The sequence below is a fragment of the Streptomyces sp. NPDC053426 genome, assembly GCF_055585405.1.
On the sequence record NZ_JBVJKE010000022.1, the window covers coordinates 1 to 57,671 of the forward strand.

General features: G+C 73.7%; 45 protein-coding genes and 1 pseudogene (1 of these 46 running past the window's edge). 27 read left to right on the forward strand and 19 right to left on the reverse strand.

Translation table 11 applies throughout. The features are described from left to right. Positions 1-123 precede the first annotated feature (123 nt). From ACZ62B_RS33165 to ACZ62B_RS33185, 5 genes are all read right to left on the reverse strand, one after another. Entirely contained in the window at positions 124-1,542 is a 1,419-nt protein-coding gene (locus tag ACZ62B_RS33165; RefSeq protein WP_468890012.1) for a glycoside hydrolase family 16 protein, read from the reverse strand. Between the two features lie 346 nt (positions 1,543-1,888). After that, positions 1,889-3,997, reverse strand: coding sequence for an MMPL family transporter (locus ACZ62B_RS33170; protein ID WP_469693172.1), 2,109 nt, complete (start codon positions 3,995-3,997; stop codon positions 1,889-1,891). 127 nt (positions 3,998-4,124) lie between these two features. Then, the gene (locus ACZ62B_RS33175; protein ID WP_344558662.1) at positions 4,125-4,796 is read right to left on the reverse strand and encodes a response regulator transcription factor; all 672 of its coding nucleotides are present in this window, start codon (positions 4,794-4,796) and stop codon (positions 4,125-4,127) included. After that, positions 4,793-5,989 (reverse strand): sensor histidine kinase, encoded by a 1,197-nt coding sequence (locus ACZ62B_RS33180; RefSeq protein WP_344558664.1) that lies wholly within the window; start codon positions 5,987-5,989, stop codon positions 4,793-4,795. Before ACZ62B_RS33180 ends, ACZ62B_RS33175 begins: the two co-directional genes overlap by 4 nt. 269 nt (positions 5,990-6,258) lie before the next feature. Beyond that, complete coding sequence (locus ACZ62B_RS33185) at positions 6,259-7,029, reverse strand: IclR family transcriptional regulator (RefSeq protein WP_344558666.1); 771 nt, start codon at positions 7,027-7,029, stop codon at positions 6,259-6,261. Between the two features lie 101 nt (positions 7,030-7,130). On the opposite strand from ACZ62B_RS33185, the gene ACZ62B_RS33190 reads away from it, so the two are divergent. After that, entirely contained in the window at positions 7,131-8,468 is a 1,338-nt protein-coding gene (locus tag ACZ62B_RS33190; RefSeq protein ID WP_468724759.1) for a 6-phospho-beta-glucosidase, read from the forward strand. 176 nt (positions 8,469-8,644) lie between these two features. Here ACZ62B_RS33190 and ACZ62B_RS33195 read toward each other — a convergent pair whose 3' ends face one another. Further along, positions 8,645-9,778, reverse strand: coding sequence for an ATP-grasp domain-containing protein (locus ACZ62B_RS33195; RefSeq protein WP_469693175.1), 1,134 nt, complete (start codon positions 9,776-9,778; stop codon positions 8,645-8,647). 237 nt (positions 9,779-10,015) lie between these two features. Between ACZ62B_RS33195 and ACZ62B_RS33200 the strand changes: the two genes are divergently transcribed. Together ACZ62B_RS33200 and ACZ62B_RS33205 are read left to right on the forward strand one after the other, a co-directional pair. Beyond that, the gene (locus tag ACZ62B_RS33200) at positions 10,016-10,876 is read left to right on the forward strand and encodes a metallophosphoesterase family protein (RefSeq protein WP_382054591.1); all 861 of its coding nucleotides are present in this window, start codon (positions 10,016-10,018) and stop codon (positions 10,874-10,876) included. After that, entirely contained in the window at positions 10,873-11,550 is a 678-nt protein-coding gene (locus ACZ62B_RS33205; protein ID WP_344558674.1) for a 4'-phosphopantetheinyl transferase family protein, read from the forward strand. Before ACZ62B_RS33200 ends, ACZ62B_RS33205 begins: the two co-directional genes overlap by 4 nt. Positions 11,551-11,564: 14 nt before the next feature. Here ACZ62B_RS33205 and ACZ62B_RS33210 read toward each other — a convergent pair whose 3' ends face one another. Continuing rightward, positions 11,565-11,801, reverse strand: a complete 237-nt coding sequence (locus ACZ62B_RS33210) for a hypothetical protein (protein ID WP_344558676.1) — start codon at positions 11,799-11,801, stop codon at positions 11,565-11,567. A 639-nt stretch (positions 11,802-12,440) separates the two neighbouring features. Then, positions 12,441-13,097 carry a helix-turn-helix domain-containing protein gene (locus ACZ62B_RS33215; protein ID WP_344558678.1) on the reverse strand — a complete coding sequence of 219 codons (657 nt, stop codon included), beginning with the start codon at positions 13,095-13,097 and terminating at the stop codon, positions 12,441-12,443. 223 nt (positions 13,098-13,320) lie between these two features. Between ACZ62B_RS33215 and ACZ62B_RS33220 the strand changes: the two genes are divergently transcribed. The 12 genes from ACZ62B_RS33220 to ACZ62B_RS33275 all read left to right on the forward strand — a co-directional run bounded on the left by ACZ62B_RS33220 (position 13,321) and on the right by ACZ62B_RS33275 (position 25,445). Next, on the forward strand, positions 13,321-13,980 hold the full coding sequence (locus ACZ62B_RS33220; RefSeq protein ID WP_344558680.1) for an MmyB family transcriptional regulator: 660 nt from the start codon (positions 13,321-13,323) through the stop codon (positions 13,978-13,980). A gap of 65 nt (positions 13,981-14,045) precedes the next feature. Beyond that, complete coding sequence (locus tag ACZ62B_RS33225) at positions 14,046-15,209, forward strand: NAD(P)/FAD-dependent oxidoreductase (protein ID WP_344558682.1); 1,164 nt, start codon at positions 14,046-14,048, stop codon at positions 15,207-15,209. Beyond that, entirely contained in the window at positions 15,206-15,505 is a 300-nt protein-coding gene (locus ACZ62B_RS33230; protein ID WP_344558684.1) for a (2Fe-2S)-binding protein, read from the forward strand. The genes ACZ62B_RS33225 and ACZ62B_RS33230 overlap by 4 nt, the downstream gene beginning before the upstream one ends. Next, positions 15,495-16,910, forward strand: coding sequence for an FAD-dependent oxidoreductase (locus ACZ62B_RS33235; RefSeq protein WP_469693178.1), 1,416 nt, complete (start codon positions 15,495-15,497; stop codon positions 16,908-16,910). The genes ACZ62B_RS33230 and ACZ62B_RS33235 overlap by 11 nt, the downstream gene beginning before the upstream one ends. Next, positions 16,907-17,797 (forward strand): dihydrodipicolinate synthase family protein, encoded by an 891-nt coding sequence (locus ACZ62B_RS33240; RefSeq protein ID WP_469693180.1) that lies wholly within the window; start codon positions 16,907-16,909, stop codon positions 17,795-17,797. The genes ACZ62B_RS33235 and ACZ62B_RS33240 overlap by 4 nt, the downstream gene beginning before the upstream one ends. Positions 17,798-17,809: 12 nt before the next feature. Further along, positions 17,810-18,811: a proline racemase family protein gene (locus tag ACZ62B_RS33245; protein WP_344558690.1), complete on the forward strand. Its 1,002-nt coding sequence runs from the start codon at positions 17,810-17,812 to the stop codon at positions 18,809-18,811. Further along, positions 18,808-19,467: a GntR family transcriptional regulator gene (locus ACZ62B_RS33250; protein ID WP_344558692.1), complete on the forward strand. Its 660-nt coding sequence runs from the start codon at positions 18,808-18,810 to the stop codon at positions 19,465-19,467. The genes ACZ62B_RS33245 and ACZ62B_RS33250 overlap by 4 nt, the downstream gene beginning before the upstream one ends. A gap of 58 nt (positions 19,468-19,525) precedes the next feature. After that, positions 19,526-20,524 (forward strand): LacI family DNA-binding transcriptional regulator, encoded by a 999-nt coding sequence (locus ACZ62B_RS33255; RefSeq protein ID WP_217133157.1) that lies wholly within the window; start codon positions 19,526-19,528, stop codon positions 20,522-20,524. 136 nt (positions 20,525-20,660) lie between these two features. Continuing rightward, complete coding sequence (locus ACZ62B_RS33260; protein ID WP_468890005.1) at positions 20,661-22,004, forward strand: ABC transporter substrate-binding protein; 1,344 nt, start codon at positions 20,661-20,663, stop codon at positions 22,002-22,004. A 3-nt stretch (positions 22,005-22,007) separates the two neighbouring features. After that, entirely contained in the window at positions 22,008-22,961 is a 954-nt protein-coding gene (locus ACZ62B_RS33265) for a carbohydrate ABC transporter permease (protein WP_344558698.1), read from the forward strand. Further along, complete coding sequence (locus ACZ62B_RS33270; protein ID WP_073935091.1) at positions 22,958-23,824, forward strand: carbohydrate ABC transporter permease; 867 nt, start codon at positions 22,958-22,960, stop codon at positions 23,822-23,824. The genes ACZ62B_RS33265 and ACZ62B_RS33270 overlap by 4 nt, the downstream gene beginning before the upstream one ends. Before the next feature lie 37 nt (positions 23,825-23,861). Further along, positions 23,862-25,445 carry a glycoside hydrolase family 13 protein gene (locus ACZ62B_RS33275; protein WP_469693184.1) on the forward strand — a complete coding sequence of 528 codons (1,584 nt, stop codon included), beginning with the start codon at positions 23,862-23,864 and terminating at the stop codon, positions 25,443-25,445. A gap of 28 nt (positions 25,446-25,473) precedes the next feature. On the opposite strand, the gene ACZ62B_RS33280 is transcribed toward ACZ62B_RS33275, so the two are convergent. Genes ACZ62B_RS33280 through ACZ62B_RS33295 form a run of 4 tightly spaced genes read right to left on the reverse strand, consistent with a single transcriptional unit; the run spans position 25,474 to position 28,815 of the window. Then, positions 25,474-26,277: an ABC transporter ATP-binding protein gene (locus tag ACZ62B_RS33280; protein ID WP_469693186.1), complete on the reverse strand. Its 804-nt coding sequence runs from the start codon at positions 26,275-26,277 to the stop codon at positions 25,474-25,476. 20 nt (positions 26,278-26,297) lie between these two features. Beyond that, entirely contained in the window at positions 26,298-27,077 is a 780-nt protein-coding gene (locus ACZ62B_RS33285; protein ID WP_469693188.1) for an ABC transporter permease, read from the reverse strand. Further along, positions 27,074-27,847, reverse strand: a complete 774-nt coding sequence (locus ACZ62B_RS33290) for an ABC transporter permease (protein ID WP_344558706.1) — start codon at positions 27,845-27,847, stop codon at positions 27,074-27,076. Before ACZ62B_RS33290 ends, ACZ62B_RS33285 begins: the two co-directional genes overlap by 4 nt. Next, complete coding sequence (locus ACZ62B_RS33295) at positions 27,844-28,815, reverse strand: ABC transporter substrate-binding protein (protein WP_469693190.1); 972 nt, start codon at positions 28,813-28,815, stop codon at positions 27,844-27,846. The genes ACZ62B_RS33290 and ACZ62B_RS33295 overlap by 4 nt, the downstream gene beginning before the upstream one ends. 240 nt (positions 28,816-29,055) lie before the next feature. Between ACZ62B_RS33295 and ACZ62B_RS33300 the strand changes: the two genes are divergently transcribed. Beyond that, entirely contained in the window at positions 29,056-29,871 is an 816-nt protein-coding gene (locus ACZ62B_RS33300) for an IclR family transcriptional regulator domain-containing protein (RefSeq protein WP_344558710.1), read from the forward strand. Here ACZ62B_RS33300 and ACZ62B_RS33305 read toward each other — a convergent pair. The 3 genes from ACZ62B_RS33305 to ACZ62B_RS33315 are packed head-to-tail and all read right to left on the reverse strand — an operon-like array spanning position 29,822 to position 31,994. Beyond that, entirely contained in the window at positions 29,822-30,760 is a 939-nt protein-coding gene (locus tag ACZ62B_RS33305) for a PDR/VanB family oxidoreductase (RefSeq protein WP_344558712.1), read from the reverse strand. The genes ACZ62B_RS33300 and ACZ62B_RS33305 overlap by 50 nt on opposite strands. After that, entirely contained in the window at positions 30,757-30,927 is a 171-nt protein-coding gene (locus tag ACZ62B_RS33310) for a hypothetical protein (RefSeq protein ID WP_184826593.1), read from the reverse strand. Before ACZ62B_RS33310 ends, ACZ62B_RS33305 begins: the two co-directional genes overlap by 4 nt. Next, positions 30,924-31,994: a Rieske 2Fe-2S domain-containing protein gene (locus ACZ62B_RS33315; RefSeq protein WP_468877347.1), complete on the reverse strand. Its 1,071-nt coding sequence runs from the start codon at positions 31,992-31,994 to the stop codon at positions 30,924-30,926. Before ACZ62B_RS33315 ends, ACZ62B_RS33310 begins: the two co-directional genes overlap by 4 nt. Before the next feature lie 209 nt (positions 31,995-32,203). On the opposite strand from ACZ62B_RS33315, the gene lanKC reads away from it, so the two are divergent. The 4 genes from lanKC to ACZ62B_RS33335 all read left to right on the forward strand — a co-directional run bounded on the left by lanKC (position 32,204) and on the right by ACZ62B_RS33335 (position 38,777). After that, complete coding sequence (gene lanKC, locus ACZ62B_RS33320) at positions 32,204-34,882, forward strand: class III lanthionine synthetase LanKC (RefSeq protein WP_344558724.1); 2,679 nt, start codon at positions 32,204-32,206, stop codon at positions 34,880-34,882. After that, positions 34,879-35,007: a mycelium formation morphogenetic lantipeptide SapB gene (gene ramS, locus ACZ62B_RS33325; protein WP_006130296.1), complete on the forward strand. Its 129-nt coding sequence runs from the start codon at positions 34,879-34,881 to the stop codon at positions 35,005-35,007. The genes lanKC and ramS overlap by 4 nt, the downstream gene beginning before the upstream one ends. 123 nt (positions 35,008-35,130) lie before the next feature. Beyond that, the gene (locus tag ACZ62B_RS33330) at positions 35,131-36,900 is read left to right on the forward strand and encodes an ABC transporter ATP-binding protein (protein ID WP_344558727.1); all 1,770 of its coding nucleotides are present in this window, start codon (positions 35,131-35,133) and stop codon (positions 36,898-36,900) included. After that, the gene (locus tag ACZ62B_RS33335; protein ID WP_469693193.1) at positions 36,897-38,777 is read left to right on the forward strand and encodes an ATP-binding cassette domain-containing protein; all 1,881 of its coding nucleotides are present in this window, start codon (positions 36,897-36,899) and stop codon (positions 38,775-38,777) included. The genes ACZ62B_RS33330 and ACZ62B_RS33335 overlap by 4 nt, the downstream gene beginning before the upstream one ends. A 40-nt stretch (positions 38,778-38,817) precedes the next feature. Here the strand turns inward: ACZ62B_RS33335 and ACZ62B_RS33340 are convergent, their stop codons facing one another. After that, entirely contained in the window at positions 38,818-39,414 is a 597-nt protein-coding gene (locus ACZ62B_RS33340; protein ID WP_073935076.1) for a response regulator transcription factor, read from the reverse strand. A gap of 584 nt (positions 39,415-39,998) precedes the next feature. Between ACZ62B_RS33340 and ACZ62B_RS33345 the strand changes: the two genes are divergently transcribed. From ACZ62B_RS33345 to ACZ62B_RS33365, 5 genes are all read left to right on the forward strand, one after another. After that, on the forward strand, positions 39,999-40,868 hold the full coding sequence (locus ACZ62B_RS33345) for a DUF4132 domain-containing protein (protein WP_469693196.1): 870 nt from the start codon (positions 39,999-40,001) through the stop codon (positions 40,866-40,868). Between the two features lie 41 nt (positions 40,869-40,909). Beyond that, positions 40,910-45,952, forward strand: a complete 5,043-nt coding sequence (locus ACZ62B_RS33350) for a DNA-binding protein (protein ID WP_469693233.1) — start codon at positions 40,910-40,912, stop codon at positions 45,950-45,952. 64 nt (positions 45,953-46,016) lie between these two features. Then, the gene (locus ACZ62B_RS33355) at positions 46,017-49,598 is read left to right on the forward strand and encodes a DUF5682 family protein (RefSeq protein ID WP_469693198.1); all 3,582 of its coding nucleotides are present in this window, start codon (positions 46,017-46,019) and stop codon (positions 49,596-49,598) included. After that, positions 49,595-51,427, forward strand: a complete 1,833-nt coding sequence (locus tag ACZ62B_RS33360) for a hypothetical protein (RefSeq protein WP_469693200.1) — start codon at positions 49,595-49,597, stop codon at positions 51,425-51,427. Before ACZ62B_RS33355 ends, ACZ62B_RS33360 begins: the two co-directional genes overlap by 4 nt. Before the next feature lie 152 nt (positions 51,428-51,579). Beyond that, positions 51,580-53,634 (forward strand): phosphocholine-specific phospholipase C, encoded by a 2,055-nt coding sequence (locus ACZ62B_RS33365; protein WP_344558746.1) that lies wholly within the window; start codon positions 51,580-51,582, stop codon positions 53,632-53,634. A 27-nt stretch (positions 53,635-53,661) separates the two neighbouring features. Here the strand turns inward: ACZ62B_RS33365 and ACZ62B_RS33370 are convergent, their stop codons facing one another. Together ACZ62B_RS33370 and ACZ62B_RS33375 are read right to left on the reverse strand one after the other, a co-directional pair. After that, the gene (locus tag ACZ62B_RS33370) at positions 53,662-54,687 is read right to left on the reverse strand and encodes a DMT family protein (protein ID WP_468724827.1); all 1,026 of its coding nucleotides are present in this window, start codon (positions 54,685-54,687) and stop codon (positions 53,662-53,664) included. After that, on the reverse strand, positions 54,684-55,484 hold the full coding sequence (locus tag ACZ62B_RS33375) for a phosphatase PAP2 family protein (protein ID WP_344558750.1): 801 nt from the start codon (positions 55,482-55,484) through the stop codon (positions 54,684-54,686). Before ACZ62B_RS33375 ends, ACZ62B_RS33370 begins: the two co-directional genes overlap by 4 nt. 159 nt (positions 55,485-55,643) lie before the next feature. On the opposite strand from ACZ62B_RS33375, the gene ACZ62B_RS33380 reads away from it, so the two are divergent. Further along, complete coding sequence (locus ACZ62B_RS33380; protein ID WP_344558752.1) at positions 55,644-56,258, forward strand: TetR/AcrR family transcriptional regulator; 615 nt, start codon at positions 55,644-55,646, stop codon at positions 56,256-56,258. A 140-nt stretch (positions 56,259-56,398) separates the two neighbouring features. On the opposite strand, the gene ACZ62B_RS33385 is transcribed toward ACZ62B_RS33380, so the two are convergent. Beyond that, positions 56,399-57,397, reverse strand: coding sequence for a DUF2510 domain-containing protein (locus tag ACZ62B_RS33385; protein WP_344558754.1), 999 nt, complete (start codon positions 57,395-57,397; stop codon positions 56,399-56,401). Between the two features lie 263 nt (positions 57,398-57,660). On the opposite strand from ACZ62B_RS33385, the pseudogene ACZ62B_RS33390 reads away from it, so the two are divergent. Continuing rightward, a pseudogene (locus ACZ62B_RS33390) lies at positions 57,661-57,671 on the forward strand (ATP-binding protein); it runs 2,681 nt beyond the window's last position.

Below are 57,671 nucleotides of genomic sequence, written 5' to 3' on the forward strand. Positions count from 1 at the left end.
CATGGTACGACGAACCCCCCACGCCCCCACACCCCCAGCCCGAAAAAAAAAAACCCCCCCCCCCCCCCCCCTCCTCCCCCCCCCCCCCTCCCCGGCCGGGGAGAGCCGGTGTGGGGGGTGGGATCAGTGGCCGAAGGTGAACCAGTTGACGTTCACGAAGTCCGACGGCTGGCCGCTGGTGAAGGTCAGATAGACGTCGTGGGTGCCCGTCACGTTGCTGATGTTCGCCGGGATCGTCCGCCAGGACTGCCAGCCGCCCGTGTTGCCCACCGCGAAACTGCCGATGGGCGCGTTGCTCCGGCTGTCCAGTCGCACCTCGACCAGTCCGCTGACGCCGGCGCCGGCACCGCTGGCCACCCGCGCGGAGAACTGCCGGGCCGGGTCCGAACCGAAGGCGACCCCCTTGAACTGCAGCCAGTCACCGCCTGCCAGCGCGCCCACGTTCTGGCCGCCGCCGGAGTCCGAGGTGTTCTCCGTCATCACGCCGCCCTGGCCGTCGTAGGACTCGGCCTGGATGGTTCCGTAGGCGTCGCGGTTGCCGGGGGTGCCGGGGTCGGGGTCACCCGGGTCGCCTCCGCCGCCGGAGGTCAGCACCTGCACGTAGTCGACGAGCATCGGGTGCCCGGGCTGGGTGCCCGCGTCCGGGCCGCCGCCGAAGGCGTCGGGGAAGCCGCCGCCCATCGCCACGTTCAGGATGATGAAGTAGCCGTGGTTCGTCGCGTTCGTCCAGGTCGTCGCGTCGACCTGGTTCTCCCGCACGGTGTGGAAGTTGTCGCCGTCGAGGTAGAAGCGGATCTCCTCCACGCTCGTCGAGCGGTCCCACTCCATCCGGTACGTGTGGAAGCCGGCCTGACAGGTCGTGCCCCGGCAGGTGGTCGAACCGCCGATGCCGCTGGTCTCGTTGCACGGGCCGCCCGGTGAGGTGCCGCAGTGCATCGTGGCGAACACGGTGTTGTTGCCCTGCGTGTTCTCCATGATGTCCAGCTCGCCGACGGCGGGCCAGTTCCAGTAGTTGCCCCGGTAGGGGGAGCCCAGCATCCAGAACGCCGGCCAGTAGCCCTTGGCGGCGGCACCGGTGACGTTCGGCACCTGGATGCGGCCCTCGACGCGGAGCTTGCCGCCGGCCGGGGGCTGGAAGTCGGTGCGCCTGGTCTCGATGCGGCCGGAGGTCCAGTTGCCGGAGGCGTCGCGGCGCGGGGTGATGCGCAGGTTGCCGTTGCCGTCGAGGGAGACGTTGTCCGTGTCGGACGTCATCGTCTCGATCTCACCGGTGCCCCAGTTGGCGGGGCCGCCCGGGTAGCCCTTGCCGGTCGCGTACTGCCAGTTGGAGGTGTTGACACCGCTGCCCGCGGAACCGTTGAAGTCGTCGGCGAAGACCTGGGTCCAGCCCGACGGCGGAGGCGGCACGGACGCGCTCGCGGACGGACTCGCCGCGGTCGCGGCGCCCGCCGCGAGGGCGAGCGTGCTGACGACGGCGAGGACCGCCCGCCGCAGCGGGCGGGGTCTGCGGAGCGTGCGGGGGATGCCGGAGGTGTCACTCATGTGGGGATGCCCTCTCGGGTTCGGATGCCGGTGGCTTGAGAGCGCTCTCAAAGTGACGCCAATGTGCTCTGCGCCTCGGGCGCCGTCAAGAGGTGTAACCGAGAAAGTCCTTACGGGCGCGGAGAGTTCACGTTCCGAATTGACGCGAATCCGGGCAAGAGGATGTGTGGGCGTCGGATGGGCGCGACGCCGGGGAGTGTCCCGGGCGCCGAGCCCATCGATCCGTTCGACTGTTCGGGGGCGAACGGGGGTCTGGGGGCGGAAGCCCCCAGGAAGGGAAGGGGCAAAGGTGGCGAACTCCCGGCGCTCCGTCGGGTGAGCGGTGCCGGTCGGTGCGTGCGGACGCTCACACCCCCGTCGGCACACGCGGCCGGGGCGCCTCCGCAGGCTCCTCGTGGAGCCCGAAGCGCTCGTGGACCCGCCGCAACGGCGCCGGAGCCCACCAGGCGCGGCGCCCGAGGAGGGACATGGTGGCCGGCACCAGAAGCATGCGCACGACGGTCGCGTCGATGAGGACGGCCAGGGTGAGCCCCAGACCGATCTGCAGGATGGGCGAGAAACCGCCCGTCATGAACGCGGCGAAGACGACCGCCAGCAGCAGCGCCGCGCACGTGACCACCCTGCCCGAGCGGCGCAGCCCGTCCACCACGGCCTCCGCGTCGTCACCGGTGCGCTCCCGGGCCTCCCGCATCCGGGCCAGGATGAACAGCTCGTAGTCCATGGCCAGTCCGAACGCGATCGCCACGATCAGCGGCGGCGCCGTGAGACTCAGCGAGCCCAGCCCCTCGGCGCCCAGCAGCCCGGCCAGATGACCGTCCTGGAAGACCCACACCACCGCACCGAGCGCGGCGCCCAGGCTGAGCAGCGTCGTCGCGATGGTGCGCAGCGGCAGCAGTACGGAACCGGTGAACGCGAACAGCAGTACGAAGATGCCGGCCAGGACGGTCACGGCCGCCCACGGCGCCCGCTCGGCGAGCATCTCGCGGAAGTCGACCAGCCGGGCCGCGGGCCCCGTGACCTCGACCGGCTCGTCGCCGCGTGCCTCCCGCACCCGCTCGACCAGTTCGGTCGCCTCCGCGCCGTCGGCCTCACCCGGCGGCCGGATCTCCAGGACCGCGGCCCCGCCCGGCAGTTCACGCACGGCCGTGCCCGGGGCCAGCGCGCGGATCCTGTCGACGGCCGCGCCGTCGGCGCCGGGCCGGACGACGACGGTGACCGGCGTGACCCCGGTCCCCGGCGGGAAGTGGCCGCCCACGGTGTCGTGCAGCTGCCGGGCCTCGGTGTCCGCGGGCAGTTGCCGCGCGTCCCCGAGGGTGATCTTCATCCCGGCCGCCGGCACCGCCAGGACCAGCAGCACCGGGACGGCCACGGCCAGTACGGCGATCCGGCGCCGGGCCGCGAAGCGGGCGATCCGGGCGAAGAGCCGGCCCTCCTCGCCCTCCGGCCGGTCCTTCGCCGGGGCGATCCGCCCGCCGAACCGGGCCAGCAGCGCGGGCAGCAGGGTGAGCGCGGCCAGCATGTCGATGACGACCACGGCGGCGACCGCGAGCCCCATGCTGCGCAGGAACACGCTCGGGAAGATCAGCAGCCCGGTCAGGCTGACGGCCACCGTGAGCCCGGAGAACAGCACCGTCCGCCCGGCCGCCGCGACCGTGCGGTGCACCGCCTCCACGACGTCCTCGGTGTGCCGGCGCTCCTCCCGGAACCGCACCAGCAACAGCAGGGCGTAGTCCACGGCGAGCCCGAGCCCCAGCATCGTCGTCACCTGGATCGCGTACACGGAGATGTCCGTGACCTCGCTGAAGAGGAACAGCGCCAGGAAGGCCCCCGCGATCCCGCTGACCGCGACGACCAGCGGCAGCAGCGCGGAGCGCAGCCCGCCGAACACCACGAGCAGCAGCGCCAGCACCACCGGCAGGGAGATCAACTCCGCGTTCTTCACGTCCTCCTGGGCCCGCTCGCCGATCTGCTGCCCCAGCAGCGGGCCCCCGCTCACATGGACGTCGGGGGCGTCGATCTCCCTGATCCGCTCGGCCGCCGCGTCCAGCGTGCGCTCCTCGGCGTCGTCGTCCAGACCGCCCTCGAGCGTGACGGGGATGATCAGCGCCCGCCCGTCCTCGGCGGTCAGACCGCGCGTGGTGTACGGGTCGGGCACGGCGGCGACCCCGGCGACCGTCCGCACGTCGGCCACGGCCCGCTCGACCTCGGCGCGCAGCTCCGGGTCCGAGACGGCGGTGCCGGCCACCACGCCGGTGATCGACTCGCCCGCCGGGTCCACCCGGTCCAGGTACCGGGCGGCCGACTCCGACTCGGTCCCGGGTACTTCGGGCACGTTGTCGGAGAGCCGCGCGAACACGCCCGTCCCCAGTCCGAATCCCAGCAGCAGAAAGAGCCCCCACAGGAGCATCACGGTCAGGGGGCGGCGGGTGGCCGCCCGGGCGAGTGCGGAAAGCACGGTCCCTCCCGGCGAGTTGGTTCTCCGTCGCCTCCCAGACTCGTGCCGCGGGGCGGTGCGCCGGATCGCCCGGGGGAGCGGTTTGCGGCCCTCGCCCGTACGGGGGAGACGGCCCCCCACTCACTCCTCAGGGGGAGCCGGGGGCGATCAGGCCCGTCTCGTACGCGCAGATCACCGCCTGCACCCGGTCCCTGAGACCGAGCTTGCTCAGCACGTTGCTCACATGGGTCTTGACGGTGTGTTCACTGACGAACAGGGCCGTCGCGATCTCCGCGTTGGACAGTCCCCGGGCCAGCAGCCGCAGCGTCTCCGCCTCGCGGGCGGTGAGCGCGTCCAGCCGCCGCGGGGTGGCGGCCTCGGCGGCGGCCCGTTCCCGGCGGCTTTGCACGATGTCCGCGACCAGCCGCCGGGTCACGGCCGGGGCGAGCAGCGAGTCACCGGCCGCGACCACCCGCACCGCGTGCACGAGGTCGTCCCGGCGGACGTCCTTCAGCAGGAAGCCGCTGGCACCCGCGTACAGCGCCTCGTACACGTACTCGTCCAGGTCGAACGTGGTCAGCATGACCACCTTGCAGCCCGACCGCGCGCACACCCGGCGGGCCGCCTCCAGGCCGTCCATGACCGGCATGCGGATGTCCAGCAGCAGTACGTCCGGGGCGTGCCGGCGCACCGCGGCGACGGCCTCCTCGCCGTTCCCGGCCTCGGCGACCACCTCGATGTCGTCCTGGGCGTCGAGGATCATGCCGAAGCCGGCCCGGACCAGCTCCTGGTCGTCGGCGACGACCACCCGGATGCTCATCCGAGGGCCCCCTCCCGGTCGGCGGCCACCGGCAGGCGTACGACGACCCGGAAGCCGCCGTCCGGGCCGCTGCCGGTCTCGGCGCTGCCCCCGCAGGCGGCGGCCCGCTCCCGGATGCCGATCAGTCCGTGTCCGCCGGCCGGCGTGGGGGTGCCCCGCCCGTCGTCCGTCACCGTGAGGGTCACCTGGTCCTCCGCCCAGTCCAGCTCCACCACCGCGTGGGAGGCACGGGCGTGCTTCACGGTGTTGGTGAGAGCTTCCTGGACCACACGGTAGGCGGCGACCTCGGTGTCCGAGGACAGCGGGCAGGGTATGCCCGTGGTGCGCAGTTCGGTGCGCAGCCCCGTGGAGTCCCGCACCTGGCCGACCAGCAGGGGCAGCGCCGCCAGGTTCGGCTGCGGCAGCCGCCGCGCGGCCTCGTCGTCCGGCCGTTCCTCCTTCAACACGCCCAGGATGCGCCGTAGTTGGGCCATCGCGTCCCGTCCGGTCGCCGCGATGGTGTCGAACGTGGCCTCCGCGCGCTCCGGATCCTTGCGCACCACCACGGGCCCGGCCTCCGCCTGCACCACCATCAGGCTCACGGCGTGCGCCAGGATGTCGTGCATGTCCCGGGCGATACGGGAGCGTTCCTCGGCGCGGGCCCGCGCGGTGTCCGCCGCCCGCTCCCGTTCAAGCCGGCGGGCCCTGTCCTCCAGCTCGGTGGTGTACGCGCGCTGGACCCGGGCGAGCACCCCGAGGGCGTAGGCGCAGACGAGGCCCATCAGGTGGAAGGCGTACTCGAAGGGCTCGTCGTCCGCCTGGTGCTGCATGGTCACGACCACTCCGATCATCCAGCCCGTGAGCATCATCCGGCGCTGCCAGGGCTTGCCCAGGGCTGCCAGGGTGTACAGGACGACCATCCCGCCGTACATCACGTCCGGCGGGGGAGCGTGGTACAGCGCCTGCGCCGGGGTGGCGACCGACACGGCCCACGCGGCCGTGCAGGGTGCGCGCCGCCGCCAGACCAGCGGTACGGCCGTGGCGGCACCGAGCAGCCAGCCCTGCCAGGTCAGCCGGTCGTCTCCCTCGTCGGGGAAGACCCACTGCAGGGAGACGGCGAACAGCACGAGCGCGGCGAGCGCCGTGTCGAGGGCGTACGGACTCGCCGTGCGCCAGCGCACGACGACCGGGGCGAGAGCGGACCGGAGGGACATGAGCGGCTCCTCGGGGCGGGGGCCGTACCAGTATCACGAGAGTCCGGCAGCCCGGTCCTCACCGGTGAGAGGGATTTCGCCGCGGCTCCGGACACGCGCGGAGCGGGACGATCCGCCGCCCCGGCCCGCACGACCGCCCTCCGGGGCCGCGGAGAAGCGGCGGACGGGAGAGCGCGGGAGCCGGCCGGGGCGGGACTGCGGGAACGCGAGGAGCGGCAGGTGTCTTCGTGGGCGCCGGGGCGGCCGGGCGGTGGGACGGGAGCGGGGAATCAGGTGTCCTCGGCGGGGACCGGAGTGGGCGGGTGCCAGCCCAGGGCCCTGGAGATGCCGCGGGCCGCGAGGCGCAGGGCCGGGGTCAGGGCGGGGACGCGGGCACCGGAGTGGGGCACCACGACCGACACCGCGGCGGTGACCGTGCCGTCGGGGCCGCGCACGGGCGCCGCCACCGACAGCGCGTCCGGGGTGACCTGGCGGTCGCTCACCGCGACGCCCGAGCGCCGTACCTCGGCCAGCGTCCGACGCAACAGCTCCGGTTCGGTGATCGTGTACGGGGTGAAGGAGGCGAGCGGGCCCGCGCAGTACTCCTCCTGGAAGCCGGGGTCGCCGTGCGCGAGCAGGGCGAGGCCCACCCCGGTGGCGTGCAGCGGCCAGCGGGCGCCGACCCGTATGTGCACGCCGACCGACGAACGCCCCGACAGCCACTCGGTGTAGACGACCTCGCCCCCGTCGCGCACCGCCAGCTGCACGTTCTCGTGCGTCGCCTCGTACAGGTCCTCCAGGTACGGCAGCGCGACCTGCCGCAGCGCCGGCCCGCGCGGGGCGAGCGCGGCCAGCTCCCACAGCCGCAGCCCGACGTGGTACGTCCCCGACGCGTCCCGCTCCAGCGCGCCCCACCGGGCGAGCTCGCCCACGAGCCGGTGCGCGGTGGTCAGCGTGAGCCCGGCCCGGCGGCTGATGTCCGTCAACGTCAGCGCCGGGTGCGCGTGGTCGAAGGCCGCGAGCACGGACAGCAGACGGTCGGGCGCGGAACGGCTGGTCATGTCCGGCTGTCCTCCGGCGGGTCGGGTCGGCGGAGCGTACCCCGGCGCGGTCGCGCCGCGAGTAGGGTCGTCCCGGTTCGTCGTGGTGGGAAGGTGCGGATGTGAAGCTGACGATTCTGGGCGGTGGGGGATTCCGCGTGCCGCTGGTCTACGGGGCGCTGCTCGGGGACCGTGCCGAGGGCCGGGTGACCCGCGTCGTCCTGCACGACGTGGACGCCGGGCGGCTGCGCGCGATCGCCCGGGTGCTGGCCGAACAGGCCGCCGGTGTCCCCGACGCGCCCGGGGTGACCGTCACCACCGACCTCGACGAGGCGCTGCGCGGCGCCGCCTTCGTCTTCTCCGCGATCCGCGTGGGCGGCCTCGAGGGCAGGGCGAACGACGAACGGGTCGCCCTCGCCGAGGGCGTGCTCGGCCAGGAGACGGTCGGCGCGGGCGGCATCGCCTACGGCCTGCGCACCGTGCCCGTGGCCGTCGACATCGCCCGGCGGGTGGCCCGCCTCGCCCCCGATGCCTGGGTCATCAACTTCACCAACCCCGCCGGCCTGGTCACCGAGGCCATGTCCCGCCACCTCGGCGACCGCGTCATCGGCATCTGCGACTCACCGGTCGGCCTCGGCCGCCGTGTCGCCCGGGCGCTCGGCGCGCGGCCGGGGGAGGCGTGGATCGACTACGTCGGCCTCAACCACCTCGGCTGGGTGCGCGGTCTGCGGATCGCCGGCCGCGACGAACTCCCGCGCCTGCTCGCCGACCCCGTCCTGCTCGGCTCCTTCGAGGAGGGCAGGCTCTTCGGCACCGACTGGCTGCGGTCCCTGGGCGCGATCCCCAACGAGTACCTGCACTACTACTACTTCAACCGTGAGGCCGTACGCGCCTACCAGGAGGCGGAGCGGACGCGGGGCGCGTTCCTGCACGACCAGCAGGCACGGTTCTACGCCGGGGTGACCGGCCCCGACGTCCCCGCCCTGGACCTGTGGAACCGTACCCGCGCCGAACGCGAGGCCACCTACATGGCCGAGAACCGGGAGGCGGCCGGTGCGGGCGAACGCGAGGCCGAGGACCTGTCCGGCGGCTACGAGGACGTGGCGCTCGCCCTGATGCGGGCGATCGCCCGCGACGAACGCGCCACCCTGATCCTCAACGTCCGCAACCGCGGCACCCTGTCACCCCTGGACGGGGACGCCGTCATCGAGGTCCCCTGCCTGGTGGACGCCAGTGGCGCGCACCCGGTCTCCGTCGACCCGCTGCCCGACCACGCCACCGGTCTGGTCTGCGCCGTCAAGGCCGTCGAGCGCGAGGTGCTCGACGCCGCCCGGTCGGGCTCCCGCGCGACGGCCGTCAAGGCGTTCGCGCTGCATCCGCTCGTCGACTCCGTGAACGTGGCCCGCCGTCTCGTCGACGGCTACACCGCCGTCCACCCCGGCCTCGCCTACCTCGGCTAGCCGGCACGGCACACGGCTTCGGGCCGGCCGGTCGCCCCCCGTGACAGCGGCCGACCGACCCGAGCCCCCCGTTCCCCCGTGCTTCCCCCCGGCGGCTTCCCCAAGTCGCCTTCACCATCAAGAGCACGCGGCCCGGCCCCTGATACACCCCTGGCGGAAATTCCCCGAAAAAATTTCTACGTGCGCGCCCCGGTCGCCGTCCGCGGCTCCACGGACGCGGCCGGAGCCGGTACGGCATCCAGCGCGGGCGCGGTCGTGGGCACGTCGGCACGCTGCTGCGGCAGCGTCACCGGCAGCAGCGGACGCGGACCCGACACCACCGTGTAGTCCTGGCCCAGGAACGGCGGCGCCAGCTCGCCCGGATCCTCGCCGAGCGCCAGCCGCACGGCGGCCCACGGGGCGTTCACCCCGCACAGCGACAACTGGTGCAGTCCGCCCGCCGGCCGGGTGTTGACGTCCATGAGCACGGGCCGCTCGCCCAGCATCCGGAACTGGATGTTGGACAGATAATGCAGTCCGAAGCCCTCCGCGATCCGCCGGGCCGGCTCCAGCCACTGCTCGTGCAGCGTGAAGCCCCTGCGCCGGCCGTTCTTGGTGCGCCCCACCGCCAGCCGGACCCGGTTGTCGGTGCCGGTGAGACAGTCCACCGACACCTCGGGCTGCTCCAGCCGGGGCATCACCAGCCAGTCCACCGGCCCGTCGGCCTCCCGCAGGGCGTCCAGCACCGGACCGAGCGGCACGTACGGGCTCGGGAAGCCGCTCAGCTGGGTGAGCGAGAAGGGCGCGCGGGTGATCACGCGGAAGCCCACCCCGCCCGCGCCGGAGGCGGGTTTGAAGCAGGCCCGGTGTCCGCCCGCCTCCAACTCGTCCACGGCCGCGACGAGTTCCTCCGCACTGCGGACCCGCCACCACGGCGGCACGGGCACCCCGATCGCCTGGACCGCCTCATAGGCGATCACCTTGTCGTGGAACACGGCCACCGCCTCGGGCGGCGGCGCGAGCAGCGCCGTACCGACCGCCTCGAACTCGGTGCGGTGCGCGACGATCGCCGCCTGGTGCAGCCGGGGCACGAACACGTCGATGCCGCGCCGCTCGCACTGGGCGAGCGCGTACTCGACGTACGCCGCCGGGGACAGCCCCTCGGGCTCGAGTTCGGCGGTGTCGGCGGCGGCCAGCACGGGGGAGTCGGGGTCGCCGTGGGTGGCGTGGATCTCGACGGCCCGGTCGCCGGGGTTTCTCCGCAGCTGATCCATGAAGAACACGTTCTCCGCGTACGTGCGGTTGAGCCAGACGCGTACGCGAGAGATCATTCAGGCCGCCTTCCGGGGCTCGCGGGCAGGGCTCGGTGGCCCGTTGCCCGGGCAGGAGTATGGAGGGTCACCGAACCGTCCTGTGTGAAGGATGTTTCACGACGGTGGTGATGGGGCAGATCATAGGGCTTCGACAGCCGTTCCCGTACCACACACGGGTGACGGGTCGTGCTTGTTCCGGCGGCACGGATGTGATCTCGTTCGTGAGGGCGTGTGTGACGGCTGAAGGGGAGACGGGTGATGTCGGGGACAGGCGGCGGCGGACAGCTGTGGGCCATCAGCGACCTGCACATCGGCTACGCCGAGAACCGTGCCCTGGTCGACGGCATGCGGCCCGAGTCGGACAAGGACTGGCTGCTCGTGGCCGGTGACGTCGCGGAGACCGTGGAGGACGTCCGCTGGGCCCTCAAGACCCTGGCCGGCCGGTTCGCCAAGGTCGTCTGGGTGCCCGGCAACCACGAGCTGTGGACCCATCCGAGCGACCCGGTCACACTGCGCGGCGTCGCCCGCTACGACCACCTGGTCGAACAGTGCCGCGACCTCGGGGTGGTCACACCCGAGGACCCCTACCCCGTCTGGGACGGCCCCGGCGGCCCGGTCGTCGTCGCACCGCTGTTCCTGCTGTACGACTACTCGTTCCTGCCCCCCGGGTGCGCCACCAAGGAAGAGGGACTGGCGTACGCGCACGGCACCGGGGTCGTCTGCACCGACGAGCACCTGCTGCACCCCGACCCGTACCCGACCCGTGAGGCCTGGTGCCGGGCCCGGGTCGACGAGACCGGGCGCCGGCTGGCCGAGGTGCCGGACGGACTGCCGCTCGTCCTGGTCAACCACTGGCCGCTGCACCGCCATCCGACGGACGTCCTGTGGTACCCCGAGTTCGCCATGTGGTGCGGCACCGCGCTCACCGACGACTGGCACCGGCGGTTCCCCGTCCACACCATGGTCTACGGCCATCTGCACATCCCCCGGACCACCCGGCAGGACGGCGTCCGCTTCGAGGAGGTGTCGGTGGGCTACCCGCGAGAATGGCGCAAGCGGGAACAGCCGCCGGGGCGGCTGCGCCGGATCGTGCCGGGGGAGGACGAGGGACGATGATCGAGGAACTGCTGCCGCAGACGGTGGTCACCGTCGAGGCCCACGGCGACGAGGGCGTCGACGCCCCGCTGTATCCCGAGGAGGAGGCGCTGATGGGACGCGCCGTCCTCAAGCGCCGCCGGGAGTTCACCGCCGTACGCTCCTGCGCCCGCCGCGCCATGGACAAGCTGGGCGTGCCCGCGCAGCCGGTGCTGCCCGGTGAACGGGGCGCCCCCGTCTGGCCCGACGGGCTGGCCGGCAGCATGACCCACTGCCAGGGCTACTGCGCCGCCGCCCTGGTGCGCACCGTCGACCTGGCGTCCCTCGGCATCGACGCGGAGCCCCACGCTCCGCTGCCCGAGGGCGTCCTGTCCTCCGTGGCGCTGCCGCGGGAGGCGGCGCGGATCGGCGCCCTGGCCGAGGAGCTGCCCGCCGTGCACTGGGACCGGCTGCTGTTCAGCGCCAAGGAGTCCGTCTACAAGGCGTGGTTCCCGCTCACCGGGAAGTGGCTGGACTTCATGGAGGCCGACCTCGACCTCTTCGCCGACCCCGGCGACCACACCCGCGGCGGCTTCCGGGCCACCCTCCTCGTCCCCGGCCCGCGCGTGGGCACCCGAGTGGTCGACCACTTCACCGGCCGCTGGATCACCCAGAAGGACCTGGTCGCGACGGCGATCGCCGTCCCGCACAGCTGAGCGGGACACCCCTTCTACGGCTCGGGGTGCCAGTCGCGCAGCATCCGGAAGAACACCTCCTCGTTGCCGGCCAGGCCCGCCCGGGCCAGGGCGGTCTCCGCCTCGGCGAGCACGGAGGGCGGCACCATCGGGGGCCCGACGGGCCCCGGCGGGCCCGACTGGGTGTCGAGGGCGGCGCGCACCGTGTGCAGCAGCCGTAGATAGGCCTGGACGGCGGTGCGCTCGCGGTCGGTCGGTACGGCGGTGGACATCGCCCGGCTCTCCCCGTGTCGAGATCGGTCACACATCGCCTCCAGCTTGCCGCCCACCACTGACAATCGGATCCCACCGGGGTCCGGTCCGCCCGCCCGGCGGGCACGCACGCCGGGGCGTACCCGCCCGGCCCTGCGACCCCGGACACCCCGACGACGCCTCGCTCCCGTCCTGCCGGACGTTCCGGTCTTGTCGGCTGTTTCCGTCCTGTCGGGCGTTCCCGTCCTGCCGGACGTTCCCGTCCCGTCGGCCGTTCCCGCCGCACCGGCCCGCGTGGCGGCGGACCGGCCGCCGGATCCGGCACCCGCCGGGCGGTGGCAGGCCGGAGGACCCGGCCTTCTTCTCCCCGGCGAAGCCGAACCGGGTGTGCGCGGCGGCCTTCGGGACGGTCGTCCGCGGCGGCCGGCCCGCACGTGCCGGCTCGTGCCCAGGATCACCGACCGGTGGCCCGGCACCGTGCGTTCCTCGATCACGACGAGATCCCGGCCCGCCATGCCGGGCCACGGCCCGCTCGCCGTCCCGGACGGGAGGACCGCCCCACGGAACGGCACGGGCCGGCCGCGGCGCCTGCCCACCGCCTCGCGCGGAGCCGCGTACGGATCGGCCGGCCGAGCCGGGAAGCGTCGGCCCCGCCGGGGTCAGGACCTGGGCCGCTGGACGCTCTCCAGGAGCATGTCCAGCCACTCCGCGACCTTGTCGCGGTGCTGGTCGGTGGGCAGCTGGGCGGCCCGCCAGGCGATCCCGCGCACCCCGTGGTCCTGCAGCAGCCGCTCCAGCGGGTCGTCGGCCGGTGCCGCCGCCGCCCGCTCCCGGTCCGCGAGTTTCTGCAGCAGCTCCTGCTCGGTGTGCTGGAGCGCGCCCGCGAGCGCCTCGGGGTCCTCGGCGGTGAGGAAACCGGCGTGCACCCGGAAGAACCGCTGGATGGCGTCGCAGTGCTCCATGGTCGGACGCCGGTCGCCGTTGATCAGCGCACCGGCCTGCTGCCGGGACATGCCCGCGCCGTCGGCGATCTCCTGCTGGGTGTACTTGCGGCCGTTCGGCTTCAGCCGGGTGCGGCGCAGCAGGTCCAGCCGCTGCACGAACCGCGCCTGCACATCGGGCTCGCCCGCGGACCGGCCGCTCAGCAGCGCCTTGACCACGGGCTCGGGGACACCGGAGGCGGCGGACAGCCGGCCGACGCCGAAGACCTCGGCGTGCGCCACGCCGAGCCGGTCGGCGAGTGCGGTGACGCGGGCGACGACGGCCGGCAGCGCGGTCGTCGGCGTGGCGCCCGGACCCTCGAAGCCACCCGTCACCGAAAGATCTCCTACGTCTCTCACAGGCTTCTCACAAGCGATTGCCGTGAACTTCACGGAGACTAGCCGTTGCCTCGAACCCACATCCAGGTCTCGCCACAACTGTGGCCAATTTCAGCCGTCAACCGGCATGAAATGCCACGATAGTTGACACACCTCGCGTGCGGGCAGCAGGATCGGGGCGCCGCGTCAGGGCCGCACAGGCAAGAGGGGTGACCTCCCGATGGCACATCAGGCAGGAGGGCAGCGGCCGGTACCGCGGCCCGTCCCCGGGACTCCCGAGGCCCGGGCCTATCTGCGGGACTACGCCGTCCTCCTGGAGGCGGTCCCCTTCCCCTCCCTGGTGGTCGACCACCGCTGGGACGTGCTGCTCACCAACACCGCTTTCCGGTCGCTTTTCCAGGACGTCGAGCCGCACCCCACGGCCCTGCCCGCCGACAACTTCCTCCGGTTCGTCCTCTTCCACCCGGACGCGGCCACGGTGCTCGGCGACCACGAGTCGAGCTGGTGCCTGCCGATGCTGGCCCACTTCGCCGAGACCGTCGAGCGGTACGGCCACGACCACGGCCTGGCGGCCATCCGCCGTGACATCGCCCAGGACCCCATCATGGAGGCCGCCTACCGGCACGGACTGCCGCACTGGCTGCGGGCCGTCGGCGAGCAGGCCGCCGAACACGACGGCGCCGTACGGCCGTTGCTGCACCCCGACCCGCGCTGGGGCGCCACGGACTGCCGGATCGTCGCGGAGACGACCCCGGCCCTCCAGGACATGGACTGCACCCGGCTGACGCTGGTCCTGCGCGAGGCGCGCCGCGCCCCGTCCGGGGAGCGCGGGCACCGCCGCGCCGCCTCCCACCTGAGAGTGGTCCGCTCCGCCGACTGAGGCGGCCCGTCGCCGACGACGTCCGCCCTCTTCCCCGCGACAGTGCCGTGTGACATATTACTGACGTGAGCGAGCCGCTGACCTGCGATGTCGTGGTGGTGGGCGCTGGGATGACGGGCGCCGCCTGCGCCCTGTACGCGGCCCGGGCGGGCCTCGCCGTGACCGTGGTGGACCGGGGCCCCGTGGCCGGCGGCACGACCGGCGCGGGCGAGGGGAACCTCCTCGTCTCCGACAAGGCGCCCGGCCCCGAACTCGAACTCGCCCTGCTGTCCAACCGGTTGTGGGCACAGGTGGCACAGGAGTCGGGCAGGTTGGTCGAGTACGAGGCCAAGGGCGGACTCGTCGTCGCCGAGACCCCCGAGACGCTCGACGGGCTGCGGAGGTTCGCGGACACCCAGCGGGCCGCCGGGGTGACGGCCGACCCCGTCCCCGCCGACCGGCTCCACGACCTGGAACCGCGTCTGGCGCCCGGCCTCGCGGGCGGCGTGCGCTATCCGCAGGACGCCCAGGTGATGCCCGCCCTCGCCGCCGCCCACCTCCTGCGCGCCTCCGGGGCCCGGCTGCTCACCGGCCGCGAGGTGACCCGGGTCCTGCGCACCGCCGGCGGCGCGGTGCGCGGGGTGCGCACGGACCGCGGCGACCTGCACGCCCCCGCCGTCGTCAACGCGGCCGGCACCTGGGGCGGCGAACTGGCCGCCCGCGCCGGGGTGTCCCTGCCCGTCCTGCCCCGACGCGGCTTCGTCCTGGTCACCGAGCCACTGCCGCCCCGTATCCGGCACAAGGTGTACGCCGCCGACTACGTCGCCGACGTCGCCAGCGACTCGGCGGCACTGCAGACCTCCCCGGTGGTGGAGGGAACGGCCGCCGGGCCGGTGCTCATCGGCGCCAGCCGGGAACGGGTCGGTTTCGACCGGTCCCTGTCCCTCCCGGCGGTGCGGGCCCTGGCGGCGGGGGCGACCCGCCTGTTCCCCTTCCTGTCCGGCGTACGGGCCCTGCGCGCGTACGCCGGCTTCCGGCCGTATCTGCCCGACCACCTCCCCGCGATCGGTCCCGACCCCCGGGCGCCCGGACTGTTCCACGCGTGCGGCCACGAGGGCGCGGGCATCGGACTGGCCACCGGCACCGGCCTGCTGATCGCCCAGGCACTGACCGGAGGGACACCGGAACTGGACCTCACCCCGTTCCGGCCCGACCGCTTCCCCCGCACGACGAAGGAGGCCGAGCAGTGAATCCGCTGGAACTCGCCGGGGCGGGACCCGGACCCGCCTTCGAGGTCACCTTCGACGGGCGGCGGATCGAGGCGCTGCCCGGCCGGACGGTCGCCGCCGCGCTGTGGGCCGCGGGCGTCACCTCGTGGCGCACCACCCGGGGCGAAGGGCGCCCCCGCGGGGTGTTCTGCGGGATCGGGGTGTGCTTCGACTGCCTGGTCACCGTGAACGACCGCCCCGACCAGCGGGCCTGTCTGGTCCCGGCCCGGCCGGGCGACGTGATCCGCAGCCAGGAGGGGACGGGCCGTGCGGACTGACCTCGCGGTGATCGGCGCGGGCCCGGCGGGACTCGCCGCGGCCCTCGCGGCGGACCGGCGCGGTCTGCGGGTCGCCCTGTTCGACGCGGCTCCGGAACCGGGCGGGCAGTTCTACCGGCAGCCCGCCGCCGGACTCCGCGCGGAACGCCCCCAGGCCCTGCACCACCAGTGGCGCACCTGGACCCGGCTGCGGGACCGGCTCGCCGCGAGCTCCGTGCGCGTGCTGGGCGAGCACCATGTGTGGTGCGTGGAGCGGACACCCGACGGACCGGTCGTGCACGCGCTGCTCGGACCGGAACAGGAGAAGCCGGCCGAGGTGCGCGCCACCGCCGTACTGCTGGCCACCGGCGGATACGAGACCGTGCTGCCCTTCCCCGGCTGGACCCTCCCCGGAGTCGTCACCGCGGGCGGCGCCCAGGCCATGCTCAAGGGCGGACTCGTCGTACCGGGCCGGACCGCCGTCGTGGCCGGGACCGGGCCGCTGCTGCTGCCGGTGGCGACCGGGCTCGCGGCGGCGGGCGTACGGGTCGCCGCGCTGGTGGAGTCAGCGGACCCGGGCCGCCTGCTGCGGCACGCCGGAGCGTTGGCCGGCAAGCTGCCCGAGGGCGCCGGGTACGCGGCCCGGCTGCTGCGCCACCGCGTACCGTTCCTCGCCCGCCACACCGTCGTCCGCGCCCACGGCGACACCCGGCTCACCGGCGTCACCGTCGCCGCCCTGGACGCGCACGGCCGCGTCCGGCCCGGCACCGAACGCCGTCTGCCCTGCGACACCCTCGCGGTGAGCCACGGCATGCTGCCGCACACCGATCTCGCCGGGAGCCTCGGCTGCCGCCTCGACGGACCCACCGTGGCCGTCGACGCGGAACAGCGCACCGACGTACCCGGTGTGTGGGCGGCGGGCGAGGCCACCGGTGTCGGCGGGGCCGCGCTCGCGCTCGCCGAGGGGCACATCGCGGGCCGCTCGATCGCCGCCCGGCTGCGGGGCGCCGTGCCCGACCCCGGTGAGTGGGCCCCGGCCGCCAGGGCCCGCGCCCGGCTGCGCGGATACGCGGCCGCACTCGACGCCGCCTACGCCCCGCCCGCCCACTGGACCGACCGGGTCACCGACGACACCGTGGTCTGCCGCTGCGAGGAGGTCACGGCGGGCACGGTCCGCGAGGCCCTCACGTTCGGGGCCGGGGACGCCCGCACGGTGAAGCTGCTCACCCGGGCCGGTATGGGCTGGTGCCAGGGCCGGATGTGCGAACCGGCGGTCGCCGGGCTCGCCGGACGCGAACCCGTCCCGTCCCGACGCCCGTTCGCCCGGCCGGTGCCGCTGGGCGTACTCGCCGGACAGCACGAACAGCACGAACAGCACGAACAGCACGAACAGCACGGACAGCAGACCGAGAGAGGACCCTCATGACCGACCACCGTCCCTGGCGCGGCGTCCTCGTCGCCACCGCGCTCCCGCTGAACGACGACCTCTCCGTGAACCACGACCGCTATGCCGAGCACTGCGCCTGGCTCGTGGACAACGGCTGTGACGGCGTCGTACCGAACGGATCCCTCGGCGAGTACCAGGTGCTCACCCCCGAGGAGCGCGCCCGGGTCGTCGAGACGGCCGTCGCCGCGATCGGCGGGGAGCGCGTCGTGCCCGGCGTCGCCGCCTACGGATCCGCCGAGGCCCGCCGCTGGACCGAGCAGGCGGCCGAGGCCGGCTGCCGGGCCGTGATGCTGCTGCCGCCCAACGCCTACCGCGCCGACGAGCGTGCCGTCCTCGCCCACTACGCCGAGGTCGCCGCGGCCGGACTCCCGGTCGTCGCCTACAACAACCCCGTCGACACCAAGGTCGACCTGGTGCCGGAACTGCTCGCCCGGCTGCACGGCGAGGGGTACGTCCAGGCGGTCAAGGAGTTCTCCGGGGACGTCCGCCGCGCCTACCGGATCGCCGAACTCGCCCCCGAACTGGACCTGTTGATCGGCGCGGACGACGTCCTGCTGGAACTCGCCGTGGCCGGTGCCAAGGGCTGGGTGGCCGGTTACCCGAACGCGCTGCCCCGGTCCTGCGTGGAGCTGTACCGCGCCGCCGCCGGCGGCGACCTCGACACCGCGCTGCCGCTGTACCGGCAACTGCACCCTCTCCTGCGCTGGGACTCGCGGGTGGAGTTCGTGCAGGCGATCAAGCTGTCCATGGACCTCGTCGGCCGCCACGGCGGCCCCTGCCGCCCGCCCCGAGTCCCGCTGGAACCCGGTCAGGAGGCGGCCGTCCGCGCGGCCACCGAGAAGGCCGTCGCGGCCGGACTCACGTAGGGAGGGCCGGACATGCGCAGCAAGCTCGTCCTGCACGCCGTCGACTCGCACACCGAGGGCATGCCGACCCGCGTCATCACCGGCGGCATCGGCGCCATCCCGGGCGCGACGATGAACGAACGACGCCTGTACTTCCGTGAACACCGCGACGACGTCAAGCAGTTGCTGATGAACGAGCCGCGCGGGCACTCCGCGATGAGCGGCGCGATCCTCCAGCCGCCGACCCGGCCCGACTGCGACTGGGGCGTCGTCTACATCGAGGTCTCCGGCTACCTCCCGATGTGCGGGCACGGCACGATCGGCGTCGCGACGGTGCTCGTCGAGACCGGCATGGTCGAGGTCGCCGAACCGGTCACCACCATCCGCCTGGACACCCCCGCCGGGGTCGTCGTCGCCGAGGTGGCGGTCGAGGACGGCGCCGCCACCGCCGTGACCCTGCGCAACGTGCCGTCCTTCGCCGTCGCCCTCGACCGGAAGGCCACCCTGCCCGACGGACGCACGGTGACCTACGACCTCGCCTTCGGCGGCAACTTCTACGCCATCCTGCCGCTGGACCGGCTCGGACTGCCCTACGACCGGTCCCGCAAGGACGACATCCTCGCGGCCGGCCTGTCCCTGATGGAGGCGATCAACGCCGAGGGGGAACCCGTCCACCCCGAGGACCCGTCCATCCACGGCTGTCACCATGTGCAGGTGACCGCTCCCGACGCCACCGCCCGCCACTCCCGGCACGCCATGGTGATCCACCCCGGCTGGTTCGACCGCTCGCCCTGCGGCACCGGCACCAGCGCCCGCATGGCCCAGCTCCACGCGCGCGGCGAACTCCCGCTGCACACCGAGTTCGTGAACGAGTCCTTCATCGGCACCCGGTTCACCGGCCGGCTGCTCGGCACCACCGAGGTGGCCGGCCGCCCGGCGGTGCTGCCCAGCTTCACCGGCCGGGCCTGGATCACGGGCACCGCGCAGTACCTGCTGGACCCGCGCGACCCGTTCCCGGCGGGGTTCGTCCTGTGAACACCGCCCTCTCCGACCTGGGCGGCCGCAGGCCCAGCTACCGCGAACGGGTCGCGGACGCGCTGCGGGCCGCGCTGATCGCCGGGGAACTGCGCCCCGGCGAGGTGTACTCGGCCCCCGCCCTCGCCGCACGCTTCGGGGTCTCCGCCACCCCCGTGCGCGAGGCCATGCTCGACCTCGCCAAGGAGGGGCTGGTCGACACCGTGCCCAACAAGGGCTTCCGGGTCACCGCCGTCTCCGAGCGACAGCTCGACGAGTACACCCACATCCGGGCGCTCATCGAGATCCCGACGACGGCCCACCTGGCCGCCACCGCGGACCCGGTGGCGCTCCGGGCGCTGCGTCCGGTCGCCGAGGAGATCGTCACCGCCGCCGCGGCCGGCGACCTCATCGCGTACATCGAGGCCGACCAGCGCTTCCACCTCGGGCTGCTGGCGCTCGCCGGCAACGGTCACCTGGTCGAGGTGGTCCGGGACCTGCGCCGGCGCGCACGGCTGTACGGGCTGACCGCGCTGGTGGAGCAGGGGCGGCTGGAGGCGTCGGCCGAGGAGCACCTGGAGCTGCTCGACGCGCTGCTCGCCCGGGACACGGAGACCGTACGGGCCGTGATGACCCGCCACCTCGGACACGTCCGAGGGCTCTGGGCGGCACCTTGACAACAGATTTGCGCGGAGACGCAAGCGGCTTGCGTTTCTTGCGCTACTCTTGCGTGTCATGACACGACGACTTGCTGTGGTGGCGAAGAAGGTCGGGGTCAGCGAGGCCACGGTCAGCCGGGTGCTCAACGGCAAGCCCGGAGTCTCCGAGGCCACCCGGCAGGCCGTGCTCTCCGCCCTGGACGTGCTCGGCTACGAGCGGCCCACCCAGCTGCGCGGTGAGCGCGCCCGGCTGGTCGGCCTGGTCCTGCCCGAGCTGCAGAACCCCATCTTCCCGGCCTTCGCGGAGGTCATCGGCGGTGCGCTGGCCCAGCTCGGCCTGACACCGGTGCTGTGCACCCAGACCCGGGGCGGGGTCTCCGAGGCGGACTACGTGGACCTGCTGCTCCAGCAGCAGGTGTCCGGCGTGGTGTTCGCCGGCGGGCTGTACGCCCAGGCCGACGCGCCCCACGACCACTACCGGCGGCTCGCCGAGCGCAACATTCCGGTGGTCCTCGTCAACGCGGCGATCGAGCACCTCGGTTTCCCCGCCGTGTCGTGCGACGACGCCGTGGCCGTGGAGCAGGCCTGGCGGCATCTGGCCTCGCTCGGCCACGAGCGCATCGGTCTTGTGCTCGGCCCCGGCGACCACATGCCCTCGGCCCGCAAACTGGCCGCCGCCCGCGCGGTCGCCGGCGAGGTGCCCGAAGAGCACGTCGCCCGCGCCATGTTCTCCATCGAGGGCGGACACGCCGCCGCCTCCCGGCTCATCGAGCGGGGCGTCACCGGCTTCATCTGCGCCAGCGACCCCCTCGCCCTCGGTGTCGTACGGGCCGCCCGCCGCAAGGGACTCGACGTGCCCGGGCGGATATCCGTCGTGGGATACGACGACTCGGCGCTGATGAACTGCACGGAGCCCCCGCTCACCACCGTCCGGCAGCCCATCGAGGCCATGGGCAAGGCGGTGGTGGAACTGCTGAACGCGCAGATCAGCGGCAGTGCGGTGGCCCCCGAGGAGCTTTTGTTCGAACCCGAGCTGGTGGTGCGGGGGTCGACCGCCCAGGCGCCCCGTTCCTGAGATCCACTCCACTGTCGAATAATTTCAAATTCTGCGCGACATCTTGCGGACCGATGTCGTCGGTGCTTGAGTGTGCCCCGCCCACCGCTCCTGTTCCGAGGGGTTCACTCGCTCCTGTCCCTTAAGGGGTCCACCGATGAGAAACACCGGGATCCGTCGTACCCTCGTCGCGCTAGGCGTCGGCGCGCTCGCGCTCACCGCCTGCGGATCGGACGACGACGAAGCCGCCGGCGGCAAGACCCGCATCACCGTCAACTGCATGCCGCCCAAGAGCGCCAAGGTCGACCGGCAGTTCTTCGAGGAGGACATCGCCGCCTTCGAGAAGAAGAACCCCGGCATCGACGTCGTCCCGCACGACGCGTTCCCCTGCCAGGACCCGAAGACGTTCGACGCCAAACTCGCCGGCGGGCAGATGGAGGACGTCTTCTACACGTACTTCACCGACGCGCGGCACGTCGTCGACATCGACCAGGCGGCCGATCTCACCCCGTACGTCAAGGAGTTGAAGAGCTACGACACCATCCAGCAGCAACTGCGGGACATCTACACCGTCGACGGCAAGGTCTACGGCATCCCGCGCACCGGCTACTCGATGGGCCTGATCTACAACCGGGAACTCTTCGAGAAGGCCGGACTCGACCCGGACCGGCCGCCCACCACCTGGGACGAGGTCCGCGACGCCGCCAAGAAGATCGCCGCGCTCGGCGACGGCACCGTCGGCTACGCCGACTACAGCGCCCAGAACCAGGGCGGCTGGCACTTCACCGCCGAGCTCTACTCCCGGGGCGGCGACGTGGTGAGCGCCGACGGCGAGAAGGCCACCATCGACACCCCCGAGGGCCGCGCCGTGCTCCGGACCCTGCACGACATGCGGTGGAAGGACGAGTCGATGGGCAGCAAGCAACTGCTCGTCATCAACGACGTCCAGCAGATGATGGGCGCCGGCAAGCTCGGCATGTACCTCGCCGCCCCCGACAACATCCCGATCCTCGTCAAGGAGAAGGGCGCCGAGTACGAGAACATCGCCCTCGCCCCCATGCCCGGCGGCGAAGGCACCCTCATCGGCGGCGACGGCTACATGTTCGACAAGAACGCCTCACCCGAGCAGATCCGCGCCGGCCTCAAGTGGCTCGACCACATGTTCCTCACCCCCGGTGACGGATTCCTCGGTGACTACGCCCGCGCCAAGAAGAACGACGCCCCGGTCGGCCTGCCCGAACCCCGCCTGTTCACCGGCGCCGCCGACGACAAGGACCAGCAGGTCAAGAAGGCCAACGCCAACGTCCCGGTGGAGAACTACCAGTCCTTCCTCGACGGCAACCAGCGACTGGAGATGAAGATCGAGCCGCCGCACGCCCAGCAGCTCTACTCCGTCCTCGACGGTGTCGTCTCCGCCGTCCTCACCAAGGAGGACGCGGACATCGACCGGCTCCTGAAGGACGCCTCCGGCAAGATCGACGGCATCCTGGCCCGGAGCTGACCGGTGACGAAGACGGTTGAACGGCCGGCCGCGGCCGTGCGGGTCCGTCCGGTGAAGGCGCCGTCCCCGGCAGGGGACCGGAGACGGCGCCGCCTCACCGGCCATCTGCGCGCCTACGGCTTCCTCCTCGGCGGACTCGTCTGCTTCGCCCTGTTCTCCTGGTACCCGGCGATCCGCGCCGTCGTGATCGCCTTCCAGAAGTACACGCCGGGCTCCGACCCCGAATGGGTCGGCACCGCCAACTTCACCCGGGTCCTCAACGACCCCGAGTTCGGCGCCGCCTGGCGCAACACGCTCACCTTCACCCTGCTCGCCCTGCTGATCGGCTTCGCGATCCCCTTCGTCCTGGCCCTCGTGCTCAACGAACTGAGGCACGCCAAGGCATTCTTCCGGGTCGTCGTCTATCTCCCGGTGATGATCCCGCCGGTCGTCAGCGCCCTGCTGTGGAAGTGGTTCTACGACCCCGGCGCCGGCCTCGCCAACGAGGCGCTGCGCTTCCTCCACCTGCCCACCTCGAACTGGTCCAACGGCGCCGACACCGCACTGCTCTCCCTGGTCATCGTCGCCACCTGGGCCAACATGGGCGGCACCGTCCTCATCTACCTCGCCGCCCTGCAGTCCATCCCCGGCGAGCTGTACGAGGCCGCCGAACTCGACGGGGCGGGCCTCCTCCAGCGCATCCGCCATGTGACGATCCCGCAGACCAGGTTCGTCATCCTCATGCTGATGCTGCTCCAGATCATCGCCACCATGCAGGTGTTCACCGAACCCTTCGTGATCACCGGCGGCGGCCCCGAGAACGCGACCGTGACCGTCCTCTACCTCATCTACAAGTACGCCTTCCTCTACAACGACTTCGGCGGCGCCTGCGCGCTGAGCGTGATGCTCCTCGCCCTCCTCGGCGCGTTCTCCGCCGTCTACCTCCGTCTCACCCGCTCCGGAGAGGAGGCCGCATGAGCAGCACCACCCGCACCCTCGTCTCGCCGGCGGTGCTGGCCCGCCCGCGCGGCAGGGCCGTCTACTGGACCGTGTTCACCGGCATCGTCGTGCTGTTCGCGCTCGCCTTCCTCTTCCCCGTCTACTGGATGGCGAGCGGCGCGATGAAGTCACCCGACGAGGTGGCCCGCACCCCGCCCACCCTCCTCCCGGAGAGCTGGAGCACCAGCGGGTACACCGACGCCTGGGAGCTGATGGAACTGCCCACGCACCTGTGGAACACGGTGGTGCAGGCGGCCGGCGCCTGGCTGTTCCAGCTGGTGTTCTGCACGGCCGCCGCCTACGCCCTGTCCAAGCTCCGGCCCGCCTTCGGCAAGCTGATCCTCGGCGGCATCCTCGCCACGCTGATGGTCCCGGCGCAGGCCCTGGTCGTACCGAAGTACCTGACCGTGGCCGACCTCGGCCTGCTCAACGACCCGCTCGCCATCTGGCTGCCGGCCGTCGCCAACGCCTTCAACCTCTACCTGCTCAAGCGGTTCTTCGACCAACTGCCCAGGGACGTGCTCGAAGCCGCGGAGATGGACGGCGCGGGGAAGCTGCGCACCCTGTGGTCGATCGTGCTGCCCATGTCGCGGCCGGTGCTCGGAGTGGTGTCGATCTTCGCCCTGGTCGCCGTGTGGCAGGACTTCCTGTGGCCGCTCATGGTCTTCTCCGACACCGGCAAACAGCCGATCAGCGTGGCCCTCGTGCAACTGTCGCAGAACATCCAGCTGACCGTGCTCATCGCCGCGATGGTGATCGCCAGCATCCCCATGGTCGCGCTGTTCCTCGTCTTCCAGCGGCACATCATCGCCGGAATCAGCGCGGGCAGCACCAAGGGCTGACGCCGGAAACCCCTCACAGAAGAGAAAGGCACGCACCGTGGGACAGCCCACCCCTGCCCTGAACGACGACTGGTGGCGCTCCGCCGTCATCTACCAGGTGTACGTCCGCAGCTTCGCCGACGGCGACGGCGACGGCACCGGCGACCTCGCGGGTGTCCGCGCCAGGCTGCCGTACCTCGCCGAACTCGGCGTGGACGCCCTGTGGTTCAACCCCTGGTACCTGTCCCCGATGAAGGACGGCGGCTACGACGTCGCCGACTACCGGACGATCGACCCGGCCTTCGGCACCCTCGCCGAGGCGGAGAAACTCATCGCCGAGGCCCGGGAACTGGACATCCGCACGATCGTCGACATCGTGCCGAACCATGTCTCCGACCAGCACCCCTGGTTCCGGGCCGCGCTCGCCGGCGGCCCCGAACGGGAACTGTTCCACTTCCGCCCCGGCCGTGGTGAGCACGGTGAACTCCCGCCGAACGACTGGCGGTCGGAGTTCGGCGGCCCCGCCTGGAGCAGGCTGCCGGACGGCGACTGGTACCTCCACCTGTTCGCCCCCGAGCAGCCCGACCTCAACTGGGCCCATCCCGCCGTCCGCCAGGAGCACGAGGACATCCTGCGCTTCTGGTTCGAGCGGGGCGTGGCCGGCGTGCGCATCGACTCGGCCGCACTGCTGGTGAAGGACCCCCGGCTGCCCGACTTCGTCGAGGACCGCGACCCGCACCCCTACGTCGACCGCGACGAACTCCACGACGTCTACCGGGGCTGGCGGGCCGTCGCCGACGAGTACGGCGGCGTCTTCGTCGGCGAGGTCTGGCTCCCCGACACCGAGCGCTTCGCCCGCTACCTCCGTCCCGACGAACTGCACACCGCGTTCAACTTCTCCTTCATGACCTGCCCCTGGGACGCGGCACGACTGCGCACCTCCATCGAGGACACCCTCGCCGAACACGCGCCGATCGGCGCCCCCGCCACCTGGGTGCTGTGCAACCACGACGTCACCCGCACGGTCACCCGCTACGGCCGCGCCGACACCGGCTTCGACTTCGCCACCAAGGCCTTCGGCACCCCGACCGACCTCGCCCTCGGCACCCGCCGGGCCCGCGCCGCCGCCCTGCTCTCCCTGGCCCTGCCCGGCGCGGTCTACGTCTACCAGGGCGAGGAACTCGGCCTGCCCGAGGCCGACATCCCGCTCGACCGCATCGAGGACCCCATGCACGCCCGCTCCGGGGGCACCGACCCCGGCCGCGACGGGTGCAGGGTGCCACTGCCGTGGACGGCCGACGCGCCGCACGCCGGGTTCGGCGGCGAACCGTGGCTGCCGCAGCCCGCCGGCTGGGCGTCGTACGCGGCCGACCGGCAGGCGCGGGACCCCGGCTCGATGCTCGCCCTCTACCGGGAGGCGATCCGCCTGCGCCCGGCCTTCGGCGACGGCCCGCTCACCTGGCTCCCCACCGCCGACGGCGTGCTCGCCTTCACCCGCGCGGACGGCGGCACCCTCTGCGTGGTGAACCTCGCGGACACGCCCGCCGCCCTCCCGGCCCACACCGCGCCGCTCCTCGCCAGCGGTCCCCTGGACCCCGACGGACGACTGCCGAAGGACACCGCGGTCTGGCTGCGCGCCTGAGGCCCGCTCCGGGATCGCACCGCGCTGTTCAGCGAAGCGGAGGCGTATCCGTCCTGGCCGTGGCCACTCCGCGCTTCGCCGCCTGGATCCGCTCGTACACGTGGGTCCGCAGCTCGGCGAAGCGCGGGGCCACGCGGGTGCTCAACTGGTCCCGCTCGGCGGGCAGATCGACCTTCAGCTGCTCCTGGACGACGGTGGGGGAGGCGGACAGCACGAGCACCCGCTCGCCGAGGTACACCGCCTCGTCGATGTCATGGGTGACGAACAGGACCGTGATCCCGCGCTCCCGCCACAACCGCCGTACCAGGTCCTCCAGATCGGCACGGGTCTGCGCGTCCACCGCCGCGAACGGCTCGTCCATCAGCAGCACCTCGGGCTCGTACGCCAGCGCCCGCGCGATCGCCACCCGCTGCTGCATTCCGCCGGAGAGCTGCCACGGGTACGCCCCGGCCGCGTCCGCGAGGCCCACCGAGGCGAGGGCGTCCGCGACCAGTCCGCGGCGCCGCGCCTTGCCCAGGTCCTTCTGTTTCAACGGGAGTTCGACGTTCTGGCCGACCCGCATCCACGGGAACAGGCTGCGCCCGTACTCCTGGAACACGAACGCCATGCCGGGTGGCGGACCGTCCACCTTCCGTCCGGCCAGCAACACCTCACCGGCCGTCGGTTCGAGCAGTCCGCCCACGCACTTCAGCAGCGTCGTCTTGCCGCAGCCCGACGGGCCGACCAGACAGACCAGTTCACCGGCCGTCACGGTGAAGGTCAGGTCGCGCACCGCCTCGACGTGCCGCCCCGACCCCTCGTACACCTTCCGCAGACCGCGTACGTCGAGCATGGACCGCCCTTTCACGAGTGTCACCTGGGCCGCCGGACGGCGGCGCGCAGGCCGTGGTACCAGCCGAGCGCCCGCCGCTCGACCAGCTGGAAGAGGACCGAGAGGACGAAGCCGAGCAGACCGAGCAGCAGGATGCCGGTCCACATGCCGGGGATCGCGAAGGAGCGCTGGAACTGCACGATGGTGAAGCCGAGACCGTTGCTGGCGGCGAACATCTCGCTGATCACCATCAGGATGATGCCGATCGACAGCGCCTGCCGCAGCCCCGCGAAGATCTGCGGGCTCGCCGACGGCAGCACCACGTCCTTCAGGCGCGCGGCGCCCGTGACGCCGTAGGAGCGGGCCGTCTCGGTCATCACCGCGTCGACCGCCCGCACGCCCTCGACCGTGTTGAGCAGCACCGGCCAGACGCAGCCGCTGGCGATGACGACGATCTTCATGGTGTCGCCGATGCCCGCGAACAGCATGATCACCGGCACCAGCACCGGCGGCGGCACGGCCCGCAGGAACTCCAGCACCGGCTCGCACACCGCGCGCACCCTCCGGTACGAGCCGATCAGCGTGCCGAGCGCGACACCGACGACGGCGGCGAGGGTGTAACCCGCCGTGAGCCGCAGCACGCTGGGCAGCACGTCACCGCGCCACCGCGCACCGGTCCACACGTCCGGGAAGGTCTCCAGGATCGTGCGCAGCGGCGGCCAGTACACGTCCTCGCTGCCGGACGAGGACACCCACCACACCGCCACCAGCACCACGGGCAGCGCGAGCGCGGACACCAGGCGCAGCAGCAGCCGCCTCACACCGCCACCTCCCCGCGCACCGACTGGTGCCAGGCCAGCGCCCGCCGCTCCACCGACCGGGCCCCGACGTTGACCAGCAGTCCGAGCAGTCCGGCGACGACGATCAGCGCGTACATCTCGGGCACCGCCTGCGAGGTCTGCGCCACGGCGATCCGGGCGCCCAGCCCCGGTGCGCCGATGACGAGTTCGGCGGTGATGGTGAGGATCAGCGCGACCGCCGCCGCCAGCCGCACCCCGGTCATCACATACGGCAGCGCGGTCGGCCACAGTACGTGCCGGATCCGCGCCCAGGGGCCGAGCCCGTACGACCGTGCCGTCTCCTCGGCGACCGGGTCGACGTCCTGGACGCCGTACAGGACCTGGATCAGCACCTGCCAGAAGGAGGCGTACACGACCAGGATCAGCACCGATTCCAGTTCGGTGCCGTACAGCAGCACCGCCAGCGGGATCAGCGCGACCGACGGGATGGGGCGCAGGAACTCGATCGTGGACGCCGTCGCCTCGCGCAGATACGGCACCACCGACAGGACCACCCCGGCGACGATCCCCGCGCCGACCGCGATCGCCAGGCCCAGCGCCCAGCCGGTGAGGGTGTCGCCGAGCGCGGTCCAGAAGGCGCCGTCCGCGAGCTCCGTGCCGAGCGCGTCGGCGATCCGGCCGGCCGGCGGGAAGTAGTCCTCCTCGACCAGCCCGAGCCGCGGCACCGCCTCCGCGAGGAGGAGGAAGGCCGCGAGCCCGACCGCGCCGAGAGCGGCGTTCGCACCCCTCACGGCAGCAGCTCGTCCAGGTCCGGTGCCTGCTCGAACAAGCCGTCCTGCGCCCCCAGTTCCGCCAGCCGTTCGATGGCGGCGCGGTTGGGCTCGGCCGGCCACTTCGGCAGGGTCACCTTCGCCAGCACGTCCGCGGGGATCTTCGTGTACGTGGTGACGATCTCGCGCACCTCGTCGGGGTGGGAGTCGGCGTAGGCCAGGGACTCGGCGGTGGCCTCCTGGAACTTCTTCACCACCTCCGGGTTCTCCCGCGCGTACTCGGTGGAGGTGAAGTACATGGCGACGGTCAGCTTCGGAGCGATGTCGATCATGGGGGAGGCGATCTCGCGGCCGCCCTGGCTCTTGATGGTGGCCAGCGCCGGTTCCACCACCATCGCCGCGTCGATCCGCCCGCCGTCGAGCGCGGCCGGCATCTGGTCGAAGGCCAGCTCGACCAGCTCCACCTTGTCGGGATCGCCGCCCGCCTTGCGCACCGAGGCGCGCACCGCTGTCTCGTTGATGTTCTTCAGGGTGTTGATGGCGACCTTCTTGCCCTCCAGGTCCTTCGCCGACTTGATGGGGCTGTCGCCCTTGACGGTGAGCGCCTCGAAGTCGTTGCCCACCTCACCGGTCGAGGCGATGCCGTTCGCCACCGCCTTCACCGGCACGTCGTTGGACCGGGCGATCATCAGCGAGGTCATGTTGGAGAACCCGAACTCGAACTGGCCGCTGGCCACGCCGGGCACGATGGCGGCGCCGCCCTGCGCACTGGAGAAGTCGAGCTTCAGTCCGCGCTCGCTGAAGAAGCCCTTCTTCTGGCCCAGGTACAGGGGCGCCACGTCGACGATGGGGATGAGACCCACCGTCACGGTGGTGGTGCCGCCGGACGAGCCGGCCTCGTCCGACCCGCCGGAGTCGGACGAGCCGCAGGCCGTCGCGGCGGTCAGGACGGATGCGGCCGTGAGGCCGATGAGCAGACGACGACGCATGACTGTGACTCCCGCGGTGGGACCGGACCGGATACTCCGACAGGCTGTGCGCAGAGAGAACGAACGTGCCGATCGGGAACGTAGGGCCCGCGCCGAGACACGGTCAATCCCCGTACACCGTCCAATCGTCAACGATCGCATCGTGGACAACCGCTCCGGTGCGGACGCATCGTTGACAGCCGTGGCGCGCACTCATAGCGTGCGCGACGCGTACGTTCGTACGTCTTCCCGGAGGCCACGATGACCGTTGACGTCCGCGGACCGCACTTCGTCCGGTCCTTCGAGCGGGGCCTCGCCGTCATCCGGGCCTTCGACGCCGAGCACCCGGCGCTGACCCTGAGCGAGGTCGCCCGCGCCTGCGAACTGACCCGCGCGGCGGCCCGCCGCTTCCTGCTCACGCTGGCCGACCTCGGCTACGTCCACACCGACGGCCGGCGCTTCCGCCTCACCCCGCGGGTGCTGGAGCTCGGCTACTCCTACCTCGCCGGGTTCACGCTGCCGCAGATCGCCGAGCCGCATCTGGAGCGGCTCGTCGCGCAGGTGCGGGAGTCGTCCTCGCTGTGCGTGCTGGACGGCGACGACGTGGTGTACGTCGCCCGCGTCCCCACCAGCCGCATCATGACGGCGTCGATCACGGTCGGCACCCGCTTCCCCGCCCATCTGACCTCCGTGGGCCGGGTGATCCTCGCCGGTCTGCCGGACGCCGAGATCGACGCCCGGCTGGCCCGCGCCGACCTGCGCCCGCACACCTCCCGCACCCTCGTCTCGGCGGACGCCCTGCGCGCCGAACTGCGCCGGGTGCGCCGCCAGGGTCACGCGCTCGTCGACCAGGAACTGGAGGAGGGACTCAGGTCGGTCGCCGCGCCGGTGCGGGACCGGGACGGCGAGGTGGTGGCCGGCGTGAACATCGCGGTGCACGCCGGCCGCAACTCCGTGGAGTCCGTACGCCGGGACCTGCTGCCCCACCTGCTGGCGACGGTCGCCCGGATCGACGCCGACCTGAGGATCACAGGTCCAGCACGAGCCGCCGGCCGCGACACCGGGACACACAGATGAGCATGGTCTCCCCGGCCGCCCGTTCCTCCTCGGTGAGCACCGAGTCACGGTGGTCCGGCTCGCCCTCCAGCACGTCGGTCTCACAGGTGCCGCAGGTGCCCTCCGCGCAGGAGTAGAGCACCTCGACGCCCGCTCCGCGCACCGTGTCCAGGACGGAGACGTCCGGCGGGACGGTGAGCGTCCGGCCACTGCGGGCCAGTACGACCTCGAACTCGCGGTCGGTCACGCTGTGTTGTGTCGTGGGACGGAACCGCTCCACGCGCAGCACCCCGGCCGGGCACCGCTCCTCGACCGCGTCGAGCAGCGGACCGGGACCGCAGCAGTAGACGAGGGTGTCCTCCGGGAGCCCGGCCAGCACCGGGGCGAGGGCCGGCAGCCCGGTCTCGTCCTCGGGGGCGAGCGTGACCCGCTCCCCGTACCGGGCCAGCTCCCCGGTGAACGCCATGGAGGCGCGGGTGCGCCCGCCGTACAGCAGCGTCCAGTCGGCGCCCGCCGCCTCGGCCGCGGCCAGCATCGGCAGGATAGGGGTGATGCCGATGCCGCCCGCGACGAAGCGGTAACCTCCGGCGGGCTCCAGCCGGAAGTGGTTGCGGGGTCCGCGCGCCCGTACCTCGTCGCCCGGCCGTACCCGCTCGTGCACATGCGCGGAGCCACCGCGCCCGTCCCGCTCGCGCAGGACGGCGATCCGCCAGCGGTCCCGGTCGGCCGGGTCCCCGCACAGCGAGTACTGCCGCTCCAGACCCGGTCCGAGCACCAGGTCGATGTGCGCGCCCGGCTCCCAGGCGGGCAGCTCCGCGCCCGACGGATGCCGCAAGGTGAGGACGAGAACGTCCACGGCCGCCGACTCCCGCCGCTCCACGACGAGTTCGATGCCGTCGTACGAGGTCATGCACCGGCTCCTCGTGGCTCGTGCCCCCGCGGATGGGCGAGCATCCACTCCCACATCTCGACCGGGTCCTGAGCGGTGTGCTCACGCCCGCAGTGGCAGGTGCCGTGCAGCAGATCGGTGCCCGGCAGCCAGTCGACGCGGTAGACCTCGCCGGTGCGCTCGCTCATCGGACCCTCTCCACGGGCTTGTCGCCCTCCTCCACCAGCCGGGCGAGGATGCGGCGGGCGGCCAGACCACCGGTGTCGATGTTGATGCTCAGCTCCTGGTAGCCGGCGCGTTCGGTGCCGAGGGAACGCTGGAGCAGGTTGAGCGCGTCGACGTCCTGCATGACGACCGTGTGGTTGTTGCTCCGCAGGAACTCGCTCACCTCGGCGTCGTCGGTGGCCCAGTCCCGCGAGACCGCCCAGAAGTCGTACACCTTGCCGTCGGCGGACGGCGTGATGGCGTACGTGATCTCGGTGTGGAAGCCGCCCGGGTCGCTGCCGTCCGCCTCGGGCAGCACACCCACCGGGGCGATCCTGCTGTGCAGCAGATACAGGCACGGCGCGTGGTACTCGATGTCCTGCCAGCGGGTGATCCGGCCGTCGATCCCGGTCGACCGGGCGTAGAACGGCGGGCACGCCGCGTCGTCCATGTGCCGGCTCACCCGTACGATCCCGGCGCCCTCGTCGACCTCGGTGGTGATCGGCGTCTCGGCGACCTCGGGGGTGCCGATGTAGCCGCCGTGCAGATAGGTCTCGTGGGAGAGGTCGAGGAGGTTGTCGACGAGCAGCCCGTGGTCGCAGTCGATGGGCTCCATGCCCCGCACGGTCACCCAGCCGGGGGAGTCCAGGTGCCGGGCCCGCGGAACGCTCCCCGCGTCGGCGAGCGCCGGGTCACCGATCCACACCCAGACCAGCGAGTCCTGCTCGACGACGGGGTAGGAGGCGACGCGCGCGGTGCGCGGCACCCGCTTCTGCCCCGGCACGTACACGCACGTGCCCGTGGTGTCGTAGGTGAACCCGTGGTACCCGCACACGATCCGGTCGCCGTCGAGTCGCGTCGGCGCCTCGGAGAGCGGGTAACGGCGGTGCACGCACCGGTCGTTGAGCACGACCGGTGTTCCGTCGCCCTCGGTCCGGTAGAGCACGAGAGGCTCCCCGAGCACCGTGCGTCCGAGCAACTCCCGGCCCACCTCGTGACTGTAGGCGGCGACGTACCACTGGTTCCTGGCGAAGGCGGTGATGTGCGGCATCGTTGCGGCTCCCGTCATCCCTCGACGTCGTGTCGCCACCACCATGACGACGCCGCCTCCGCCCCGGCAACGGGACTTCCGCCGGACGGAACCTCCCGCGAAGTTACCCGTGCGTTCCGCACGCCGGAGTGATGACAGCGGTGACTGTGCGGGACGGTGCGCCCCGTGACAGCGTCATGTCCGTCAGCGACCGATGGGAGGGAGACGGCGTGAACAAGGGCTATGCCGTGTACTGCGACGCGGACCCGTACTTCTACGACGCTCCGCACCGCACCGTCTCCCCGGCCGGCGACGGACGCTCCCGGTACGCCGCGGCCTCGTGGCCCGTCCCGCAGGGATGGCAGCGCAACGAGAGCGGGGACTGGCTCGCCCTGCGTCCGGCCGACGCCGAACTGCCCGACCAGGGCTGGAAGATCCACGTCTCCGCCTGTCTCGACAACGCCGAGTCCGTGCTCGAACGCGTGTGGCGGCACTGTGTCGACGGCGGCACGGCCTTCAAGTTCGTCCCCAGCCGCTATCTGCTGCACCAGCGCAACGCCAAGTACGCGGACCGGGCGGGCAGCGGCAAGTTCATCACCGTGTACCCGGCGGACGAGGCGCGGTTCGAACGGCTCGCGGGCGAGCTGTCGGAGCTGCTGGCGGGCGAACCCGGACCGTACATCCTGAGCGACCTGCGGCTCGGCGAAGGACCCGTGCACGTCCGGTACGGCGGCTTCACCCGGCGCGAATGCTACGACGCGCAAGGGGAGTTGCGGCCGGCCGTGACCGGTCCCGACGGAGTGCTGGTGCCCGACCTGCGCGGCCCCGTCTTCCGCGTGCCGGACTGGGTGGAGCCGCCCGCCTTCCTGCGCCCGCACCTGGCGGCCCGGGACGCGCTGACCGTGGGCGGCCTGCCCTACACCGTCGAGTCGGCGCTGCACTTCTCCAACGGCGGCGGTGTCTACCTCGCCCGCGACTCCCGCACCGGGGAGCGGGTCGTCCTCAAGGAGGCCCGGCCGCACGCCGGCCTGGCGGCCGACGGCGCGGACGCGGTGACCCGGCTGCACCGCGAACGCCGGGCGCTGGAGCGGCTGTCCGGTCTCGGCTGCACACCCGAGGTGCTCGATCACCTGACGGTCGGGGAGCACCACTTCCTGGTGCTGGAGCACATCGACGGCAAGCCGCTCAACACGTTCTTCGCCCGCCGTCACCCGCTCATCGAGGCCGACCCCGGTGAGGAGCGGCTGGCCGAGTACACGGCCTGGGCCCTCGACGTCCACGCGCGGGTGGAACGTGCCGTCGAGGACGTCCACGCCCGGGGCGTGGTCTTCAACGACCTGCACCTGTTCAACATCATGATCCGCGAGGACGACAGTGTCGCCCTGCTGGACTTCGAGGCGGCGCACCAGGTCGGCGAGCCCGGCCGGCAGACCGTCGCCAACCCGGGGTTCGTGGCGCCGTCCGACCGGCGGGGTGTCGCGGTGGACCGGTACGCGCTGGCCTGTCTGCGGCTCGCGCTGTTCCTCCCGCTCACCAGCCTGCTGGCGCTGGACCGGCGCAAGGCGGTTCACCTCGCCGATGTGGTGGCCGGTCGGTTCCCGGTGGACCGGGCCTTCCTGGACGCGGCGGTCGACGAGATCACCGGCGGCGCCCCCGCCTCCACCGGCGCCCCGGCGGCGCGGCGGACGGACGGGCCGGTGGTGCCGGTCCGGCCGGACGACTGGCCCCGCAGCCGGGACTCGATGGCCGCGGCCATCCGCGCGTCGGCGACACCGTCCCGTACCGACCGCCTCTTCCCCGGCGACATCGCGCAGTTCGCCACGGCCGGCGGCGGACTGGCCTTCGGCCACGGCGCGGCGGGAGTGCTGTACGCCCTGGCCGAGAGCGGGGCGGGAAGGGACGAGGACGGGGAGCAGTGGCTGCTGGAGCGGACCAAGCAACCGCCGTCGGGCACGCCGCTCGGTTTCCACGACGGACTCGCCGGCCTCGCCTGGACGCTGGAGTACCTCGGCCACCGCGATCGCGCCCTCGACCTCGCCGAACTGCTCCTCGACCAGCCCTTCGACCACCTGGCCCCGGACCTGCACAGCGGCACCGCCGGACTGGGCCTGGCCCTGGACTCGCTGGCCGCGGCCACCGGGGAGACCGCCCTGCGCGCGGCGGCCCGGCGCTGCGCCGAGCTGACCGCCCGGGGCGGGCCGGCCGGGAGCGGGAAGACCGGGGACGGGAGTACCGGCCGGGCGCGTGCGGGGCTGCTGTACGGCGCGGCGGGACGCGCCCTGCTCTTCCTGCGGCTGTACGAACGCGACCGGGACCCCGCCCTGCTCGACCTCGCGCGGGACGCGCTGCGCCAGGACCTCGCCCGCTGCGTCCGCGGCGCGGGCGGCGCCCTGCAGGTCGACGAGGGCTGGCGCACCATGCCCTACCTGGGCGCGGGCAGCGTGGGCATCGGCATGGTGCTCGACGACTACCTGGCGCACCGGGAGGACGAGGAGTTCGAGCGGGCGAGAGGCGAGATCGTGGCCGCGGCGCAGGCCATGTTCTACGCCCAGCCGGGCCTGTACCGGGGTGTGGCCGGGATGGTGCTGTACCTCGCCCGCACGACGGCCGAGGTGCCCGGCACCGGTCCCGGGGCCGTCCGGCGTCAGCTCGACGCGCTGTCCTGGCACGCCATGGCCTACCGCGACCGGCTCGCCTTCCCCGGTGAGCAGATGATGCGCCTGTCCATGGACCTCTCCACGGGCACGGCCGGATGCCTGCTGGCCGTCGCCTCCGCCCACGGTGCCCCGCCCGCCGGGCTGCCGTTCCTTCCGCCGCCGCGCACGCGGGGCGGCCACATGACTCGGCCCCTTCCCGGGGTCGTGAGGAAAGAAGACAACCCGTTGTCCCACGAAGGGAAGATGTCATGAACCTGTTCGACCTGCAGTCGATGGAGACCCCCAAGGAAGAGGCCATGGGGGACGTCGAGACCGGCAGCCGCGCGAGCCTGCTGCTCTGCGGCGACAGCAGCCTGAGCGTCACCACCTGCAACTGACGCCGGTGTCGGCCGCCGCGGCGACGCGGTGAGGCATGTCGTCAGGCTCCGGCGCCCCGGGCTCCCGCCCGGGGCGCCGTCGCCCGTTCCGGTGGACGGACGGAAACGGAAGGAGATCGGCCGGTGCTGACGACCGGGTTCCGGGCACGGGACGGAGCCGGCGGCGCGGGGCCGGGGCGCACGCCCGAAGCACTGGTACTGCTGTGCTCGGTCGGAGCGGCCGCGGCGACGGTGGCCCAGCCCTTCGCCCTCGGCCGCACACTGGACCTGCTCCTGCGCGACGGCGGAGCCGACGGCGCCGCGGGACGCTGGCTGGCGCTGAGCGCCGTACTGCTCCTCGGTGAACTGCTGCTCGACAGCCTCACCTCCCTGTTCACCGGCCGCTGCAACGCCGTGTGGACGGCTTCCGTCCGCTCCCGCGCCCTCGACGGTCTGCTGCGCGCCGTACCGGAGCGCGCGGGGCCCTTCACGCCGGGGGACGTCGGGACCCGTCTGACCCTCAACGCCGCCGACGCGGGCGGCGCCCCGGCGGCCCGGGCGGCGCTGGCGGCCTCGATGGTCACGCCGGTGGGCGCGCTCGCGGCGCTGGCCGTCGTCGACGTGTGGGTGGCGGCCTGCGTGCTGGCCGGGCTGCCCGCCCTGGCGCTGGTGCTGCGGACCTTCGCCCGCGACACCGGTGCCTCGGTGGCCGCCTACCAGGACACGCAGTCACAGATCGCGTCCCGGCTGCTGGAGGCCCTGGAGGGCGCGGCGACGATCGCCGCCGCCGGGACCGCCGCCCGTGAACGCGCCCGCGTACTGGCGCCGTTGGAGGAGCTCGCCGCCCTGGGCCGGCGCATGTGGGCGCTGCACGGACGGGCCCTGGGCCGCAGCGGTGTCCTGGTCCCCCTGCTCACCCTGGCCGCCACGGCCGTCGGCGGCCTGCGCCTCGCGTCGGGCGCCCTGAGCGTGGGCGAGCTGCTCGCCGTGTGCCGGTACGCGCAGCTGACGGCCGGTGTCGGCGGCGCCGCCTCCCTGCTGGGCGCGGTGGTACGGGGCCGCGAGGCCCAGAACCGGACCCTGGCGCTGGCGGGCATGCCCGCGCTGGACCACGGGACGCGGCGTCTCCCCCCGGCCGGACCGGGCGATCTCGAACTGCGCGGCGTGCGGGTGGTGCGCGACGGCAGGCAGGTCCTGCGCGTCGACGGTGTGCGGGTGGAGGGCGGCACCACCGTCGCGGTGGTCGGCCGCAGCGGAGCGGGGAAGTCCGTCCTGGCCGCCGTGGCGGGGCGGCTGATCGACCCCGACGAGGGACACGTGCTGCTGGACGGTGTCCGCCTCGACCGGCTGACCCGGGAGGCGCTGCGCACCGAGGTCGCCTACGCCTTCGAGCGCCCGGCGCCGGCCGAGGGGACGGTCGCCGAAGCGGTCGCGGCCGGCCCCCGGCAGGTGTCGCCCGAACAGGTCCGGGAAGCCTGCCGTGCCGCGGGCGCCGACGGCTTCGTCCGCCGGCTGCCGAGCGGCTATGACACCCCGCTGTCCACGGCGCCGCTCTCGGGCGGCGAGCACCAGCGCCTCGGGCTCGCCCGGGCGTTCGCGCACGCCGGACGGCTGCTGATCATGGACGACGCGACGTCCAGCCTGGACACCGCCACGGAGCACGAGGTGGACCGGGCGCTGCGCCACTCGGTACGGCCCGGAACCAGGCTGGTCGTCGCACACCGCCCGTCGGTGGCGGCCCGGGCGGATCTGGTGATCTGGCTGGAGGACGGGGGAGTGCGGGCCGTCGCACCCCATCACGAACTGTGGCACGAGCCCGGCTACCGGGCGGTCTTCGGCGCCGGGGACACCGGGGCCGCGGCACCGGGCGCGGGCGCCACGCGCCGGTCCGAACCCGAGGAGGCACGGCGGTGACGCGTGTCGCGGGGGTGGGTGACGGGTCCGGGGCGTTGCGTCGCATCGCGCCGTCCGCTCGTCGTTTCCTCGCCCGTCGCACGGGGGTGTCGGTGCGGCTCGCGCTCTGGTCGCTCGTCGAGACCGGGCAGGCGTTCCTCGTGGGGTACGGCGTCGCCCGCGCCGTCGACCAAGGGTTCCTCGCCGGTGATGTGCGCCGGGGGCTGCTGTGGCTCGCGGTCGCGCTGGTCGCCGTACTGTTCGGCGCTCCGGTGATCCGGGGCGTGTTCACCCAGCTCGCCGGGTTGACGGAGCCGCTGCGCGACGGCCTGGTGCGGCGCGCGGTCGACCGGTCCCTGGCCCGGGCCGTCCTGGGCGGGGCCGGCGGGACGGACCGGGCGGCCGTCTCCCGGCTGACGAATCAGGTCGAGATCGCCCGGGACAGCTTCGCCGGTCTCGTCCTGACCCTGCGCTCCTTCGTCTTCACCGCCGCCGGAGCGCTGCTGGGGCTGCTGTCGCTGCACCCCGCCCTCCTCGTGGTGGTGCTGCCGCCGCTGACGGGCGGCCTGGCGCTGTTCCTGGTGACGCTGCGGCCCATGGCGGCGGCTCAGCGACGCGCCCTGGCGGCCGACGAGGCGCTGGGCGACCACGCGGCCCGGTCACGGGCGGCGCTGCGGGACCTGACGGCCTGCGGAACCGGGCCCGAGGCGGCGCGGCGCGGCGCGGAGCTGGTCGACGGGGCCGCCGCGGCGGCCCGTGCCCTGGCAGGCTGGGCGGCGGTGCGCACGGCGGCGCTCGGCGTCTCGGGCCAGCTGCCCGTCCTCGCGCTGCTGCTGGCGGTGCCGTGGCTGCGCGGACGAGGAGTGACGGCGGGCGCGCTGCTGGGTGCCTTCACCTATCTCGTCCAGTCGCTGCTGCCCGCCCTGCACACGCTGATGACCGCGCTCGGCGCGGCGGGGGCCCGGCTGCTGGTCGTCCTCGACCGGATCATCGGCCCGGAGCCGGAGCCGGAGCCGGAGCCGGCGGGGGCGAAGGCGTCGGCGGCCGGGCACCACGCGCGACCGAAGCCCGCGTACCCAACTCCCGGTACAGCCGTCACCGCCCGCCCCCGGACGACCGCCGGCACCCGGGCACCGGCTCACGGGGAACGTCCGGCGCGCGGCGGACCGGCCGCGGCGGTGGAGCTGCGGTCCGTGACCCTCTCCTACGGCGCCCGCGCCGAACCGGTCCTCGACTCGCTCGACCTGCGCGTCGCCCCGGGCGAGCGCCTCGCCGTCGTCGGACCGAGCGGCATCGGCAAGTCGACGCTCACCCGCCTGGTCGCGGGGACGCTCGCGCCGAGCGGCGGCGAGGTACGGGTGGCCGGCCGGGAGGTGACCGGGCGCACCCCCGCCGAACTCGCCGCGCTGCGTGTGCTGGTGCCCCAGGAGGCGTACGTCTTCTCCGGGACCGTGGGGGACAACCTCGCGTACCTGCGTCCGGACGCGGACCGCGCGGACCTCGACGCCGCCGTCGGGGCCTTCGGTCTGCGGCCGCTGGTCGAGCGCCTGGGCGGGCTCGACGCACCGGTGCGGCCCGCCGGACTGTCCCCGGGCGAACGGCAGCTCGTCGCGCTCGCACGCGCCTGTCTGTCCCCCGCGCCCCTGCTGCTGCTCGACGAGGCCACCTGCCACCTCGATCCGGCGTCCGAGGCGCGCGCGGAGGAGGCCCTCGCGCGGCGCCCGGGAACGCTGCTGGTGGTGGCGCACCGCTTGTCGTCGGCCGTCCGCGCCGACCGGGTGCTGGTGCTGGACGGGACGGAGGCGGTGTGCGGCACGCACGAGGAGGCGCTGGAACGCTCGCCGCTCTACCGTGACCTGACGGGCCACTGGAACGGCGGCCCGGCCCGGGAGCCCTGACCGGCGCCGGCCGTCCCGGGCGGGGTCACCGCACCGCCCGTCACGTCCATCCGGCGCTCTGGACGATGCGTATCGCGTCGACCCGGTTGCGGGCGCCCACCTTCCGGATCGCCGTGGCCATGTAGTTGCGGACGGTGCCCCGGGACAGGTGCAGACGGGCCGCGATCTCGGCCATCGGCGCCCCCTGGGAGGCGAGGGACAGCACGCTCAGCTCGCGGGTGGTCAGCGGCATCTCCGCGCCCTCCAGCAGGGCGACCGTGAGCGTCTGGTCGAGGAAACGTTCCCCCTTGGCGACCGTGTGCACCGCCGTGATCAGCCGGTCCGCCGGGGCGTTCTTGTCGACCAGCCCGAGAGCACCGCCGTCGAACGCCCGGCGGAGGATCCCCGGCCGCTTGGCGGTCGTCAGCACGACGAGCCGGTCCCCGCGCCGGGTGGGGAAGGGCGCGTCGTGCGCCTGTCCCGGCCCCCGCAGGCAGTCACCGTCCACGACCCACACGTCCGTCGGCGACATGTCGCGATCCGGCGGTCCGGCGCCGGGTGACATGGACGAGACCTCCAGCGCGGCATCGGACCTGAGCAGTTGCACCAATGCCGACCGCAGTAATTCCTCGTCGTGCACCACGACAGTACGAACCATCTCCCCCACCTCTTGTCAGCGGCTGCGCCCGCGGCAGCCGACCACGCCCCTCCCGCGCCACGAGCCGTGTGCCCTGATCCGCCCGGACCAACACGACACGTACGCACGTGCGAACCGCACCGGACGTAATCCGCCGTTCCCCGTGCCCCTCGGCGAGGGGGACGGCCGTGCCCGCCCGGCTGAAAACGACGGCGCCACACGCCCTCCGGCGAGCGGTGCCCGCCCCCGCGGAACGCGGCGGCCGGCCGTCACGCCCACGCCGGCGGTCCCGTCGCCCTGGTTACGACGGCACATCGCCGGCCGGAGCGGCCGTACCACGCCGGACGAGAGGGACCGGGCAGCGAGTTCACCCGTCCGGGGTTCGGCCGGAAACAGTCATCGTCCAATCTGGCGTGAATCCCACCGCCCGCCCGGACGGACCACGTCGGCCGGGGCATCCCCGCCGACCCGGCCCGCGGCGGGCGCCGATGGACTGTCGGTGGGTGCCTCTAGTCTTTCGACCGTCGTCACAGCGAGGCACGCCGATCAGGCCGTCGCCGGACGAGCTGTGCCGAATTCCGAGTGGTGGGAGAGGCGAGTAACCCATGGGCTGGCTGGCAGCGGGCGACACGTACGAAGTCGCTCTGGTGGAGGGCAGGGTGGTGGCGCGGTCCGCGTCGGAACCGTCCCCGGCGGAGCAGGCGAGAACTCTGCCGGAAGAGATACGGGACCGCCCCGAGGTACAGGAACTCCAGCGGTTCGCCGAGTGGCTGGAGCGGCACGCGGCCGAGTGCGCCGCACAGGTCGACACCTGGATGGTCTCCTCGCTGCCGGTGCCGTCCGGTCTGCTGGCCCGGCTCTGGCCCGACGAGGCATGGCGGTTCGCGCTGCGCGACATCGTCGTCGTCGGTGACGGTCCCGACGAGACCGGCTTCCTGCGCGACGCGGACGACTCGGGCGAGCTGCGGGTGGTCACCCTCGACGGCGAGACCGTCCGCCTGACGCCCCGCACGGTGACCATGCCCCACCCCGTCCTCCTCCCGGACCTGGAGGAACTCCGCACGTTCGCCGCCGAGCTGGGCGTGACGCAGGGCGTCGAGCAGATCCACCGCGCCACCTGGCACAAGCCCGCCGGCATCGACGGGCCCGCCCGCTCGGTCCGCGAGTTCGCCGGCGCCGAGTACCGCTCGTGGTTCCACCTCTCCTCCCGCATCACCTCCCTCGGCTACAAGGTCTCCGGCAACAGCGCCGTCGACCGGATCCTGGACGGCGGGCGCGTCGTCACCGCCTCGGTCGGCATGAGCGACCCCTACGCCGAGGAGAAGGCCTGGACCGGGAGCCTCAGCTGGAGCGAAGAGGACGGCTACCGCAGCCTGCCGCTGACCGAAGTCGGCCCCGTCGCCTGGTCCGAGGGCATGCGCATGGCCGCGGCCCTGCACGCGGGACGCACCGTGACCGAGGACGGCGCCGCGTGAACGACACCACGGCAGCGCACACCCAGGAAAGGCACACGCCCATGAACGACCCGACGACACGGAACGGCGCGCCGGCGGACCCGGAGGAACTGCTGCGCGCCGGTGCGGTGCTGCCGCCGGGCACCAGCGGAGCGGGCGACCGGGCCGTGCCCATGTACACCCAGGCCTACCGCCATCCGGGCCTGGACGGCAGGATCGTCGTACGCCTCACCACCGAGGAGCAGACCGGGGGACCGCGCACCGGTTTCCTCGGCCTCGAACCCGAGGGCGAGCCGGTGGAGGTCGGTCTCGGCCGGCCCCGCGCCCTGGGCTTCCCCGACTGGGTACTGGTCCACCATCCCTCGGACGGTCACCTCGCCATGTCCCTGGTCGAGGAGATGAACAAGGTGGCGCGGAAGGCGAGATCGAGCCCGAAGCGGGCCCGCGCCACCTACGAGTCGATCGGCGAACGGCTCGCGGGATCCGTACCGCACTTCCTGCCGACCTTCTACGAGCAGGCCGGCCGGGTCTTCCTGGCCGCCGACGAGAAGGCGTACGCGTCCCAGATGTTCGTCAACGCGCGCAAGGCCGAGACGGCCCACGGGCTGCCGTTCGACGAGGCGCGCATGGACGCGGTGTTCCTCGAGTTCGCCCTGGCCGGTGCCGTGCCGACGAAGATCCTCTCCGGCTACGCCAAGGGCCTGTCGTCCCGCGTACCGGCCGCGACGGCCTTCCGGCACCTGCGCGGGCTCTTCGTACGGCTCGCCGCGCACGGCGTGCCGCCGTCGAGTCCGGGCGCGGCCGACCTGCGCCGGCTGACGAAGTCGGTCGCGGGCAAGGACGCGCTCGCCGAGGAGATGGCCTACCTCCGCGAGATGCTGCCGCTGCCCGGCACGGTCAAGGCGCCGCCCGGCTGGTGGAAGGCCCACCGGGCCGCCCTGCTGGAACTGGCCCGGCGGGAGCCCGCCGTCCGCGGCACGCTGCTGGGGCTGCTGCCCGAGGAGTGGGAGCGCGAGGAACTGCCCCAGTGGCTCGACCTGCTGGAGAAGGCCGGAGCCATCGCCGGGTTGTGCGACGCCGCACTGCCCGCCGAGGTGCGTCCCGCCGACGGCACGGCCGGATGGACCCGCAGATTCCTGGCCCTGTGCGACACCGACAGGAAACACACCGCGCCGCCGGAACTGTATCCGCTGGTCGACCGCATGGCCGACGTGCTGCGCGCCGAACTCCGGGCCCACGAGGACGCCTTGCAGCCCCCCGGCGGCGACGTGAACCTGCTCGACCAGCTCCTGGCCCTGGACGTACCGGTGGCGGACCCCGGCGACGGCCGGTGGCTCAACCTGCACAACTGGGCGGCCTGCGAGCACCGGCGGGATCTCCTCGCGCTGGCGGCCGACACCCGCTTCCATCCGGCGTTCCGGCACAGCTGCCCCGACTCGGAGTTCGGCGACAGCGAGCGGACCGTCGTCAACCTGGCCAGGTCACCCGGCGGACGACCGATGCTCGCCACCTGGGTGGCGGAGGTCAGCCGGAAGTACCTCACCAGCGAACTGCCCGCATTCACCGGCTACTCCGGCGCTCTGCGCACCCTGTCCTGGCTGCCGGGAGAGGTGCTGGCCGTCGCCGCCGACGAGGTACGGGAAGCCCTGGCCACCGGCATCGCGCCCGCGCTGGCCCGCACCCTGCGCACCGGCGTCCTCGACGAACTGGGCTGGCCCGCCTGGGACGAGGCCCTGCGGGCCGCCGCGTCGCGGGAGAAGAACCGGGGCATCAGGGTCGTCGACGGCTGGCCGTACCTCATCGTCCTGTCCGGCGGAGAGGCCCGGGTGATCGGGGCGGAGGGCACGGTCCTCGCATGTGAGCCGAACCTCCCGGACCCCTCGGACGTGTTCGGGTCGTTCACCTGCCAGTACGTCGACGGCGGGCTGTTCGTCTGGTGGCGGCTGTCCTCCACGGCCAACCACACCTACACCTGGCAGGGGTACTGGCACGGCACCACCGACTCGCCGCGCATGGCGGTCGAGGGCGACGTCCACGCCTGGTGGCCCTGCGAGGTGGACGGGAGCGGAGGAGTCAACGGGGGCATGGCCCCCGCGTCCCTGCCCCTCCCCGGAGGCGGCCGGACCACCGGACGCGGGGTGCTGCGCCGAGGAGACGCCTTCGTGCCGGGGACGCGGCACATGATCGGTGACGGCACGTCGTACTGGGTGTGGGCCAGGAAGGACGGGGAGGACGGGCGGCACACCTGGCGCGCGTACGACCCGGTCGGCGACACGCTGGGCGAGCCCGGCGCACCGGAGTGGATCGACGGGGCCCTGCACACCGCTCCGGAGGGAAGCACCCTGGGGAATGCCTGGCTGCTGCCCGCCCCCTCCGCCGTACCGGGTCCGGTGTGCGCCCCGGTGGACGGGGTGCTCGGCTGGCGCGTGGTGACACTCCCCGACGGCTCGCAGCGGGGCGAGGACCTGGCCGGACGCTCGGTCGTCGTACCACCCGGAGCGGACGGGGAACCGCGGCACGCGCTGGTGTTCCCCGGCGCCGACCGGCCGGTGGCCGTGATCCACAAGTCGGGTACGGTCCGGCTGCTCGACACCGACGGCACGCTGGTCGCCGAGAGCGGGTACGGCTACCGGGCCGGCCCCTTCACCGCGGGTACGGCCCTGCTTCCGCACCTGCGCTACTGGCACTTCCTCCAGCCGCGCGACCCGCAGGGGTCCGCCGCGCTCCGCCAGATCGGCGAGGACACCGCGCAGGCGCTTCTGACGGGGGCCGTGGCGGCCCTGGAAGCCGAGCAGGACGACGAGCGGGGGAAGGAGCGGACGGAGAAGGACGGCCGGGACGTGGTGGACGGCCTGGTCCGCACACTCCTGCCGCAGGTCGGCCACGAGGCGCTGCGCGCGGGCATCACCGGGGTGGTGCGGTTCGCCGCCGAGCAGCAGCGCGTCCTGGACGCGGCGCGCGCCCGGCTCGACCTGGAGATCGAGGGCGCCACCCCGGAGGAGCCGCGCCCCGCGCTCGGCGACCGCCTGCTCGCCTCGGCGCTGAACGGCGTCGGTCTGACCGAGCGCGACAAGCGCATGTACTACGACTTCGACCACGGCATCTTCAAGCTCCCGCACCTGCTCGCCCGGTCGGTGCGGGGTCAGGGCGAACCGTCCCCCGCCGGCCGCGTACACCTGTCCCTGGCCAAGCAGGAGTCGGTGGAGCACCTGAACGCCCTGGCCCTGCCCGAACTGCCCGCCGTACTGGCCCTGCGGGCCGCTTCGGAGGCCACCGTGGAGGAGCACCGGCAGGCCTTGGAAGCCTTCCTCACGGAACTGGACGCGCAGGAGCTGACGGAGCTGGATCCCGGCCACTGGCGTCGTGTCCGAGTGATGCTGGACCACAGCCTGTTCCAGGGGCCCGAAGCCGTGCGGGGTTACACGAAGGGGGCCGTGCTCGACCTGGGCGGCGGCGCGTTCCTCGTCTTCGCCGGCGAGTGGTACAGGTTCGTCCAGGAGTACGACCCGGCCAATACCGGCGGAAGGCACTACGGCGCGGTTCACCACGATCCGTCCGGCCGGTTCGAGGCGCCCGCCCCCTACACCCTGGTGTCCGACGAACCCTTCGTCCCGGAGCCGACCAGGGCGCCCGGCTGGGCCGCGGCCTTCCGGGCCGAGCTCGCCGAGCGCGGACCGGCGCCCTGGCGTCCCGAGGCCGCCGAGGAGTTCGCCCGGCTCACGGGCCTCACCCCGACCACGGCCCGGCTGGTGCTCGCCGGCATGCCGCAGATCGACGACAAGCGCGAGGCCGTGCCCTCCGCGACCCTGAAGGTGATCGGCGTGAAGGCGGCCGACGCCCGCGTCGCCAAGGACGAGCTGAGGTCCCTCGACATCGGCGCCCTGCGGGCCGTCGTGGCGGCGCTGCTGCCCACCGAGCCGTCCCGGCTGTGGACGGACGGCCCCGACGTGGCCGCGGCGGCCGAGGTCTGGAACGAGCGGCTGGGCCGGCGCGCTCCCGTCCCCGAGGAGGTGCTCCACGACGCCGTCCGCACCGTGGAGCCCCAGGGGTGGGCACCGGGCGAGGCACTGCGCGGCTTCCTCGACGTGAGCGCCGAACCACGGCTGAGCCGGGACCTGACCTGGACGGCGGGCCGCTACCGTCCCGAATCCGCCGAAGGCACGGCCGGCTTCGACGAGCGCGCCCTGAAGACAGCGGTGCCCCTGGCCGCGTGGCTGGCCCACCGCCTCCCGTCCGGCGACCCGATCCGCGCCGTCCTGCCCTCGGTGCTGACCGCGATACGCGACCGGCTGGCCCACCCGGGACTGCTGCTCGCCCTCGGCGGGGAGATCGACCTGGAGGCGTACCGCCTGGCCGCCGGCGACCCCACGGAGACCGGCGACGGCTTCGAACGCTACGGCGCGGTCGTGCTGGGCGTCGCGAGCTCCATGCCCTACGCCGCCCTCCGGACCGCCCTGCTCGACCCGACCGGGAACGACCCCCACCTGGCGGCGCTGTTCCCCGGCCGACGGCCGACCGCCGTCGAGAGGGCTCTGCGCCTGGTCCACGACCGGCCCTTCGCCGAGCTGCTCGCCGACCCCGGGAACCCGTTGGCGGGCGAGCGCGACGCGGACGGGCTGTGGTGGCCGCAGGACCCGGCCCGGTCCGTGCCCGACCTGGTCACGGAGGTGGCCGAGCGGTACGGCATCGGCGAGGACGCCGCCGCCCTCTACCTGATGCTGCTCGCGATGCCGGACCCCACCGACCGCAACACCGCGCGCTGGACCGGCTGGGGCAAGCAGCGCGGCGGAACGGCCCGGCTCCGCGCCGCCCGCGCCGAACTCGCGGCCACCGGCCTCGTGGTCGAGGGCGACCGCTCCAAGGCCGGACGTTCGCTGTTCCTGCCCGGCGGCTGGACCCAGCTCGCCACCCCGCATCTGCCGCTGGAGCGGTGGAAGCTGCCGATGTACGACCTGCTCGACGGTGAGAGCCCCGTACTGGGCGTCGTCGTACCCACCCGGCCCGTCGCCGGCCTCTACCGCGAGGCCTGGCGGCGGGTCCAGGACGGGGACGGGCCGCAGCTGGAGGAACTGGAGGTGCCGCGACCGCGCAAGCGCCGTCGCTGAGTTCCGCACGAAGGGGGACGGCCGTCCCGTACGGCCGTCCCCGCCGGACCGCCCACCTGGACCCATGACCACGAGAGCAGAGGTGGCCGCCTTGGCGGCCCGCACGGAGCCGTACCTGATCGGCGTACGGCACCACAGTCCCGCACTGGCCGTCGCCGTGCCCCGGCTGCTGGACGCCGCGGGCGCCGAGGCCGTCTGCGTCGAACTGCCGGCCGACTTCCAGCCCTGGCTGCCGTATCTCTCCGATCCGCGCACCACGGCGCCGGTGGCCCTGGCCGGCGCGTACGCGGACGGACGGCTGCGCCTGTACCCCCTCGCCGACTTCTCCCCGGAACTGGCGGCGATCCGCTGGGCGCGGGACCGGGGCGCGGAGGCGATCTGCTGCGACCTGCCCCTCACGGCACCGGAGTGGACGACCGGCCCGGAGACGACCGGGGCGGAAGCGGCCGGGGCGGACGTGGACGGCCTGTGGGACCGCACCGTGGAAGTGCTCGCACCCGGCAGCGCTCCCGACGCCGTGCGCCGCGCCGCCCTCGGCTTCGGCCTGGCCGTGCGCCGGGACCGGGCGGCCCACGGCGGCATCGCGGCCGTCGACCTCGCCCGGGAGACACACATGCGCCGGGCCGCCGCCGCGGCCGGGGCCGGCGAACGCCGGGTCGCGGCGGTGATCGGCGCCTTCCACGCGCCCGGACTGACCGGCGAGGGCGGGGCCACGACCGCCGGACAGGCGGCCGGCGCGGGCTCCCCGGTCGTCACCTCCCTCGTGCCGTACGCCTTCGCCCTGCTGGACCCCCGCTCCGGGTACCCGGCCGGCATCCGCGACCCGCGCTGGCAGCAGGCGGTGCTCGACGCCGGTGGCGATCCCGGCCGGATACGCGACGCCGCCGCCCGCCTCGTCGCCGAAGTGTGCCGGGAGATCCGCGCGGCCGGCCACACCGCGGGCACCGGCGAGGCGATCGAGACCCTACGACTGGCCTGCGACCTCGGCACCCTGCGCGGTCTGGCGGCACCCGGCCGGGACGAACTGCTGGAGGCGGTGACGTCCGTACTGGGACAGGGGGGACCACCACCCGGCCGGGTCCTGGAGACGGTGCTGGTCGGCACGGGCCGCGGCCGGCTCGCCCCCGGCACGCCCCGGTCCGGTCTCGGCCCCTGGGTGGAGGCGGAACTCGCCTCGCTCCGGCTGCCGGGGCCGGGCGGTACCGGCCACCGGGAGGTCCGGCTCTCGCCGCTGCGCTCCGCCCTCGACGCCCGGCGCGAGATCCTGCTCCAGCGGCTCAAGGAGTGCGGGGTGGGCTACGCGGAGCCGGTCGAGGTGTCCGCCGTGGGGGAGGGGAGCGCCCTCACCACACGCTGGCGGGCGGCCTGGACCCCGTCGGTCGCGGCCCGGCTCGACCTGGTGGGCGTCAGAGGGGTCACCGCCGCCCAGGCGGCCGAGGGCACCCTGCGCGCGAACCACCGCCGGGCGACGGAGTCCGGCGGAGTCACCCCGGCGCGGGTCGTCGACCTGCTGGGGGCGGCGGCCCGGTGCGCCCTGCCGGGCCTGGTCGGCGACTGCCTCACGGAGGCGGCGCGGGTCCTGCCCACGACGGCCACGCTTCCCGAACTGCTGCGGTGCATGGACCTGCTGGAGTCGATACGCCGGGAGCACCTGCCCGGCACCACCGAGCGGACACGCCTCCGGGCGGCGGCGCTCCGCGACCTCCTGCTGGAAGCCGCCGTCCGCACCCTGCCCGGGCTGGCCGGCAGCGACGGGACGGAGGACGCCGTCGCCCTCGTGACCCTGGCCGTCCGCAGCGGTGAGGAACGGCTCGGGCTGCGCCTGGACGGCGAGTTGTACGCGCTCGCGCGCACCGGTTCCCCGCTCGTCCAGGGAGCGGCCCTGGCCGCACGGGTACTGCTCGACCTCGACAGCTCGGAGCTGCTGGGCAGGAGACTCGCCGACTGGATCGACTCGGCGACGGAACCGGACACCCGGCACCGGCTGGAGCGCCGGCTCGCCGGTCTGCTCGTCGCCGCCGGACCGCTGATCGCGTCCCTGCCCACCTCCCTCGACCCGCTGCTGGAGCGCGTCGAGACCCTGGACGACCGGGGCTTCCTCGACCGGCTCCCCGCGCTGCGCGGCGGTTTCCAGGCACTCACCCCGGACGGACGCGGGCGACTGCTGACGGCCGTGACCGACCGGCTCGGCGCCCGGCCCGACCTCCGGCTCACCGCGCCCGCCGAGACGGCCGGCCGGTGGGCCGAGGCGGACAACGAGGGGCTGGCCCTGCTGAGGGAACTGGGCCTGGCGGGTCTGGTGAGCCCTCCGCCCACGGATGGTCCGGTCCTGGCCGCTCCGGTCCTGGACGGTCCGGTCCTGGCCGCTCCGGCCCCGGACGGTCCGGCCCCGGATGCTCCCGCCCCGGACGCCCTCGTCCCGGACGGGCGGACGTCCGCGACGGGCGGTCGGTGGCCCGTCCGGGGCACGGAGCTTGATACCTCACGCCTAGGCCCCGCCGACCGCTGGCGGCTGCTGCTCGGCCGCGACACGGCGAGACTCCCCCCGGAGCTGGTGCCGTACGCCCGGGCCCTGGACGAGCTGTTCGGACGTGACGGGCAGGCGGGGGAGCAGGGCGCGGACGGCGGCACGGACCAGACGGAGGGCACGGATCCGGCCGACGGCGGTCCGGACGACCTCACCGGTGGCCGGAACCCGAGTTACCCCGGTGTCCGGCACTGGGCCGAGGACCTCGAAGCGCTCTTCGGCGCGGACATCCGGGAGGAAGTCCTGGGACGCGCCGCGGCCAAGGGCCGTACGGATGTGATCGACCACCTGGACCCGGACTCGGTACGCCCTTCCGTGGAGCTGCTGTCCGCCGTACTGTCGCTCGCCAGGGGAATGCCCGAACAACGGGTCGCCCGCCTCCGGCCGCTGGTCAGACGGCTGGTCGAGGAACTCGCCCGGGAACTCGCCGCCCGGCTGCGCCCCGCGCTGACCGGTCTCACCACCCCGCGTCCCTCCCGGCGCCCCGGCGGCCGGCTCGACCTGCCCCGTACCCTGCGGGCCAACCTCGTCCACAGCCGCCGCCTGGAGGACGGGACCGTCCGGATCGTCCCCGAGCGGCCGGTCTTCAGGACCCGTGCCGCCAGGCAGAGCGACTGGCGGCTGATCCTCGTCGTCGACGTGTCCGCGTCCATGGAGTCCTCGGTCGTCTGGTCGGCGCTGACCGCCGCCGTACTCGGCGGCGCGCCCATGCTCTCCGCCCACTTCCTCACCTTCAGCACGCGGGTCGCCGACCTCACCGACCGGATCGACGACCCGCTCTCCCTGCTGCTGGAGGTGAAGGTCGGCGGCGGCACCCACATCGCGGCCGGTCTCGCGCACGCCCGCACACTGGTGACGGTGCCGAACCGCACCCTGATGGTGGTCGTCAGCGACTTCGAGGAGGGCGGCGCGGTCGACGGTCTGCTGACCGAGGTCAGGTCCCTGGTCTCCTCCGGTGTCCACCTGCTGGGCTGCGCCGCCCTGAACGGCGACGGAACCCCCCGCTACTCGGTACCGGTCGCGCGGCAACTCGTCGCGGCCGGAATGCCGGTGGCCGCCCTCAGTCCCCTCTCGCTCGCCCGCTGGGTGGGCGAGCGCCTCCGCGGAGCGACCCGATGAGCCGTTCGCTCCCACCCGTCGCACCGGAGGTGTTCGCCTTTGCGGTGGAGAGCCTCACCACGAGGCTCCGCGGCAGACTGGACGCGGCCGTCGAGGCCCTGGCCGGCGCGCCGGCCACCACCGGGGACGGCACCGTCCGCGTCCGCTGCGGCGAGGACGCCCGGGTGACCCTGACCCCCGGCCCGTCCGGCACCGTCACCGCCCCCGGCCAGGCCCACTGCACCTGCCTCCTGGCCCCACGCTGCCTGCACCTGGCGGCGGTACTGGGCGCCTGCCCGGTCGCCGACACGCCGCTCGCGGCCGACGCGACGCCCGCGGCCGGCCCGGACCGCCCGGCCGCCGCCGGCCGTCCCGCCGACGACGGTCGCCGGACCGTCCCCGACCGCCCCGGCACCGAGAAGGAGCCGCTCGCCGGTTCGGGGCGCCGGTCCGCCCTTGTTCCCTCCGCCGACCGGACACGGGCGGCCTCCGGACTCTGGACGGCGGCGGCGGCCGTGCTGTCCGCCGGGACCGCCGGGGCCGGAGCGGTCCTTCAGGCGGAGTTGCTGCGCGCCGCCCACACCGCCCGCCTCGCGGGTCTCCACCGCGCGGAGGCCGCCGCCCTGGACGTCGTGCGCCACCTGCGTGACGAGCGCGACCCGCACCGCCCCCGCGCCCTCGCCGCACTGGTCGACGCCCTGCGCGAACTCCTCCTCGTCACCCACCGGTTGAGGTCCGCCGACCCCGACCCGGCGCTCATCGGCGCCGTCCGCCACCACCACCGCCCCGACGGACCGCTGCGGCTGTACGGCGTCTGCCGCGAACCGGTGATCGGGCCGGACGGCCTCGGCGGGGTGGTCACCCACCTCGTCGACGACGACGGCCACGCGTACACGCTCCCCGACGTCAAGCCCGGCGGCCCCGCCCGCGCCCGCCGGGCCGGCAGCGCCCATGTCGCCCTCCGGTCCTTCCTGAGCGACCACTTCCGGGTGTCCCGCGGCGGCCTGATCGTCACCGGAGCGGTCGTCGCCCCGGACGGCCGCCTGCTGCCGGAACCGGGGGTCCGCGCCACCTTCGCCGCCGGACGGCCCTGGCTCCCGTCGGACCCGGACCCCGACGGAGCCGAACCCACCGGGTCACTGACCGTCCGCGACGTGGAGATCGCCGCCACCGACGGCGAGGACCTGCTGGTCCGCGTACTGCCGGGACGGGCAGCCGGACCGGTCCGGCTGGCCCCCGCGCTCCGTCATCCCTCTCTCGCCCACACCGCGAACCTGCGGCGCCTGGGCGAGCACCCCGGGCTGCGGATCCGGGTCGTCGGACGCCTCGATCCCGACCGGGTCACCACCCTCCGCCCGCTCGCCGTCGCCCCGGTACCCGGCACGGAGGCGACCCTGCGCCTGCCGGACGACTGGCAGGGCCGCGCCGATCTCGGCTACGACCACCTCCGGGACGACCACTTCCCGGCGGACCCGTCCTCCCCGCCCGAACCGGCCCCCGCCGGTCCCGTGGACGACTCACCGCTCCGGCGCGTCCGCCGACTGGTCGAACTGGCCGTCGCCGGGGGACGCAGGGCCGCCGCCGAATCCGCGCGCGGAGACGACCTGCGCGGCCACGCCGCCGCGCTGCGCCGCGACGGGTTCGTCACCGGCGCGGCCCTGGCCGCCGCGCTCGGCGCGGTGGCCGCCGACCGCACCCGTGACGCGTTCGGCCGCCTCGACGAGGGCGGTCCCGACCGGTACACGGCCCAGTGGCTCGCCACGGCCGTGTACCTCACCGGCACCGAGGCGGCGCTGCGCCGGGGCAACTGGCTCGGCCACGCACCGGGTCCAGCCGGGTCCGCACGGTGATCCGGCTCGGTCCACGACGCGTCGCCGCACCTCACGTACCGACGACCTTCACGCCCGCGCCACGGCGCCCTTCCCCGACGTTCGCTGCTCCTGGAACACTCCTTTCGCGCGCACCCCCTCAGCATCCGGCACCGTACGAGAGGCCCTCACCCATGCCCGAAGTCAACCGGCGCCGATTCCTCCAACTCACAGGCGCCACAACGGCGTTCAGTGCGCTGTCCGCGAGCATCGAGCGGGCCGCCGCGCTCCCCGCCCACCACCGCTCGGGGTCGATCGAGGACGTCGAGCACATCGTCGTCCTCATGCAGGAGAACCGCTCCTTCGACCACTACTTCGGCAGGCTGCGCGGCGTCCGCGGCTTCGGCGACCCGCACCCGGTCCGGCTCGACAGCGGCAGGTCGGTGTGGCACCAGACCAAGAGCGACGGCACGGAGGTCCTGCCCTTCCGACCGGAGGCCGACGACCTCGGCATGCGGTTCCTGGAGGGGCTGCCGCACGGCTGGTCCGACGGCCAGGACGCCTACCACAACGGCAAGTACGACCGCTGGCTGCCCGCCAAGGGCACCACCACCATGGCGTACCTGACCCGCGAGGACATCCCCTTCCACTACGCGCTCGCCGACACCTTCACCGTCTGCGACGCCTACCACTGCTCCTTCATCGGCTCCACCGACCCCAACCGCTACTACATGTGGTCGGGCCACACCGGCAACGACGGCGAGGGCGGCGGCCCGGTCCTCGGCAACGACGAACTCGGCTACGACTGGACGACGTACCCCGAGCGGCTGGAGGAGGCCGGGATCTCCTGGAAGATCTACCAGGACATCGGCGACGGCCTGGACGCGGCCGGCCACTGGGGCTGGATCTCCGACGCCTACCGCGGCAACTACGGCGACAACTCCCTGCTGTACTTCAACAAGTACCGCAACGCCGAGCCGGGCGACCCCCTGTACGACAAGGCCCGCACCGGCACCGACGCGAAGAACGGCGAGGGCTGGTTCGACCGGCTCCGCGCCGACGTCGGGGCGGGCCGACTGCCGCAGATCTCCTGGATCGCCGCCCCCGAGGCCTTCTCCGAGCACTCCAACTGGCCGTCCAACTACGGCGCCTGGTACATCTCCCAGGTCCTGGACGCGCTCACCTCCAACCCGGCCGTCTGGGCGAAGACCGCCCTGTTCATCACGTACGACGAGAACGACGGCTTCTTCGACCACGTGGTGCCGCCGCTGCCGCCGAAGTCGGCCGCGCGGGGCCGGTCCACCGTCGACGTCTCCCTGGACGTCTTCGAGGGCAGCGGCACCCACCGCGAGGGCTTCTACGGGCTCGGCCCGCGTGTGCCGATGCTGGTGGTCTCGCCGTGGAGCAAGGGCGGGTACGTCTGCTCGGAGACGTTCGACCACACCTCGGTCATCCGGTTCATGGAGCGCCGCTTCGGTGTGCGCGAGCCGGGCATCTCGCCGTGGCGGCGCGCGATCTGCGGCGACCTGACCAGTGCCTTCGACTTCTCCCGCAGGGACAGCCGGCCGGCCCGGCTGCCGGACACCGACGCCTACGAGCCGCCGGACCGCGAGCGCCATCCCGACTACCGGCCCACGCCGCCGGCCGACGCCGGCATGCCCCGTCAGGAGCGTGGGTCGCGCCCGGCCCGTCCGCTGAAGTACGCCCCCGCGGTGGACGGTTCCGCCGATCCGGCGGCCGGGAAGTTCACGCTGACCTTCGCCTCCGGCGCGCGGGCGGGGGCCGCCTTCCTGGTCACGTCCGGCAACCGGGACGACGGTCCCTGGACCTATACGACCGAGGCCGGCAAGGAGATATCGGACACCTGGAACTCGGCGTACTCCGGGGGGTCGTACGACCTGACCGTGCACGGTCCGAACGGGTTCCTCCGTGTTTTCCGGGGGTCGAACGGGGCCGCGGGGTGTGAGGTCACCGCTCGTCATGCCGGTGATGACATCCGGCTGACGTTCGTCAACGGGGGGCCGGGCGCCGTCCGGCTGCGGGTGGCCGACGGCTACGGCGGCCGTCCTGCGACCGTCACCGTCCGGCCCGGTGCGACCGTGCACCGCACCGTCGACCTGCGTTCGAGCCACCGCTGGTACGACCTGACGGTCACGTCCGCGGCCGAGCCGGCGTTCCTGCGCCGCTTCGCGGGGCACGTCGAGAACGGCCGGCCGGGCGTCAGCGACCCGGCGATCGCCACGGACTGACCGCCGTCCGGGGCTGGGCGGGGGGTGTCACGCGGCCCGGCGTTCGCGGGGTGCCGCCGCGCCCGCCCGTGCCGCCCCTGGGGGCACCTCCCAGGCCTTTGAGGCACTGGGGGAGGTACGACTGCCCGCGATGACGGGGGTGTGGCCGTCCGCGATGACGACGGCGTGGCTGTCCGTGGTGGTGACCGGGTGGTTCTCCATGGAGTCCCGCTGCCGTGCCGCGGGAGGGTCCACGTGGGGCGTCGCCCGGCTCAGCAGCAGGACGCCCCAGGAGGCGAGGGCCGCGCCGGCCAGGGTGAGGAGGATGCCCGTCGGGCCGGCGCGGAGGCGTTCGCCGAGGAGGGAGAGGCCGATCACCGCGGCCGCCAGCGGGTTCGTCAGGGTGACCACCGCGAGCGGGGCGCCCAGGCCGCCCCGGTAGGCGGTCTGCGACAGCAGCAGCCCGCCGGCCGCGAAGGCGGCCACCAGCAGCGCCACCACGACCACCTGCGCACTGAGCAGCGGGCCGGACCGGTCCGTCGCCGCGACCGTCACGGTCTGGGTGAGCGCCGAGGCCACCCCGGAGGCGACGCCCGACGCGGTCGCGTGCCGCAGACCGGGCCGGGATCCCGGCCACGACAGCAGGCCGATCAGTGACGCCGTACCGCCCGCGACGACCAGCGCCTCGGACACGCCCAGCACGTCGTCGGGAGCCGGCCCGGACGCCGTCACCAGCACCGCCGCCAGACCGGCGAGGGTGAACGCCGTACCCCGCCACTCGACCGAGCTCACCGGCCGCCCCGCGATCCGCGCCCCCATGGGCACCGCCGCGACCAGGGTGAGGGCGCCGAGCGGCTGGACCACGGTGAGCGGGCCGTACTTGAGCGCCACCACGTGGAGCAGCGCGGCCGAGGCGTTCAGCGCGACCGCCCACCACCAGGCGCCGTCGGCCAGCAGTCGCAGCGTGCCGGTGCCGGAGGACCGGGAGGCCAGCCGTTCCTGGGCCACCGCGGCGGCGGCGTAGGCGACGGCGGAGACGAGGGACAGCAGGACGGCCACGACGACGGCGCTCATCGGCCCGCCCCCGCGAGCGCCCGGTCCCGCGCCGGTGCGTCCGGTACGTGAGGGGCCCGTGCCCGTCCCGCCCCCGTGTGCCGCGGCAGGCGCAGCACCACGAGCGCGAGGCCCAGCAGCGCCGCCGCCACGAGCGCGTCCAGCCAGAAGTGGTTCGCCGTCCCCACGATCACCAGCAGCGTCACCAGCGGGTGCAGCAGCCACAGCCACCGCCACCACGCGCGCGTGGCGACGACCAGGCCGACCGCCACCATCAGCGCCCACCCGAAGTGCAGCGAGGGCATCGCCGCGAACTGGTTCGACAGCCCGTCGGCCTCCGGCGGGCCGTACACCGACGGGCCGTACACCCGCGCGGTGTCCACCAGCCCCGTGGCGGCGAGCATCCGCGGCGGGGCGAGCGGGAACACCAGATGCAGCACCAGCGCGGCGGCGGTGACCGCCGCCAGGACCCGGCGCGCCCAGACGTAGTGGGCCGGGCGGCGCAGATAGAGCCAGACCAGGAAGGCCGCGGTGGCCGGGAAGTGGACGACCGCGTAGTAGGTGTTCGCGAGGTGCGCGAGCCCGTCGCCGTGCAGCAGCAGGGACTGCACCGCGCCCTCGCCGGGCAGGCGCAGCGCGCGCTCCAGGTCCCACACCTCGCGGCCGTTGCGGTACGCCTCGCCGGTGTGGCCGGTCGCCAGTCGCCGACCGAGCTTGTAGACGAGGAAGAGCCCCGCCACCAGCAGGAGTTCACGGACGAGCGGCGGACGCGCCGACGCGTCGGACCCCGCGGGTCCAGGCTCCTTGCGGCCACTCATCCCCGGGCCCTTCCTGTCGTGGTGCAGACGGTGCGCGCGGGTACCGACTCTCATCGATACGGGTTCGTACCGATACGCCAGTGTACCGATACGGTCGCGTACCGGTACACTGGCGTATCGATGACGTACGCCTCACACGAGGGAGCAAGGAGCCGAGCGATGACGTCGCAGGACGCGGACCGACCCGGAGCGGCCGGAACCTCGCGCCGCTCCAAGATCACCCCGGAGCGCGAGCGGGAGTTCTTCGACGCCGTGCTGGACCAGATCCGCGAGTGCGGCTACGACGCCGTGAGCATGGAGGGCGTCGCCGCCAGCACGCGGTGCAGCAAGTCCACGCTGTACCGGCAGTGGCGGACCAAGCCGCAGTTCGTCGCCGCCGCCCTGCGCTCCAACCGGCAGGCGCGGTTCGCCCGCATCGACACCGGCACCCTCGCCGGGGACCTGCGCGAGGCGGCGCGGTGCGCGGGGGAGTGGTCGCCGAAGGACGCCACGCTGCTCCAGGCGCTCGGGCACGCGGTCATCCAGGACCGGGAACTGGCGCAGGCGCTGCGCGAGGCACTGGTCGACCCGGAGATCAGCGCGCTGGAGGAGATCCTGCGGCGCGGCGTCGAGCGCGGGGAGGTCGCCGCCGGGAACCCGGCGCTGGAGTACGTCCCGGCGCAGCTCTTCGGCGTGCTGCGGGTCCGGCCCACGCTGGAGGGCCGCAACGCGGACGCGGACTATCTGCTCCGGTTCGTCGAGGCCGCCGTACTGCCGGCCCTCGGCCTCGAATGAGACGCAGGCCGCCGTCGACGGGATGACCGCACGGCGGCCTGACCGCGCCGCACCGTGGGGACGGGGGCGGCGCCCACCCCGGCCGGGTGGGGCACCCTCTGAGCGGAGGGGTGCCCCACCCGGCCGTCAGACACGGGGGATCAGACGTCCTGCCCGTTGCCGCCACCGCCCGAGGACACCTCGATGCCCTCGGTGATCTCGTCGAGGACGGACTGCTCCTGGTCGGTGTCCACCCCGAAGCGGACCACGACGAACTGCCGCGGCTGCGCGGGGGACGGGAAGGCCAGCGACTGGACGTACCCGTCGGAGCCCTTGCTGGTGACCGCCTTCCAGCGCACCAGATAGCCCTTCTGCCCGGCCACGGTCACGGCCTTGGACGCGAGGACGTCGTGCGAGGTGATCTTCCCGTAGGCCTCACCGCCGTAGCTCTGCTCGGCGTTGGCGGAGATGTCCGCCTTGGCGACCTCCTCGGCGGTGGAGCCCTTGGTGCCGAACGCCAGGGCCGGCGCCGAGTACGCCCCGCCCTTGGTGCAGGTCTTGGAGGTGTCGCCGGGGCAGTCGTACGAGTTCTCCGACGTCACCGAGGCGCCCACATCCGACTCCTGGCCGTACCAGCCGTCCGGGATGGGCAGACTGATGCCGCTCAGCGCGTCGGTCACCGACCCGCTCTCGATCCGCGGCGCCTCGGACCCGTCCGGCGCCGGCTCCTCACCACCGGAACCCCCGGAGCCGCCGTCCGAGCCGCCGGACCCTCCGTCCTGCCCGCCCGAGTCACCGAACGGCCCGCCGTCCCGTCCGTCCGGCCCCTGCGAGGTCGTGGTGCCGCCGTCACCGCCGTCGTCCGTCAGCGCGTACACACCCACACCGATGCTCGCCAGGACGGCGACGGCCGCCGCCACGGCTATCCCGTTCCGCACCCGCCGGCCCCGCCCGGGCGGCGCCGGAGCGGGATACGCCGGGTAGGCCGGATACGCCGGCCCGCCCGCGCCGCCCGGCGCCGGGGGCCCCCAGGCGGCGGCCGGCCCCACCGGACGGACCTGCTCCGTCCAGGCCCTGCCGTCCCACCAGCGCTCGGTGGCCGGCCCCTCATTCGTCTGCCCGGGATCGGGGTACCACCCGGGAGGAGTCACCTGCGTCATGCCCATACCGTATGAGGCCTCGGTGAAAGCCGGATGAGAGAGCCCCGTCACACCTCCGCTGCGACCGTCCCGGAGATTGTCATCTCCCCGCCCCTTGACAGGAGTTGACCATCAGGACGCCTGGTGAGGGGCGGGACGCGTCGACCCGGCGGGGCCGTGTCACCCGTCACGGCAACACGTGGCGCGAGCGGCCACCGCTCGGACCGCGGGGGGACTACGCTCAAGGTCTGTACGTCATTCGGGCGACTCGGGGAGGTAGCGGGATGACGGAGGT

Coding starts and splice junctions, on each gene's coding strand:
- ACZ62B_RS33210 (WP_344558676.1), bottom strand. CDS start 11,801: ATGTCCACCGCCGTACCGACCGACCGCGAGCGCACCGCCGTCCAGGCC.
- ACZ62B_RS33370 (WP_468724827.1), bottom strand. CDS start 54,687: ATGAGCGCCGTCGTCGTGGCCGTCCTGCTGTCCCTCGTCTCCGCCGTC.
- ACZ62B_RS33300 (WP_344558710.1), top strand. CDS start 29,056: ATGACCGTTGACGTCCGCGGACCGCACTTCGTCCGGTCCTTCGAGCGG.
- ACZ62B_RS33315 (WP_468877347.1), bottom strand. CDS start 31,994: ATGCCGCACATCACCGCCTTCGCCAGGAACCAGTGGTACGTCGCCGCC.
- ACZ62B_RS33185 (WP_344558666.1), bottom strand. CDS start 7,029: ATGACCAGCCGTTCCGCGCCCGACCGTCTGCTGTCCGTGCTCGCGGCC.
- ACZ62B_RS33180 (WP_344558664.1), bottom strand. CDS start 5,989: ATGTCCCTCCGGTCCGCTCTCGCCCCGGTCGTCGTGCGCTGGCGCACG.
- ACZ62B_RS33280 (WP_469693186.1), bottom strand. CDS start 26,277: ATGCTCGACGTACGCGGTCTGCGGAAGGTGTACGAGGGGTCGGGGCGG.
- ACZ62B_RS33175 (WP_344558662.1), bottom strand. CDS start 4,796: ATGAGCATCCGGGTGGTCGTCGCCGACGACCAGGAGCTGGTCCGGGCC.
- ACZ62B_RS33355 (WP_469693198.1), top strand. CDS start 46,017: ATGACCACGAGAGCAGAGGTGGCCGCCTTGGCGGCCCGCACGGAGCCG.
- ACZ62B_RS33385 (WP_344558754.1), bottom strand. CDS start 57,397: ATGACGCAGGTGACTCCTCCCGGGTGGTACCCCGATCCCGGGCAGACG.
- ACZ62B_RS33220 (WP_344558680.1), top strand. CDS start 13,321: ATGGCACATCAGGCAGGAGGGCAGCGGCCGGTACCGCGGCCCGTCCCC.
- ACZ62B_RS33245 (WP_344558690.1), top strand. CDS start 17,810: ATGCGCAGCAAGCTCGTCCTGCACGCCGTCGACTCGCACACCGAGGGC.
- ACZ62B_RS33195 (WP_469693175.1), bottom strand. CDS start 9,778: ATGATCTCTCGCGTACGCGTCTGGCTCAACCGCACGTACGCGGAGAAC.
- ACZ62B_RS33345 (WP_469693196.1), top strand. CDS start 39,999: ATGGGCTGGCTGGCAGCGGGCGACACGTACGAAGTCGCTCTGGTGGAG.
- ACZ62B_RS33340 (WP_073935076.1), bottom strand. CDS start 39,414: ATGGTTCGTACTGTCGTGGTGCACGACGAGGAATTACTGCGGTCGGCA.
- ramS (WP_006130296.1), top strand. CDS start 34,879: ATGAACCTGTTCGACCTGCAGTCGATGGAGACCCCCAAGGAAGAGGCC.
- ACZ62B_RS33270 (WP_073935091.1), top strand. CDS start 22,958: ATGAGCAGCACCACCCGCACCCTCGTCTCGCCGGCGGTGCTGGCCCGC.
- ACZ62B_RS33240 (WP_469693180.1), top strand. CDS start 16,907: ATGACCGACCACCGTCCCTGGCGCGGCGTCCTCGTCGCCACCGCGCTC.
- ACZ62B_RS33305 (WP_344558712.1), bottom strand. CDS start 30,760: ATGACCTCGTACGACGGCATCGAACTCGTCGTGGAGCGGCGGGAGTCG.
- ACZ62B_RS33205 (WP_344558674.1), top strand. CDS start 10,873: ATGATCGAGGAACTGCTGCCGCAGACGGTGGTCACCGTCGAGGCCCAC.
- ACZ62B_RS33295 (WP_469693190.1), bottom strand. CDS start 28,815: ATGCGTCGTCGTCTGCTCATCGGCCTCACGGCCGCATCCGTCCTGACC.
- ACZ62B_RS33350 (WP_469693233.1), top strand. CDS start 40,910: ATGAACGACCCGACGACACGGAACGGCGCGCCGGCGGACCCGGAGGAA.
- ACZ62B_RS33360 (WP_469693200.1), top strand. CDS start 49,595: ATGAGCCGTTCGCTCCCACCCGTCGCACCGGAGGTGTTCGCCTTTGCG.
- ACZ62B_RS33380 (WP_344558752.1), top strand. CDS start 55,644: ATGACGTCGCAGGACGCGGACCGACCCGGAGCGGCCGGAACCTCGCGC.
- ACZ62B_RS33310 (WP_184826593.1), bottom strand. CDS start 30,927: ATGAGCGAGCGCACCGGCGAGGTCTACCGCGTCGACTGGCTGCCGGGC.
- ACZ62B_RS33260 (WP_468890005.1), top strand. CDS start 20,661: ATGAGAAACACCGGGATCCGTCGTACCCTCGTCGCGCTAGGCGTCGGC.
- ACZ62B_RS33375 (WP_344558750.1), bottom strand. CDS start 55,484: ATGAGTGGCCGCAAGGAGCCTGGACCCGCGGGGTCCGACGCGTCGGCG.
- ACZ62B_RS33165 (WP_468890012.1), bottom strand. CDS start 1,542: ATGAGTGACACCTCCGGCATCCCCCGCACGCTCCGCAGACCCCGCCCG.
- ACZ62B_RS33255 (WP_217133157.1), top strand. CDS start 19,526: ATGACACGACGACTTGCTGTGGTGGCGAAGAAGGTCGGGGTCAGCGAG.
- ACZ62B_RS33365 (WP_344558746.1), top strand. CDS start 51,580: ATGCCCGAAGTCAACCGGCGCCGATTCCTCCAACTCACAGGCGCCACA.